Origin of the sequence: Pseudomonas sp. GM21 (assembly GCF_000282215.1) — a bacterium.
Lineage (GTDB): Bacteria > Pseudomonadota > Gammaproteobacteria > Pseudomonadales > Pseudomonadaceae > Aquipseudomonas.
The window spans coordinates 1-57,671 of sequence record NZ_AKJS01000191.1 but is presented as its reverse complement, the minus strand read 5'-3'; the positions used below and the strand labels follow the sequence as shown (position 1 = coordinate 57,671).

Below are 57,671 nucleotides of genomic sequence, written 5' to 3'. Positions count from 1 at the left end.
ACCTGACGTGCGAGGAAGTGGTTGGAGGGCACCACAACGTCGTAGCCCGTACGTCCGGCAAGCAGTTTACCCTCCAGGGTTTCGTTGGAATCGAAGACGTCGTAGATCACCTTGATCCCGGTTTTCGCCTGGAAGTCGGCGAGGGTGGTTTCGCCGATGTAATCGGTCCAGTTATAGACGCTGACCTGTGGCTGAGCCTGAGCACCGGCGCTGCACATCATCGCCAGCGCGAGCGGGACCACGGATTTCAATAGACGCATATCGACACCTTTCTAATTATTGGATTCTTCCCATGATCGTTCCCACGCTCTGCGTGGGAATGCCTCAAGGGACGCTCCGCGTTCCAATGGGACGCGGAGCGTCCAGGGCTGCATTCCCACGCGGAGCGTGGGAACGATCGTTGCCGTGGCAAGTGTTTAAACGCTGAGCATCAGGAATTCCCGCTCCCAGGAGCTGATCACCCGCTTGAAGTTTTCGTGCTCGGCACGCTTGACCGCGACATAACCGCGGACAAACTTGCTGCCCAGGTAACGCTCGACGATGGCGCATTCTTCCATCTGCGTCAGCGCGTCTTCGATGGTGATCGGCAAGCGCAGGTTGCGACGTTCATAGGCGCGCCCTTGCACCGCTGCACTCGGTTCGATGCGCTCGACCATGCCCAGGTAACCGCAGAGCAAGCTGGCTGCAATCGCCAGGTACGGGTTGGCGTCGGCGCCCGGCAAACGGTTTTCCACGCGCATGGCGTCAGGCGATGAAGTCGGCACGCGCAGGCCGACGGTACGGTTTTCTTCACCCCATTCGACGTTGACCGGTGCCGAGGTGTCCGGCAGGAAGCGGCGGAACGAGTTCACGTTGGGCGCGAACATCGGCAGTACTTTGGGAATATATTTTTGCAGGCCGCCAATGTGGTGCAGGAACAGCTCACTCATGTTGCCATCCGCGTCGGCGAAAATCGGCTGGCCGGTGGCGATGTCGACCACGCTCTGGTGGATGTGCATGGCACTGCCGGGCTCGTCGCCAATCGGTTTGGCCATGAACGTCGCCGCGACGTTGTGCTTGAGCGCGGCCTCACGCAGGGTGCGTTTAAACACGGTGATCTGGTCCGCGAGGTCCAGCGCGTTGCCGTGACGGAAGTTGATTTCCATCTGCGCGGGGCCGTCTTCATGGATCAAGGTGTCGAGGTCCAGACCCTGGAGTTCGCACCAGTCATAGACGTCTTCGAACAGGGGATCGAATTCGTTGGCGGCGTCGATGGAGAACGACTGACGACCGCTTTCCGCACGGCCCGAACGACCCATCGGCGCTTTCAGTGGCAAGTCCGGGTCTTCGCAACGCTGGGTCAGGTAAAACTCCATCTCCGGCGCGACAATCGGCCTCCAGCCTTTGTCGGTGTACAACTGCAGCACTTTTTTCAGCACGTTGCGCGGCGACAATTCAATCGGGTTGCCGAACTTGTCGAAGGTGTCGTGGATGACGATAGCGGTGGGCTCGATGGCCCATGGGATCACGTAAACCGCGTCGGCGTCTGGCTTGCAGACCATGTCGATATCGGCCGGGTCGAGCAGGTCGTAGTAGATGTCGTCGTCGACAAAGTCCCCGGTTACCGTTTGCAAAAGCACACTTTCCGGCAGGCGCATGCCTCGCTCATGCAGGAACTTGTTGGTGGGTGCAATTTTGCCGCGTGCAATGCCGGTCAAGTCGCTGACCACACACTCGACTTCGGTAATCTTGTGATCTTTCAGCCACGTGAACAGCTGATCGAAAGGGACATTCATAAAGACCTCGTTATTGGTTTTATTAACGTCGGGGGAGAGCGGTTTCATCCACCGCACTCTTCCCCTGAGACGCGTTGACGACTATCTTGGGCGAGCCTTGCGGTTCCATCTATCCACTTTAAGCAGCACCAAAACGCACCAAACGAGTGCGTAAGGTCCCCCATGTCAGCGTCCAGTCCGATACAGGTTCAAGCTTTCAACACCGAAGATGTCGCCGAGCAAATCCGCGCCACGCCGGGTTGGGTACAGCACTATCAGCAGATGTCTCCGGGGCATTTCGCCGGGCGTGTGCGCTACCTGGACTTGCACGGCGTGGAGATTTACGAAGAGCAGATGAACACCCGGGTCGAGCAGAATTTCAGTGCGCCCCAAGGTTCCCTGGCGTTCTGTTTTGATCGCAGCGACAACGCGCTTTACCTGCTCAATGGCGAAAGCCGCAACATCTGGATCACCCCCGAGAACTACCAGGAAATCGCCGTGGTGTTCGGTCCGGAGTTCGTGCAGCGTCAGGGTTTGAACGTAGCGCAGCTGGAGGGGTTGTTCATGTCGCCGCTGAACTCGGGGCAGAACGCATTGTTCAGCCGCTGGTTGAGCGGCACGCTGACCCGCCTGGGAGAAACACTCGACCCACCGAGCAAGGAAGCCTTGACGCAGCAGTTGCTGGAGGACTGTCTGTACATTCTCGACAACGCGAGTGTTTGCCTTGATCGTGGCGGCTTACAGCGTCGCACCGAAGCGCGCACGATCATGAAGCGCATCGGTGAGTGGGCTGCTGATTCCCCGGATGAAACCCTCAACCTGCTGGAGCTTTCCCAGGTCGCCGGGGTGTCGCTGCGCCAGTTGCAGCATGCCTTCAAGGCCTTCACCGGGATGACGCCGACCCATTGGCTGCGTCTGCGAAGGCTGAACAATGCCCGCCGTGAATTGCTCCGCTGTACGCCCAGCGAGACCACCGTTGCAGAAGTAGCGATGAATTGGTCGTTCTGGCATTTGGGGCGGTTTTCCAGCAGCTATCGGGCGTTGTTCAAAGAGTTGCCGAGTGAAACACTCAAGCGCGCGAGCCAACGCTTACTCAACGAATAAATCGACGGACTTATTCCTAGCTCCCCGGTTTGGCCAGTGCAATACCCGCCGCACCCAGACGTTTCAATATTTCGAACAACAGGTCGCTTTTGGTGACGCCGACAATTCTCGGGCTGCTGACGTAACCGGTGATGCTCAAGGTGATGCCGTCCGGGGTGAGTTTGCTGAATCGCACAAACGCCGCCGGTTTATCGAGGATGTTTTCGTTCTGCTGGTAGCAGTCGTACAGCAAGTCTTTTACCTGCTCCGGGTCGATGTCCAGCGGGAACACGAGGTCAAGTGTCGCGACCCCTTGCGCACTGCCGCCCAGGGTCACGTTACGCAGGTTTTGCGAGATCAGTTGGGAGTTGGGCACGATCACAATCGAGCGGTCGCTGAGTTGTATTTCCGTGGCCCTGACGTTGATGCGCCGGATATCTCCTTCCACGCCGCTGATGCTGATCAGGTCGCCCACCTTGACCGGACGCTCAGTGAGCAGGATCAGGCCGGAGACGAAGTTCTTGACGATTTCCTGCAAACCAAAACCGATACCGACCGACAGGGCACTGACAATCCATGCCAGGTTCGTCCATTCGATGCCCAACGATGACAGCGTGAGCAGAATCACCAGGATGTAACCGACGTTGGCGAACAGTGTGCTCAGCGAGGCACACATGCCAGGGTCCATATTGGTTTTCGGCAGGAACTCGTCATCGAGCCAGCGACACAGCGCCCGAATCAGGTAGACACCAATCACCAAGGCCAGGATTGCATTGAGCAAGTGACCCGGGATGATGTTCAGTTTTCGCAAGCCATCGCCACCAAGAATGGACAGCGCTTGGGTGACCAGTTGCCCGAGCGTGGTGCCAACGCCGCCGACAAACAGTGAAATGACGGCCAGCAGTAATAACGCCGCACGACCGGCCCCGGACAAGATGACCTCGGCTTGCTCAAGCCGTACATCGCCAACCCCCAGCAATTGTTTTATCGCCTTGCCGCTCGGGCTCCTGGGTGAGAACAGGTACTCGCAACAGTCTTTGAACAACTGAATCAGGATGTAGAAGCCGGACAGGATGATGAACGCCCAGACCAGTTCGTAAGTGATGAACCTTGCCAGGGAGACGTAGCCGATCAACAGCGCAAAGATGGAGATAATCAGCGCGATAATCGTGCCGGAGTAAATCAGGCCGGCCAGGGTACTACTCTCTTCAGAGGCATCGCCGGCGGCCACGACCTCTCTTTGAGCGTGACTGGCACGGCGGAACAACAGGATGAGCAGCGCCGTGACCACAATTGCGATCAAGCCTCGTCCCAACAGAACGGCGGGGCCACTCATGCCCGTGACATTGGTGATTTGCGCCACCGTGACCAATATCAGCAGGGTGGCGGCCAGTATTTTGGGGAAGGGCTTCATCGCCTCGGCGACGGAGTCGTCGATATCCGGTAGCCGCCAGGAGGGGTGCTGGTTCGCCAGCATTGCCCGACTCAACCCGGTGATCAAGACGCAGGTATAAATGAGTTTTTCGAATTCCTCGGCGAAGGTCTGCATCATGGGCGATAACGGCTGATGTCGCGTCAGTGCATAAAACACCAATTGCAACGCAAAGGCGGTGGTCAATACGGTTGCAAATACCGACGCCAGCGCCAGCGCGCTTCGACGCAATCGCCCTACAGGAAGGCGATGTATGCAAATCCAGGTGAGCCCCTGATCGGCGACTCTACGGCCCCAGATCCAGATGGCCAAGGCCAGCACGATCAGCAGGCCCGTAACCAGACGTTTGCCGGGTTGCCAGGCGGCCGCGAGGGCTTTTTGGGTCTGGTCAATGAAATCGTTGAGGCGCAGGCGATCTTCCGCCAGCGGATTGATCAACGGCTCCCAAAAATCCCGTGCCAGGACGCTGCCACTGCGAAGCGTGACTTCGCTTTCCAGCAGGCTGCGCCGAATGGCGGCAATTTGAGTCAGCAGTTCGACGGCGCTGCCTCGCAGGGCCGCCAGGTTCTTCAAGGTGGCGTCGATCGTTTTCTTTTGCTCGGAAATATCGGTCCTCTGGGTGGTAATGTCCGATTTCTCTACCGCGACATCACCGAGAGAAACGGGGCCGCTCAATACATCAAGTTGAGCTTGTAATTGTTTTTGTTCCGGCAGAAGCGATGACTGCAGGGTGTCCACGTCCTTGATAAACACCTGAACGGAATCCTGCAGGCCGACCATCAGGGTGACGTTATTGGCCACTGACACCTGTTGTTTAATCAGGTCCAGCCGCATTTGCAGGGCTTGCAGTTCACTCGAAGACACCACCACCGGCGGCGCTTCCGAGGCAATGATTGAAGACGGCGTCGGTTCAGCAGCAGACAGGGCTGCGCCACTTTGCACCAATAACGCGAGCGCGACGAAAATCACTGACATCAATGTATGACGCATAGGCGTGCGCGGCTCCGTGTTTGGTCACTCAGCCTTTGAGGTTAGGTCATCAGGATGAAACGATCGAAAAGTTTCATGATCTACACTGCTATAGGCTTAATCACACGCGGGATCGGTGGGCAACAGCTCACGGGGTGTCGCGCAGGAGATCCTCATGCATAAGTTGTCTTCCATCAGCCTGTGCGTTGCGTTGTCGGTGTCATCTGCGCAAGGCTGGGCTGAAACCGTGGTGCCCACCAAAGGCCAGACCTCACAACAAACCCAGTTGGACATCAACGAATGCCATAGCGTGGCGGCCAGTCAGGCGGCTTCGACCGATACTTCCAGTTCGGGAGGACGGATGCGTGGAGCGGCGGTCGGTGCTGCGGCCGGCGCCGTCGCAGCCGAAACGCGCGGGCGCCAGCATGACGAGTTTTACGACGGCGCCAACGACGACGTGAAGCAGGAGTATCGGCAGGATCAAGCTAAAGGCGCGGCGGCAGCCGGTGTCGTCGTCGGTGGTTCGCGTCAGCGTCAGGAGCGCCGGGCTGATGAGAAAACCAGTACTGCCACCACCTCGACGGCCTATACCAGTTGCCTGCAAGGGAAGGGGTATCAGGTGACGCCCTGAGCCTGTGCCCGGGGTTGCCGGTCAAGTAGCCGGACCATCAGGCAGGCGTACAGCGTGACCGCGATGAACAGCCCCATGCGTACGGCGAAGGCGGTGTAGACGTCTTTGCCCAAAGCGCTGTCCTGCACGGACTGGCCCAGCAGGATGATCAAGGTGATAAAGGTGTTGAGCCACAACCCCGGCCCAAACCGGCTCGGGCTCAGGGCATACAGCTTGCGCGCCAGGATCAGGCCGAACAGTAGCGTCCACAGGTAGAACATCCATAGGTGCACAAACAGGCTCAGAACGCACCAGAACACGATGGCCAACAAGCCGCCGAGCAACGTGGCACCGACCAGTTCGCGACCGGCATTGCGAGCGTCAGTCGTATTGCATTGCTGCCCCAGGCCGACCGCTTTCAGGATAATCGGCAGATAACTCGCTGGGTCGATCATTGCCAGCAGGAACGTCGGCAAGACAATCAAGGTCGCACGCAACGCAATCCGACTGGCTTCTTCGCCCACTGGCGGTTTGGCAGCGGGCGGCGACGGCGCATTGGCAGGTTCGGGGAAAAGCCAATGGCTGATCCCAACCACCATCACCGCCATCAACAACCCCTTGACCAGCGCCCCAATGACCATTGCCGCCGCTTCGAACTCGGCGACGCCTGCCGAGGAAATCATGGTCAGGCCCATTACCAGCAAGGTCACGATCAGGTTATTGCCGCCACTGAGCCCCCACCGGAAGACCATGAACAGGCTGACGGTGACCAGCAGCACGCCGGTCACCGGGTAGTAGCGCAGGATCGGGATCAAGACCAGGCCGATACCGGTGGTCAGCATCGCCACCAGCGCGAGAACAATCGCCGCCTTGAAGGGCAGCGGACGATTGACCGCGGCCAGAAGGATCAGGCACAACACCGGCGCGAGAAATGGTATCGGCAACGCCAGGCCGAAACTGATGGCCAGGCACAGTGCGGTGCCACTGGCCAGCCGCAAGGCACGCTGCTCCCGTGGAGAGCGTTTAGTAGGCATAAGACAACCAGCTCATCAGGCGAAAATATATCCGGCCAAGCGGGTTGAGCAGATTGCTTTCCGAGGGGAACGCCATGACTTCAGCCTGGCCACCGGCACGAATTCCACCACTGCCAAGCAGCGCGCTCTTGGACTCCGGGGAAAACTCGATGATCACCGGGAACCGTTGGGCGGGTCGCAGCCAGTCCCGACTGTTTTGTATGCCGGGCAAGGTGCCGGGCGGGGCCGGCTGCCCGACGCTGATGCCATAACCGACACTGCGTACATGGCCGGAGTAGACTTCGCCCGGCAGCGAATCGAGCACAATGGACACCGGTGTGTCGGGTTTGACATGACCGAGATTGTTCTCGGTCATGTCGGCAGTGATCCAGATGTCCTGAATGGTAATCAGGGTCATGACCGGGCCGCCCGCCGAGGCGAATTGCCCGACATCGGTGCGCAGGTCGGTGATCAGTCCTTCCGAACGCGCGCGTGTTTGCGTATTGGCCAGGTCCAGTTCGGCTTTTGACAGGTTCGTAGCGGCACTGCGCAACTTCGCGTTGACGTCTTCGCCGCCGCCTTCCGTTTCTTTGGCTCGCTGAACTTCGGCGCGGGCGGCGGCGGTTTGACTGACTGCCGCATCGCGGGTGGTGCGTGACATTTCGAGCACGCGCACGGAGATGGTCCCGCGGTCCTCGCGGTACAACCCTTCGAGGCGCTGATTCTCCTGACGCGCCTTGGTTTCATTGGCTTGGGCGGCGCGCAATGCCGCTTGCGCCGAAGCAATCCCGGCGGTGCTGGCTCCCAATGACCGGCGTGCAGTCTCAAGGTCGGCGCGGGCGCGATCGACGGCAATCTGAAACGGCGCCGGGTCCACCGCGAAGAGCACGTCGCCAGCCTTGACGATCTGATTGTTGTGCACGTTCACCAGGATCACCTTGCCCGCGACTTCCGATGCCACCGGAATGACAAAGGCGCCCACTCTCGCTTGTTGCGTATAAGGCGTGAACCGGTCGGCCAACAAGTACCAGACCAGGCTCAGGATGATCAATATCAACACCCACTTGATGCCTTTTTTCACCGGGTCGGCCGCTACCGGTTCGGAGGCGTCGGGGGAGGGCTGCGAGGCTTCACTCATGGTTATTTTCCTTGGTCTGGCAGCGGGTATGCGGGCACTGCGGCGGCGGGATCTTCAAGCATGTTGCCCCAGTCTGTGCGTTCTTCCATTACGTGGCGGGTGGCCGAGTCCACATATGGCAGCGAGGAATACCAACCACCGCCCAAGGCCTTGTACAGGGCGATGACATTGCTCACCGCGTTACCGCGTGCGAGCAGGTAATTGTCCTGTTGTTGGAGCAGCGCACGTTGGGCGTCCAGCACCCGTTGGAAATCGGCGTAACCTTCCCGGAATTGCACGCTGGCCAGCACCAGTGAACGTTCGGCAGCCCCTCCGGCGTCGCGCAGGATGCGTTCGCTTTCCAACGACTGGATCAGGCCGTTGGCCGCGTCATCGGCCTCGCGAGCAGCCTGACGAACTTTATCGCGATAGGCTTCGATCAATTGCTGCAACCGCGCGTCCTGGACGCGCACGTTGTTGGCGATCAGCCCGTGATCGAACACATTCCAGCGCAGACTGGGACCACCGATCAGGTCCAGGCTGTTGGAGGTGCCACTGAGAGAGTCCGCCGACCAGACAATGCTGCCGAGCAGAGTCAACGATGGATAGAAATCGGTTTCGGCCACACCGACCAGCGCGCCTTGGGCGGCGACGTTGAGTTCGGCGGCGCGTACGTCGGGCCGACGCAGCAGCAGGTTGGCCGGTACATCTTGCAGCACGGCGCGATCGACCAGCGGGACCAGACTATTGTTATCGATCACCTGTGGCAGGCTGCCCGGCGGCTGCCCGATCAGCACGGCCAAGGCGTTACGCGTGCGTTGCAACTGGTCCAGGAGGTTGGGAATACTGGCCAACGTGCCCAAATATTGGGTTTTGGCCTGTTGCAGGTCGAGCTCGGCATCCTGGCCGCTGTTGAACAGTTTTTCGGTGATCTCGTAATTGCGCTTTTGCTGCGCAGCGTTTTCACGCGCGACGCGCAAACGGGAGTCTGTAGTGCGCAACAAATAATAGGTGTCCGCCACTTGGGCTCGTAGCAGTACAAGGGCGTCTTCATAGTTGGCCTGCGCGGAAAAATAAGCCGCATCGGCCGACTCGATGGCTCGACTGAAACGCCCCCAGAAGTCAATCTCCCAGCCGATGTCAAACGCGGCACTGTGTTGCCACAAATGGGTGTCCTGCGGATTGTTGCCACCATATTGGTTACGATCAATGTACAAATTGTCCGTGCTGACTTGCTGCAATTGCGGGTACAGCCCGGCTTGCGTAATACCCAGTTGGGCGCGGGACTCCATGACGCGCAAGCCGGCAATTTTAAGGCTGGAGTTGTAAGCATCCGCTTGGGCAATCAGTTTGTTGAGCACCGGGTCGCGAAAGATTTGCCACCACTGTCGCAGATCAGGATTGGGCCCGCGTTGGCTCGCTTGTTCGAGGGAAGGCGTGTCCCATGTTTTGATCCACTCCTCAGCCGGCGGCTGGAAGTCCGGTCCCAGACGAATACAACCGCTCAGGGCCAGCGCCCCTAGCAGAATGAGATGGCCTGGCTGCAACTTAAGGGAAAGACCTTGGGGCATTGCGCTGTGTCCAGCCAAGAAAGATTACTGGAGCATAGACGGCCGAGAGAATTGTCGAGCGGAAGGCGTTTTTTTTTCTTACCGCGAAATAATTCCGTGATCGATCGCGTATTTGACCAGCGCGGCCGGTTTGTCGATATTGAGTTTGCGACGGATGCTCAAGCGATGGGTTTCGACGGTCCGCACACTGATGTCCAGTTCGCGGGCCATTTCCTTGTTGTTCAGGCCCTGCGCCATTTTGTACAACACCTGGCTCTCGCGCGGCGTCAGCTCATTGTCCGTGGTTTTATCGGCGATGAGCCGCTGGGCAATTTCGGCGCTGTAGAACGTACCGCCGCTGGCAATGGCTTCGATGGCGGCAATGATTTCCCTCGATGGAGAATTTTTCAGCACATAGCCACTGGCGCCCGCACGAACGGACTCGCTCACGTATTCGTAATTGTCGTACATGCTCAGCATCAGGACCTTGAGCGAGGGGTACTGGCTGCGTAGCACGCGCGTCAGTTCAAGACCGTTCATGTCGCGCAAGCTGATGTCGACCAGCAACAGGTCCGGCTGGCAACGTCCGACCATCTCGATAGCCTGTGCACCGCTTTCGGCTTCGCCCACCACTTCCAGGGGCGCCATGACCGCCAGCAGCGCTTTGATCCCGTCGCGGACCAGAGAGTGATCGTCGACCAAGGCGACGCGGATCGGGTAGGGCAGGTTCATTGCGGGTATCCACTCTTGTTTTAAGGGGGCGGTCAGCGTTTCGTTGCGGGCGCTTTCATCGGCAGCTGCACGTCCAGTTCACTTCTGCCCGGCACCGATATCAGTTCGAAACGTCCGCCAAAATGCTCGACACGTTCACGGATATTACGCAGGCCAATGCCCGCATGGCGACGTTCGACCTGGGAGACGTTGAAACCGATACCGTCATCGACCACGCTCAGGCGGACCGATTCTTCAGCGCCGTGCAGCGTGATGGAAACGTTTTTCGCTTGAGCGTGGCGTTCGATATTGGTCAGGCCTTCTTGCACAATCCGGAACAGCGCGACGGCCGCGCCATCGACCAGGTGACAGGCGAATTCATTGTCGTCGTAGGTCACTTTGAGACCGCTGCGTTGCTCGAATTCGGCGGCGAGCTGGCCAATGGCTGCGGGCAGGCCCAAGGTGTCGAGCAACGATGAACGCAGGTCGTGCGAGAGGCTGCGGACCTCACCAATGGCTTCGCCCAGGCGTTCGGTGGCGTCCTTCAACGTGCTCAACCCCTTGTCATGCCCCTGTTCATTCTCCAGCAGGTGGCTGGCCAGTTCGAAGCGAAACTTGATCGACACCAGCAACTGGCTGATGCCGTCGTGCAGCTCCCGGGACACCCTTGAACGTTCTTCCTCTTGCAGGCTGACGATACGCTGGGTCAGACGCTGCAACTTTTTGTCCGCCAGGCGATGCTCGCTGACGTTGAGGGTCATGCCGCTGGCAAACACGAACAGCACCGCCACGAGCGCCACGACGGCAATCGCCAGCATGGTTTTGCGGATGCCCTGAGCCACTTCGTCACGCGCCTGTTGGGTGGCGCGTTCAACGTCCTCAAGGTAAATACCGGTGCCGAGCATCCAGCCCCAACGGTCCAGCATCACCACGTAGGCGAGCTTGTCGGTCACCTGGCCGGAGGAGGGTTTGATCCAGGTGTAGCGCTGAAAGCCTTCGCCTGATTGCGCACTTTTGAGCAATGCCTGTATCACCGGCAAACCGTGTGCGTCTTTCATGTCCCACAGGTACTTGCCCACCAGTTCGGTCTGGCGCGCGTGCATCAGGCTGCGGCCTTCGCGGTCGTAGACGAAGAAGTAGCCATTGATGCCAAAGCTGAGCTTGCGCAGTTCTTCCAGGACTTGCCGTTGGGCGTGCGCGTCGCCGTGGCCGTCGTCGTACAGCGGCGCTATGAGGCTTTGCGCCATTTCGACGTAGTTTTTAAGTTCGGCACGCTTGCTGGCCAGGATACTGTCTTCGATCAGTTGCGCCTGTTGATCGCCCAGTTGTCGGTTGAGCGAAATAACCAGCGCGCAGATCACCGCGATGGCCAACACCAGCGGCAGAATCCCGAGCGCGACGATTTTGTGTTTGAGCTGCATCCTGGCTCCTGACCGAAGGAAGGCAAAGGCCCGGCATCATAGGCCAAAACCTGTGGGAGCGAGCCTGCTCGCGAATGCCATCGGTCATTCAATATCAATGTCGTCTGGCACACCGCCTTCGCGAGCAGGCTCGCTCCCACAGGAAATCAACTTCGTCTACGTAGAACTACGTAGACGCCACGTACGTAGTAACGCGGATTTATTTGTAGACGGCATGCGGGGATATTGGGCGAGCTCCGCTCCGCGGACACAATTATAAAAATTACCGCCGCAGTCACTGGCTGTCGGCAGGAGACACGCTATGCCCCGTCTGGCTAAACACCTCGCCTGGTTTGCCGTGGCTGTTCTGGGAGCGATTGCGCTAAGTGTCGTGGCCCTGCGCCGCGGCGAAGCGATCAACGCCCTCTGGATCGTAGTCGCAGCCGTCGCCATCTACCTCGTTGCCTACCGCTATTACAGCCTGTTCATCGCCACCAAGGTGATGCAACTGGACCCCAATCGTGCCACGCCCGCAGTCATCAATAACGATGGCCTGGACTTCGTGCCGACCAACAAACACGTACTGTTCGGTCACCACTTCGCGGCCATCGCCGGCGCCGGACCTCTGGTCGGGCCGGTGTTGGCAGCGCAGATGGGCTATCTGCCCGGTACGCTGTGGCTGATCGCCGGCGTCGTGCTGGCGGGTGCCGTTCAGGACTTCATGATCCTGTTCCTGTCCACGCGCCGTAACGGTCGTTCCCTGGGCGACATGGTCCGTGAAGAAATGGGCCGCATCCCCGGCACCATCGCGCTGTTTGGCTGCTTCCTGATCATGGTCATCATCCTCGCGGTGCTGGCGCTGATTGTGGTCAAAGCCCTGGCAGAAAGCCCATGGGGCATTTTCACGGTGATGGCGACCATCCCAATTGCGATGTTCATGGGCATTTACATGCGCTACATCCGCCCGGGCCGTATCGGTGAAATCTCCGTGATCGGCGTGCTGTTGCTGCTGGGCTCGATCTGGCTGGGTGGGCAGATTGCCGCTGACCCGGTCTGGGCCAAGGCCTTTACCTTTACCGGCATTCAGATCACCTGGATGTTGATTGGCTACGGTTTTGTCGCTGCAGTATTGCCGGTATGGCTGATTCTGGCCCCGCGTGACTACCTGTCGACCTTCCTGAAAATCGGCACCATCGTCGCCTTGGCCATCGGTATTCTGGTGACCATGCCCGATCTGAAAATGCCGGCGCTGACCCAATTCATCGACGGCACGGGCCCTGTGTGGAAGGGCGGACTGTTCCCGTTCCTGTTCATCACCATCGCTTGTGGCGCGGTCTCGGGTTTCCACTCGCTGATCGCTTCCGGCACCACGCCGAAGCTGTTGGCCAATGAAGGGCATGCCCGTTACATCGGTTATGGCGGCATGTTGATGGAGTCGTTCGTGGCCATCATGGCGATGGTTGCCGCCTCGGTGATCGAGCCGGGCGTGTACTTTGCGATGAACAGTCCGGCGGCATTGGTCGGTGCGGATGCGGTTTCCGTCGCTCAAACCGTTAGCAGCTGGGGCTTTGCCATTACACCGGAAGCTCTTCAAGCGGTGGCCCATGACATTGGCGAAACCAGCATCCTGGCCCGTGCCGGTGGTGCGCCGACCCTGGCGGTCGGTATCGCGCAGATCCTGCACCAGCTGCTGCCGGGTGAAAACACCATGGCGTTCTGGTACCACTTCGCGATCCTGTTCGAAGCACTGTTCATCCTGACCGCTGTCGACGCCGGTACCCGTGCCGGTCGCTTCATGCTCCAGGATTTGCTGGGCTCCTTCGTGCCGGCGCTGAAGCGCACTGACTCCTGGACCGCCAACCTGATCGCCACCGCCGGTTGCGTGGCGATGTGGGGCTACTTGCTGTACCAAGGCGTGATCGACCCATTGGGTGGCATCAACACCTTGTGGCCACTGTTCGGTATCTCCAACCAGATGCTGGCCGGTATCGCGCTGATGTTGGCGACCGTTGTGCTGATCAAGATGAAGCGCCAGCGTTATGTGTGGGTCACCATGCTGCCAGCAGTCTGGTTGCTGATTTGCACGGTGACTGCGGGCTACATCAAGCTGTTCGACGCCAACCCGGCCATTGGTTTCCTGGCCCTGGCCAAGAAGTACAGCGACGCGCTGGCCAACGGTCAGGTGCTGGCCCCGGCCAAGAGCATCGACCAGATGCAGCACGTGATCTACAACGCCTACACCAACGCAACACTGACGGCGCTGTTCCTGTTCGTGGTCTTCAGCATCCTGTTCTTTGCCCTCAAGGTCGGTATCGCCGCTTGGGGCACCAAGGAACGCACGGATAAAGAAGCGCCTTACCAGGCGATTCCGCAGGCTTCTTGATGGAGGAGGGTGTTGATGTTCAATGATCTGAGTCGTCTCGGTAAATACCTCGGTCAGGCCGCACGCCTGATGGTGGGAATGCCCGATTACGACACCTACGTCGAGCACATGCAGAATAAACACCCGGACAAACCGGTGATGAGTTACGAGGTGTTCTTCCGGGAACGCCAGGAAGCTCGATATGGCAGCAAGGCCGGGCCCAAGTGCTGTTGATGCACTAGGACCAGGCAAAAAAAACAGGAGCCCGGCTTGCCGCGCTCCTGTTTTTTTTTGGCAGGCCTTTTCGCAAGATGAGGAATTGCCCGACCGCACATCAGGGCCTTGCCGCCCAAAGTGATTAATTATGATTTGATTTAGATCATAATGATGCATTGTGATTTAAGGGCGGTTAGCCTTCGACTATTCTAAAGGTCAGGTGTGCGAACACCGCCTCGGACTTGGTGCCCGAATGTACTCAAATGAGAAACTGCTGCTCTGCGCAGCATTGGAGTGATGATCATGGCTACTACCGTCAAAACCCGATCTGTGACGGCTCATATCCCTGTGGATCTAGCCGAAAGGGTCGACGAGATTGCCGAGCGCCTTGAACGTTCCAAGAACTGGATCGTCAAGCAAGCGCTGTCTGCCTGGATCGATCAAGAAGAAGAGCGCAGTCGTCTGACGCGTGAAGCCTTGGTTGATGTGGACGCTGGCCACGTGATCGATCATCAGGCTGTCCAGGCCTGGGCCGAAAGTCTCAGTACAGATTTTCCGCTGCCGGTACCGCGTTAATGGAATTGAAGTGGACTAGCAAGGCACTTTCCGACATTGCCCGTTTGTACGAATTTCTGGCCACGGTGAACAAAGCTGCGGCCATACACACTGTTCAACAACTCACCGCTGCCCCAAGCACCTTGTTGGTTAATCCGCGCATTGGTGAGCGCCTGGAAGAATTCGAACCGCGCGACGTGCGTCGAATCCTGATCGGCCACTACGAACTGCGTTACGAAATTCAGAGTTCAACCATTTACCTGTTGCGCCTTTGGCATACACGCGAATACAGGTAACTTGATTACGGGCATTTTCCAGTGCCACGACATCTCAAAATTCACCGGTGCTAAGGTAGCGCATAGACCTTGAACAGCTTGCGGGTCGTTTCGTTGGCGCCTTCCAGGTACTTGTCGTACGCCTGTTCAATCTCGCCGGATCGGTACATTTCACTCAGCGTGGTATCAACCAGCAGACGGAAGTCTTCATCGTCACGCGGCACCGCCATGGCCGTCGGGGCGTACTCAAAGATGCGCTCCAGCAGGACCAGGTTTCCGGTGGGGTAATGGTTGTCGAGGAGGTTCCTGAGCATCATCCGTTCGCTGAACATGGCATCCGCTTTGCCTTCTGCGACCAATTTCAGACCGGCGGCGGTGGTGTCGACCGTGATCAGGGTAGCGACCACGCCGAGCAAGCGCATCTGCTGACGAATCCACGCCTCGGTCACGCCGCCCTTGGTGGTGACATACGTCTGATTGGTCAGCCCATGGTTGATGGTTGCACGCCAGGTCGGCCCGGTATGGGCCACTTTGCCGTTTAGTACTTCCAGCAGCGGTGCCGGGGCATCCTGGTGCACCACCACCGAGAGGCCGGCCGTGTAGATCGGCACTGAGTAGCTCACTGACTTGCGTCGCTCAAGTGTCCGTGGTGTCGGCGTGCAAAGGATGTCGACCTTGCCCGAGCTGACCGCACTGATCTCATCAGCAGTGGTGACAGGCTGGTAGCGCACCTGCAACTCGGGCAACCCCAGTTCGGCCTTGACCTTATCGGCGATTTTTTCGCAAAGCCCAATGGCATACCCCTGAACCTTGTCACCTTCCTTGTAACTGAAGGGGGCGAATTCCGGCAGGTAGCCGAGGTTCAACGTATTGCTCGAACGCACGCGTTCAAGGGTGCTGGCACCGGCCAGTATCGGCACGGTCAGCAGCAGGCCGGCGAGCAGCCGTGCGGTGGTTTTGGTTCGTTGTCCGTTCATGTCCTGATTCCCCGTGTGCAGATGTCAGTGCTGTCCTGAAAACCAGTCCTAAGGGATATCACCCCTGGGTTGACCGGTTGCAGACACCGTGGCAAAGCGCTTGGCGAGCAGACCATAGAGCGGGTACCCGAAGGCCAGGACCAGGGCCCCGCCGAACACGGCGTCCTTGCCGCAGGCATGCAGGGCGTACAACGAATAGGCGACCGCGACCAGCAACGCCGGGGTATTGCGCAGGTAGACCGCTGGCGAAACCGAGGCCTTGTACATCATGACCAGCAGCCCGGTCAGCGCCGTCACGTAGGGAATCAGGTTGGTCACGGCGGCAAGATTGACCAGCTTGCCGAACTGCTCGCTGGCATTGGGTGAAATGGTCGACAAGGCCATCAGCGTCTGCAACACACCACAGGCGAGCATGCCCATGAGCGGGGCATTGCGCGTGTTGACCTTGCTGAACAGTTTCGGAAACATTCCTTGGTCAGCGGTCATCTTCGCCGTTTGCGCCAGCGTGAATTGCCAGCCCAACAGCGAGCCGACACAGGCCATCACCGCCAGCGCCATGATGATATTGCCGACCATGGGGTTGAACATTTGCGCGTAGACCAGTGCGAAGGGCGCCGAAGAATTGGCCAGTTCAGCATTGGGGATGATGCCTTGGATAACGGTCGTCGACAGTATGTAGACGACGGCGGCGCCGAGGGTGCCGAACAGGCAGGCGAGTGGCACGGTGCGCTTGGGGTTCTCCACCGCATCGGAAGCTTGTGCTGCAGACTCCATGCCCAGAAAAGCCCACAGGGTCAGTGGAATCGCCTTGCTGATCGCTTCGGAATTGGTGAGGTTGTTAGGGTTCCAGGCGGCAACCAGGACATCCGACTTGAACCAGAACCAGCCGATAATGCTCAGTCCCGCCACCGGGATAATCACACCCCAGACAGTAATCGCCCCGATCTTGCCGGTGATGCCGGGACCGCCGAAGTTGGCCACGGTGGTCAACCACAGCAGGCCTACGGTACCGATGAACAGGGGAATTGCGCCGCTGCCCAGCCAGGGCAGGAACGAGGTCATATAACCTACGGCGGAAATGGCAACGGCGACGTTGGCGATGGCCAGCGACAGAAAGTACAGATACGAACAGAGGAAGAAACCTGATTTGCCATGCGCTTCTTCGGTGTAGGCGGACAACCCGCCCGAGCGCTGACAGTAAATGCCGCATTGGGAAAAGCAGTAAGCAATCGCCATGGAACCGACAGCCGTGACGATCCATGACAGCAATGAAATGGCCCCGAGTTGAGCCATGCTCGTCGGCAGCATGATGATGCCCGACCCCATCATGTTGACCATCACCAGTGTGGTGAGCCCCATGAGGCTCATTTTTTTGCTTGAGTCGGCCATCAAAATCTCCTTTTTCCACACTTGTGCCAAGCTGTCAGAGGTCGAAACCCACGCATTCAACTGTAGCCAACGTAAACCTCAGGAAACTCACGACATGAAACATTCCTTTGCAAAGCACGTCCGTAGAGAGTTTTACAAAACAGTGTGGTTTTACTTTCTTGTTGTCTGGCCGATTTTCTCCATCCTGTTATTCACGATTGTGTTGTTCGGAATCATCATCGGCCAACTGGAAGGGTGGGGGCCGTTTGACGGTATCTACTTCGGGTTCATCACCGGCTTGACCATCGGCTACGGTGACCTGGTACCGAAAACGACCCTCGCGCGTATCCTTTCAGTGGCGCTCGGTTTCAACGGCGTACTGATGACGGCCATCTTCGCGGCAATCAGTATCCGGGCCATCGAAGAAACTGCGAAAGCGGCCCAAACCGAGGAATAGGCCGCTTTTGCATCGCGCTGAACCCTCAGTAGGGTTCAGCGATGTATTTGAACGGATAGTTGGCGGCCTTGTAGCTGCCGATTTTGCGTTTTGGCAGAACGACTTTGTCCTGCTTGATTTTTTTGTAGGGAATGTTCTCCAGCAAGTGAGTCAGCACATTCAGCCGTACGGATTTCTTGTCTTCTGAACGGGCGACATTCCACGGTGCCCATTCAGTGTCGGTGGCTTCGAACATGTCGTCACGGGCGCGCGTGTAGTCGTCCCAGCGGTTGTAGGATTTGATGTCCATCGGCGACAGTTTCCAGATCTTGCGTCCGTCAGTGATGCGTTCCTTGAGACGCCGGGTCTGCTCTTCCGGGCTGACTTCCAGCCAGTACTTGAACAGCAGCACGCCGGAGTTGACCATAAGACGTTCGAACATCGGCGCCAGCGTCAAAAAGCTGTTCACCTGTTTCTCGTCGCAAAAACCCATGACCCGCTCGACGCCCGCGCGGTTGTACCAGCTGCGGTCGAAGATGACGACCTCGCCAGCTGCCGGAAAGTGCGGCATGTAGCGCTGCAGGTACATCTGGCTTTTTTCTCGCTCGGACGGTGCCGGCAAGGCCACCACACGGAATACCCGCGGGCTGACACGCTCGGTCAGCGCCTTGATGGTGCCACCCTTGCCAGCGCCATCGCGGCCTTCGAAAACAACCACGACCTTGGCCCCTGTGGCAACAACCCACTGCTGCAATTTGACCATCTCGACATGCAGGGTCTTCAACTGGGCTTCGTATTCTTTGCGGCTAAGCCCTTCGGCTTTCTTTTCCGCGGAGTCGGCTATTTCACGATCTTGTTTTTTCATCGTAATACTTCAACCTCAAGTTGGCTTTGAATGCGGTGCGTACCGGCTTGTAATCACCGCTACGGCTTGCGAGTAAAGGGTAGTTCAATTTCTCAAGGACACGCTGACGTACCTCACCCGGCTGCCGGGCAGCGTACGAAATTCACTGTCGATGGGTGCTGCTTCTGATAATGCGCAACGGCTTGCTCCAGATTGAAGAACATTCGTGTGTTGCCCAGTGCATGGCCCAATGGCGCATGGCTAACCATCGCGCCAACGCTTGGGCTCATGCCCACCAGCCACAACGAGATGTCCTTTTCCCGCAAGCGCTGTTCCGCCTCCGTGAGTATTTTCAAGGCGGTGTATTCCAGATCGAAAACACTGCGCAAATCGAGAATCACGACACTGGGCGCTGCCTCCACAATCATCGGCCGTATTTTCGACCCCAAATGTTCGGCGTTGGCAAAGAAAATGCGACCTTCAGGCCGCAGCAGTAACAGCCCTTCAAAGTGCTCATCGTCGTCAGTCTCGGTAGATGACGGGCGATAGATGTTGGTGCCGGGTTTGCGCCCCAATCTGTGCACGGGCGGGTCCGAGACCTGGTAGGCCAGCGCCAGCAACGACACAATGATCGCCACGACGATACCCTGCAGCGTGCCGAGAAACATGACCCCGACCATGGCCACAAGCGCCCAGATAAACTCTGTGCGGCGCACCAAAAGAATGTCGCGAAACTCCGAGGGCTGGATCAGGCCTGTCGAATACACAATCACCACGGCGGCGAGCGTGGCATTGGGCATCAAACCAATGAACGGGGCGATCAGCAGGCACGTCCCCAGCGCCAACCCGGCAGTCATCAACCCCGCCAATTGTGATCGCGCACCGGCCAGGCGGTTGACCGCCGTTTGAGTGGTCCCACCCCCGGCGGCCATGGCGCCAAGAAACGCACCGCCCAGGTTGGCAACGCCTGTCGCCACCAGTTCACGGTTGGGCTGCAGCGCGGGTTCATCACTGCGGGCAAATGCACGTCCTGCCGCGATGGTTTCGGTAAAGCTCATGAGTGCAATGCCCATGGCCGACGGCCAGAGTTCGGACACGATCGACCAATTGGGCAGCGTCAACGATGGCAGCCCGATTGGAACGACCCCCACGGCCGATACACCCCATTGCTCCAGATTGAGCACACTCATGCCGACGATGCCGAGCGCGACCGCAATCAGCGGCGCCGGCCATCGAGGAGCAAAGTGCTTCATCCCGATCAGAATCACCACCATGAACACGCCGACTGCCACGGTCGGCCATGAGGCGTGCCCCAGCCCCTGGAAGGTAGCGAGCACGTTGTGCAAAAAGCCGCCTTTGTCGATGTGGATGCCCAGCAACTTGGGGAGCTGGTCGAGCACGATGACAATCCCGATGCCGGCTTTGAAACCCACCAGTACCGGTTCTGAAATAAAATTGGCAACAAAGCCCAGGCGCATCACGCCTGCCGCGACCAGTATGGCGCCCACCATAAAGGCCAGCGTCGCGGAGGCCACTATCAAGGTCGCCGTATCGCCGTACGGGCTGATCTGCCCAAGTGCGGAGGCGACCAGAATGGCCAGGGTGGTTGTGGTACTGACGCTGAGCGGCCGCGAACTGCCGAGTACGGCGTAGATCGCCATCGGTACCAATACGGTATAGAGACCGACCTGCACCGGCAGGCCTGCAATGGTGGCGTATGCCAGCGCCTTGGGAATGACCACCGCCGCGGCGGTCAGCCCCGCAAGGACATCGCCCTTGAAGAAGGCTTGTCGATAGTGTCCCATCCACTCCGGTAGCGGGGGGGTAAACCGTGAAAGCCGATCATCCTGATCGCTACGTTGTTGACTCATGTGCTGCTCCAACTCCAAATCCTTTCATGCACAACTCAGCCGACCACGCGACACCTGAACGGTGGCGTGTAGTCACTGCAACTAAAAAATCCAGTCGGTCCGGGGGCGGACAGAGGAGGGGTGACGCCCCCTATGGAAGAGGGCGTCAGCCAGTTCTTAATGGAATGGAAAGATGTAGTTCATCCAGGCAGCCATGCGCAGCAGAATCTTGCGCATCATGGCGATATGGTGAAAGTGTTGACTGTAAATCGCCGCCTGCCCATAGGCGCCACCGGGCATCAGCTTGCTGTATTGGGCATAGGCAGGGTCGGTGATTTCGATAATGACCGGTACCCGGCCTGCCGGCGGTGAGCCGGTGTAGCCAATCAACGTTCCGGAGGGCTGAACTTGCCCCTCTGCGATAACGCCGATCACGCTTGTGACCCGTCCCGCGAACACTCTGCCGGGAATGCCGTCAAAAGCCACTTCCGCTTCATCGCCTACCGTCAAGCGCAACTGACTGTTTTGACGCATCCATGCGGCAAAGTAATGACCCTCTTCCGGGATGAACACCATGGAAGGGCGCAAGGGGAACTTAGTGGCCATCATGCCCGGACGCAACGAAACATGGGTCACGAAGCCTTTGCTAGGCGCCCGAACAGTGGAGTTGTCCAGTTCATACTGAGCATTATCCAGTTGAGCCTGCAAGTCGTCGGATCGAGCAATGACGACGTCCAGTTCACGTTGGGTGCCGAAGTTGCGCTTGATCAGCTCAGTGATTCGAGCACGATCAGCTTTTGCCGAGACTAACTGTGCCTTGATGGACCTGACCCGGTACTCGAACGGGGCAGGGTCGATACGAAACAGCACATCACCTTTTTCGAGCGGCTCGTTACCCTTGACCGGCACCTCGATCACCAGACCGGTCACCACCGGAATCACCGGTACGGAGACGAAGTAAGAACGAGCAACCTCAGAGTATGGATGGTTGTAGTTCATCGTGAAGATCAATGCGCCGACAATCAGGATCCCACCGAGCACCGCCGTTGGAACCGTCCATTTGTTCAGCGGTATGCGGAAAATTTTGAAGATGGCAACGCAGATGGCTGCATAGGTCAAAATGAGCAGAAGATCCATGGCTTAGATTTCCTCACTGCGATTGTCTGACGCTGGTTTGTCCCGTGCAGTGCCGGTAGCCCCTTCCAGCCGTTCTATTCGAATTTGCAGGTCAGCAACCTGCTGCTCCAGATGAGCGACATGAACCTGCGGAGACTTACCATCACCAAATCCCCAACCCCGGTCTTCCCGGTACGCCATCGCCCAGATCCACAGAAATGGCCAAAGCGCATGCAGGGTGAACAAACTGACCCAACCGGTTGCGTGGATAGCATCCTGATGGGGGTGATTGCGGTGCACGGCAATTTCATAAGGAATGTCGTGCAGCGCGATGATCCCGTAGAACAGGACCAGACCGACAAAGAACAATAGGCCTAACGCGAAGTAATCAAGCATGACCGCCCCCTCCTGGCACAAGCGATGTACTTGGCACAGTGTAGTCACGGATTTTGTGAAAAATCAGTTCAATACAACGCATAACAACTCCGGCAATTCAATTGTCCGCCAACGCAGGCTTACCCTGTCGCCCAGCCTGTGACAGAGCCTGCGGGCGAGCGAGAGGATCGCCTGAATTGCCGCTGTGTTCTAGGTCGTTTTACGCCAACCCGGATTTTATGGTGAGGCTGAAGGGAAAGGGAGAACAGAATCGTTCGCCGAAAGATCCGTACTCACGGCGTCGGTCATTCAATCTCTGCGCCTTTCAAGACACTCACGGCGCAGGGTAATGCTATTGATATCCCTGCAATCGATCGCGTGATCATCATCATAGTCTTTGGCCTTGTCCTTGGCGTTGTTGCCGCAATTGCCATTTCCATTGCAATTGCCTTTACCTTTTTGATCGTTGTTGTTTTTTACACAGTTTTTCGCGGCATTTTTACTCCCCGAGTTTTCGCAGTTTGAAGCGGCAAAGGACAGCGATGGCAGAGCCAGGGACAGCAGGAATGTGCACACAAGGGTCGCAATGATTCGCATAACCAAGCTCCAGAGTAGATAGTTTTATATCAGCAACGATTGCCTCGTTCTCTGTCTGACTATAGCAGCCCCCCAGATTTGGGGGTGTCCAACCTTATCCCTGCCGGGTGGAGAGAATCGCTGGCATTTGCAGTTCCTTGTATATAGCGAGAAACCTCAAACCCGAAGTGAATATCAAGGCAATCCAGCCGGCGACCTGTATTGTCGGGAATACATCGCGCAACAGGACATAGAGGGTGCACCCCAGCAGGATAGGCGTGGCGTAGATCTCACGTGACATCAGCAACGAAACTCTCCCGGCCAGCACATCGCGCGCGATACCGCCGCCAATACTGGTCAGCACCCCCATCATCACGGCAAACGGTGCGGCAAGCTGTAGCCCCAGCACTTTCTCGGTAGCGACAATGCCAAACAGTGCGGCCGCAAAACCATCGAGGTACAGCAGCAACTGATAGCGTTGCTGGAATCGTTTGGTGAGAAAAAAGGCCAGTACTCCAGCAATCAAGGCGACCCAGATGTAGTTGAAGTCGGCAATCCAGAAAATCGGTTGATCGAGCAACAGGTCGCGAATGGTCCCCCCACCGATAGCGGTGATGATGCCAAGTACCACGGCTCCGAACACATCGACCCCTGCCTTATGGATAGCCAGCACTCCGGTAATGGCAAACACGGCGGTGCCCAACATTTGCTGAAAATAAAGCATCCTTTACTCCGTTCTCAGGGAACCCGTCAGGTTAACCATGGCAGTGTAGGCGAGCAGTTGAACGCCGCTGCGCGAGGCGTCGGCTTAGAGGGACGCGTTGTGATTGTAGCTGGGGCAAACAGGCCAGCTGATAAGCCCTCATTGCATGCCAGACGACGCGACGGGTGTTCCCGTCGCGGCTCCCGGCCGCTAATTCGCTTCCTTGCTGATGGGCTTACGCTCAGCGTTGGGTTTGCTCTTGTCAGTTACCAGACCTTGAGCGTGTAGTCGATGTTGATCCGGGTTTCGTTGTCACTTCGGAATGTCGAGGCTGAGCTTTGTTCATTGCGATAGAACGCATTGCGCAAACGCAGACCGAGGCCCTTTGCCGGGCCTGACTGAATGACGTAGGCCAATTCCAGGTCTTTTGACGATTCCGTCAGGTCGCTACCCCCCAGTTGCGGCAGGTCGATGTTGGTTCCTCGCAAGTAGCGGACCATGCCGGTTAGCCCCGGCAGTCCAACAGCGGCGAAGTTGTAGTCGTAGCGCGCCACCCAGGTCCGCTCTTTCGGATTCACGAAGTCTGCACTTAAAGTGCCATCGCTGAGCACTGCCGGCTCCCCGCCAGCAATGTAAGGCAATGCCGTGTCGCCTGTCTGGTACATGTAACCCAAGCCTAAGGTGTGGGCTGCAATCTGGTAGCTGAACATGGCGCCGGCGTTCAGGTTATCTACCTTGCCGGCTTCTGCCCGGCCGTTCTCCCGACTGTTGAAGACCCGCACATCTGTTTTCAGTCTGCCGGGGCCGAGGGGGAGCAGGTGGATGCCTCCCGCAAAGTCCTGAGTGTATATATCCATCAGTTCGGCGTGAAAATAGCGCAGCGTCAATGCGTCGGACCAATGATAGTCGCCACCGATGAAGTCAAAACGCTCGGAGCTGGCTCCCTTTTTGAACCGGCCATTGGGCGACGCCACCGATATTGCCTGATAGTCAGTGGAGTCCCGCAGGTTCACTCGATCCATGCGTCCCGTGTGCAGCGTCAGGTCGTCGATGTCATCGGAAATTGCATAGGCGCCGCGAAAGGATTGCGGAAGCAAACGTGCATGGCTCGCCGTGATCACCGGCAGAGTAGGGAACTGTGTCCCCACAGATAGCCGGGTCTTCGATATCTTCGTTTTTAGCGCCACCCCCAACTCTGAATATTCGTCGGCGGCTTCACGGGTCTGTGGGTTGAAGGGCAGGAGCTGGGTACCGGTGCGATCAGGCGCTGAGTCCAGCTTGAGTCCCAGCATGCCCGTGAGGTCCAGGCCGAAGCCAACGGTTCCTTCGGTGAAACCGGAATTGGCCCTGAGGATAAAACCCTGGGCCCATTCGCGAGCAGCCGAATAAGGCGTGTCATTTTTGTAATCCCGATCCAGATAGTAGTTGCGTGCAGTCAGGGTAACGCTGCTGTCGTCAACGAACCCTGCGTAGACGGTGGAAGAGGCGCAGGCTGTCGCCATGCCCAGGCAATAGAGCCATGGGCATTCAATTCTGTTTTGCATGTGATGTGTCCAGATCTTGTTCTTATAGGGGGCGCCGGATCAGGCGTTGGAGGTGGTGCTCAGGTGCAGCAGTCGCTGCGGCTTCAAAAGCCAGACGACGAGGGCAGCGAAAACGAAAGACAAGGCAAACAGCAGGTAAAGGTCAGCGGGTTGCCACTGGGCATCGATCAACCGGCCAGCCACCAATGGCGACAGAATCGCCCCGGCGCGGCCGATGCCAATACCCCATCCCAGGCCGGTGACGCGTTGGGTGGCGTTGTAGATGGTCGGGGTCAGGGCATAGAGCCCGGCAACGCAACCATTGACGAAGATTCCGATTAGCAGCACCAAGGCGAAGGCCAGGTTCGGGACGGCAGTGAACTGCACGAAAACCGCCAGGAGTACCGCGTTGATCAGGAGGTAAGCCATCAGCACCCGGGACAGACGAAAGCGCGATGCCAGCAAGCCGATCAGCGACGTGCCGAGAATGCCGCCGATGTTCAGCATTACACCACCGGTGATGCCTTGTTGGTTCGATAGGCCTGCTGAAACCAGCAGCCTTGGCGTCCAGCTCATGACGAAGTAGAAACCGAACATCACCAGGAAGAAGGCCATCCAGATGAGCAAGGTTGAACGGAGCAAGGCTGGCGAGAAGAGCTCGGCGAACGTCTCTCTTAAAGGTTTGCGGGCGTCCTGCCGCGCCTCGGGTAACTGATCGACGCAAGCGACCGCGACGCGTTGCAGTAGAGTATTGATACGTTTCAGCGCGTTCCGGGGTTGGCGAGACAGCAGGAATGCCAGGGACTCGGGCAACCAGAGAGCGAGGATCGGAAGGATCAGCAACGTTGTTGCGCCACCGTAAAAGAACACCGAACGCCACCCCATGGAAGGGATGATCTGCGCCGCGATGATGCCCCCTATCGTTGCCCCCAATGCGTAGGCTGTGGATTGCAAACTGATGGCCAGACCGCGCCACTTCTTGTTCGCATACTCACCAGCGACAACGTAGCTGCTGGCCAGGATGCCACCGATGCCGAGTCCGGTGATCAGACGCAGCACGCCCAGCATCTCGGGGGACGTCGCCCTGGATGACGCCAACATGCCGAGCCCCGCGATACCGACACAGAGCAGGATGAGTGGGCGTCGTCCGAAGCGGTCGGCCCACGGGGCGATAAACAACGAGCCGATCGCCATTCCGACAAGTCCTGCGCTGAGCAGGTAACCGAGGTGAATGCCGCTGAGGCCCCAGTCGGTAGCAATAGACGCAGCGGTGAAAGCCATCACCAATACATCGAAGCCATCCAGCATGTTGATCAGAAAGCAGAGCGCAATCACGCCCCACTGGAAGCTGACCATCGGTTTTTCATCCAGCTGTTGCCCAATCGACTGGTTCATGGGATCAGGCTCCGAGGCTGTAGGCAGGGAATTGGTGTGAACGACGGGCAGCCGAAGCCGCCTCGCTATGCAGGGGATACAGGGTGTACATGTCGATACCTTCTTGTTTTTGTTGGTCTGTGGAGCATGCAAGGTGCCCGGGAGCCGGCGACTCGACTCCGGGGCGGCAAGGGGCTCAGGTCGATGGAACGCCTGAGTCAGCCGGAAAATTAAGCGTTCAAGCCGCGCTGAAAGTTTTGTGTGGATCGATGACGAATTTTTTCGGCACGCCGGCATCGAACTCGCCATATCCCTGCGGTGCCTGGTCCAGGCTTATCACCTGCACGCCTACCACTTCGGCGATGTTGATGCGGTCCCACATGATGGCTTGCATCAATTGGCGGTTGTACTTCATCACCGGGGTCTGGCCGGTGTGGAAACTGTGGGACTTGGCCCAGCCCAGGCCGAAGCGGATGCTCAGGCTGCCCATTTTCGCAGCGGCGTCCACGGCACCTGGATCTTCGGTCACATACAGGCCCGGGATGCCGATTTTGCCCGCCACCCGCACCACGCCCATCAGTGAGTTGAGCACGGTGGCTGGCGCTTCATGGTGCACGCCGGCATGCCCGTGACCGCGTGCTTCGAAGCCTACGGCGTCGACGGCGCAATCCACTTCCGGCTCGCCCAATAGAGCAGCGATTTGTTCGTGCAGCGGAGTGTCCAGGGACAGGTCGGCGATTTCGAAACCCTGCGCCTTGGCATGCGCCAGGCGCACGGTGTTGACGTCACCGATGATCACCACTGCAGCGCCCAACAGGCGAGCGGACGCAGCCGCAGCCAGGCCGACCGGGCCGGCACCGGCGATGTACACGGTGCTGCCTGGACCAACGCCAGCCGTTACGGCGCCGTGGTAACCAGTGGGCAGGATGTCGGAGAGACAGGTCAGGTCGCGGATTTTTTCCATCGCACGGTCGCGATCAGGCAGTTTCAGCAGGTTGAAGTCGGCGTACGGCACCATGGCGTATTCCGCCTGGCCGCCGGTCCAGTCGCCCATGTCGACATAGCCATAAGCCCCGCCCGGACGCGCCGGATTAACGCTCAGGCAAACGCCAGTATGCATTTCCTTGCAGGAACGGCAGCGCCCGCAAGCGACGTTGAACGGTACAGAGACCAGGTCGCCGATTTTCAGGTTCTCGACGTCGCTGCCTTTCTCGATGACTTCACCGGTGATTTCGTGACCCAGCACCAGACCGGTCTGAGCGGTGGTACGACCGCGCACCATGTGCTGGTCGGAGCCACAGATGTTGGTGGAGATCACCTTGAGAATGACCCCATGCTCGATCTTGCGACCGCGCGGGTCCTGCATCTTCGGGTAGTCGATTTTTTGTACTTCTACTTTCCCGGAGCCGAGATACACCACACCACGATTGCCAGACATGCTTTTTCCCTTAAAGAAGTTGTTGTTATGTAGAGGTGCACACTGAGTTGAGTACGCGTGCGCCCTGTGCTCAAACAGTGGATTGGCGAAGTTGCTCGATGATTCGCCGGGCGCGATTGGCACCGACATCGACGTGTATGTCGATCATCGGACGCGTGCCGAACCGGCACATGTTCTGGTACTGGGCTTCGATGATTACCTTGTCTTCATCGAAGGTCATTACCGTTTGCTCAACCACCTTGGCCTTGATGGCTTCGGGGTCGCTTTCGGGATTGGTGGCAATGGTCCAGAAATAGTGACTGGTGGTTGCGGTTTCTGGTGTTACACCATGGAATCCGCGCATATGGAAACCACCACGATCAGGGTCATCGAGGGAATCGGTGCCGGCATTCACCGCACCGGTCCAGATACGCAGGTGACTGACGTGAAATTCGATTTCCTGCCAACGGTCCACGGTGCCTTTGAAGGGGTAGGCGGCCGTGTAGGTGGGTGGTGGGACAGAGTCCGGCATGTGGCGCACGACCCGTACCACGTTGCCTTCACTTTCCACATTCATCCGGGCATTCATATGGATGCTGGCGTTGCCGCCGATGGTGCGCAGGTGGACATAACCCAGATGACTCAAGTCCATGAGGTTGTCGTGGATTAACTGATAAGGCGCGTTGTAGTGATACACATTGCCTTCGAACAGGTACTTGCCACTGCTGTGGACAGGGTAGGTCGGCGGCTCACAATCCGGCTCCGGTTGCGCCTCGCTGCCAAACCATATCCAGACGATCTGGTCCTGCTCACTCACGTGATACGCGGGCACTTTAGCCTTGCTCGGGATCTTGTCCTGGCCCGGGATTTCGACGCACTTCCCCCGCTCATCGAAAAGCAGGCCATGGTAGCCACACCGAATACCGGATTCTTCGAGCGTGCCATTCGACAGAGGCAGCGCTCTATGGCAGCAGCGGTCTTCCAGGGCTGCGACCTCGCCGTTGGCTTTGCGAAACAGTACGACAGGCTTGTTGAGTAATGTCCGGCCGACGGGTTTGTCCTTCAACTCCCATCCCAAGGCTGCGACGTACCACTGGTTGAGGGGGAAGTCAGGTAAGGCCGGCGCCGGAATTTCTTCGGCAAGCGTTTGGAGAGTGGATGTGTTCATGGCGGTCTCCTTGAAGTTGTTGTTTGGGTTCACAGATCAAGAACCAGGCGTGATGATTTGGCGCGCGAGCAGCAGGGGGTAAAGCAGTCGTTTGCGGCTTGTTCAGCCACTGTCAGGAACTTGTCCCGGTGTTCCGGGATGCCCTTGAGTACACGGGTTACGCAGGTGCCGCAGACGCCTTGCTCGCAGGATGACTCGATCGCTATGCCGGCTTCGTCGAGTATTTCGAACACGGTGCGTTCGGCAGGAATCTGAAAGACCTGTCCAGTGCTTGCCAGCTCAACTTCGAAGGGCGCATTGGCGCTTTGATCGATCGGGTCTGCGGCGAAAAACTCTTTATGTACGCGGTCCTGCGGCCAGCCAGCGTTCTGCGCTGAATCGAGGATGTAGTTCATGAAACCGGCCGGCCCGCATACATAGAGATGGGTGCCAGCGTCCGGCTCTGCCAGCAAGGCGGACGCATCCAGCTTCTGCATTTGAGCGCCACTGTCGTCATGAAACTTGATGCGACTTGCAAAAGGAGTTTGCGCAAGCATCGCAACGAATGCCGCGCGTTCGCTGGATCGAAAGCAGTAGTGCAACTCGAAGTCAGCGCCTTGATGTGAAAGCTCATAGGCCATGGCCAGCATGGGCGTGATGCCGATCCCACCGCCGAACAGCAGGTGTCGGTTGGCTGAGCGATCAAGCGGGAACAGGTTGCGCGGAGTGCTGATGGTGAGTGTTTGTCCTGACCGTACCTGCTCGTGCATGGCCTTGGAGCCGCCACGGGAACTCGGGTCCTTGAGCACACTGATAAGGTAGCGATGGCGCTCGTTGGGATCGTTGCACAAGGAGTATTGCCGGGTGAGACCCTCGGCAATGTGAATGTCGATGTGGGCACCGGCCTCGAACGGCGGTAGAGCGCTGCCGTCTACAGCACATAATTCGAAACTGCAGATGCCTTCGGCTTCATCCGCTTTGCGGGTGACGTTGACTTGAAGCATGACTTGTCCCTCCACACTGAAGTGGCTGCTGAAAAAAAAGCATGAGTTAGAGCGTTAGCCGGGGACGGGTCAGCCGGTCGCTGGCACGTGGGGGACGATCATTTGCTTGAACAAGGCGAAGGGGATGAAATTGAATGAGTTCATGACCAAAACCCGATAATTATTTTTATGTGGTAGGGCGACGGCCTATCATGCAGGCAATCACCCGTGACGTTCGGTAGAGAAATCCTCCGATTATTTAGTTGCGGTGTCAACCAATATTCTAAGACCCGCCGATCCAAGGTGTTCGCTCAATGTCCGTAGAGTCTCAGCTGAACCTGTCGCGTTATGTCCCTGCGCTGTTGAATTTTCTGTCCAATAAGCTCTCTGCGGGCGCATCGCAGTGCTATCGCAAGCATTTCGGCATAGGTGTGGTCGAGTGGCGAATGCTCTCGATGCTCGCCGTGGAAAATGACATCACCGCCAATCGAATTTGTCAGACGATCGGTCTCGACAAGAGCGCGGTCAGCCGTTCATTGCAGACGCTGGAAGCTGCAGGGCACATTTGCAGCCAGGTTGATTCAAAGGATGCGCGGCGCTACACCGTCAGCCTGACTGAGAGCGGAAAAGCGCTGCATGGTCGAGTGTTGAAGGTTGCACTGGAACGCGAGCGACGCCTGCTCAGCGGGCTCTCTACTAAAGAAGTGGACACCCTTATCGAGTTGTTGGGCCGCATGCATGCCCAGGTCTCCAACGTGAACGATTACGATCCGGTAGACGCTTGAATCTACGCTTGAACGCCTTTCCTTTAAGTGGTGTCGCTTCGTGACACCACGCCTCTTCATGCCGAATCACCCCTGACCACTCGCATACATTTCAGATATCGCGTTTTCCGATAGGTCACATCCCAACAAGCGATTAGTCCGCATCGCTGCGTCCCGGCAACCTGTGCCCGTCGCTCGGTCTATCCCGCCAGGTGACGAGCAACGGTTCGAGCCAACATTCCCGGCCGGAGGTTGCAGGTGATATTGCCAACAAAACAATAAAAGAAGGCTCGTTCGATGGTTATTCGTTCCGTGCTCAGCCGCCTCAGCGTTGGCGGAAAGTTGTCGCTCGGCTTCGGTCTAGTGCTGATCTGCACGATGGGCATGGCATTCACCGCTTGGTACTCAGTGCAGGTAACTCAATCGAGCGCCTCTCAGTTACGCAAACTGGATCACCAGAAAGCTGACCTCGACCACGCACGGGTTGCAGAGAAGGATTTCGGTTTGCAGCGGTCATCGGAGGCGGCGAAACAGGTCGAGGACTCTCTTCGTCAGCTTCAAATCGGTACGTCGCTTGCAAAATTTGGCGAAGACTTCGGGCGCACGCTCGCGGACTCATCCGACGCCTACCTGAAGGCATTTCAGGCATATGCCGAGGCGCGGCAGCAGGCGTTACAGGCGAGGATGCGTATGCAAGTGCTGGCTGAAACGACGGGGCAGCGTTTCAGCGAAGTGTTTCTCGACCAACTGGACGCTATCAATCTGGACCTTGAGCAGCGCAACTTGCCCGACGCGCAGTCAATGCAGCAGTTGGAGGAGGCGGCTTCGTTACGCGAACGCTTGGCCAATCTGCGCGACAGCGAGTTGTATTTTTCCCTTGATCCGCAGACGCGTTACCGGGACGACTGGGTCAACCGAGTAAATGAGCTGGATACCGCGTTAAGCAGCCTGAATTCGCAACTAGACGGGGATCGTCGTCGTGCACTGGATGAGGCCAGCGCAGCGTTGACCGAATATCGTGAGGCATTTTTGGCTTATGCCGTCAGCGGTGAGCAGGCCATGGCGCAACAGGTGAGCATGTCGATCTCGGCAGAGAAAGTGACGGCGCTGTTGGAAGACGAGCGCGTTAGGGCCGCGCAATCTTATGAATTACTCCGCCAACGTCTGGACCTGCAACTTGCAGCAATGGTGCTACTGGCAGTGATGCTTAGTATCGGTGCGTGCTTTGTGATCCGACGCTCTATTGTTTCCCCCCTGAAGTTGATGCTGGATCTGGCGCAACGTGTGGCCGCAGGTGATCTGAAAGATCGTCCCGCGCGGCTAGGTCGGCAAGATGAATTGGGCCAGCTCAGCCGCGCTATCGATCTGATGTTGCAGGCGCTGCGCGGTCTTGTTGGGCGGATCGGCAGCGATGTGCAGCAGCTTGACTCTGCCGCCGCCACGTTGGGCGCAATGGTACAGCGCACAGGGCAGGGTGTGCGTGCACAGCGCGAACAAACCGCTGAGGTGGTTGAAGCAATGCAGCATATGACCCAGGCCGCTGCGCAGGTCAACAAGCAAGTCGGAGGCAGCCAGGTAACCTTGGGCGAAGCCTGCGAGCTGATCCATCAAGGGGACGATTTGGTAAGGCAGGCTAGTCAAAGCCTGCAGCGGCTGTCGCTGGAAATGACCAGCAGTGCGAGTTCCATGCAATTGCTGCAAACCGAGAGCCAGGCTATTACCCGTGTGCTGGACGTGATCAGCGCCATCGCCGAACAGACGAATCTACTGGCCTTGAATGCCGCCATCGAAGCCGCACGCGCCGGAGAACATGGACGCGGATTTGCTGTGGTGGCGGACGAAGTGAGGGCGCTCGCCAGTCGAACGCGAGCGTCGACTGGCGAGATCGACAGCATGATTCGACGTCTCGCAGAGGTGACTGGCGAGACCGCCGCCAGTCTTTGCGACAGTCAGCGTCTGACCGCCGAAGGCGTTGATCTGACAGTGCGCGCGAGCCTGGTTCTGGATGCGATTACCTCGGCCATTTCGCGTGTTGAACACACCGGACAAAGCATTGCCCAAGCCGCAGCGATGCAACACGACATGGTCTGCCGAGTCGATGCAGCTCTTGGTCAGGTTGACTCGGTGGTAGAGCAAAATGCCGAGGAGTGCGCTCGGTTGGAATTGGCTAATGGCAACTTGCAGCGTTTGAGTGTCAGCCTCGGTGAAGCGGTTGGAGCGTTTCAAACGACCCTGTAAATTGAGTATCCATCAGTGATGATCGCTCATTCCTCCAAACCAAAATGGATGCTGCATGCGTTATCGACGTCTTGACCTGAACCTGTTGGTGGCCCTGGATGCCTTGTTGAGTGAATGCAGCGTCAGCAGGGCCGCCGAACGTTTGTGCCTGGGCCAGTCGGCAACCAGTTCGGCGCTCGGGCGTTTGCGTGAGCATTTCAATGACCCCTTGCTGGTTCAGATAGGACGACGCCTGGAACCCACGGCATTGGGTTTGGAGTTGTTGCCCAAAGTACGTCAAGCGCTGGCACTGACGCGGGAGATTGTCGATGCACCGGTCAATTTTGAACCGGCCCATTGCACTCGGCACTTCACGTTGGTGGCTTCCGACTACGTGGCTGGCGTGCTGCTGCCAGCGGTCAGTCGTGAATTGGCCCGTGTTGCATCTGGCGTGCGCTTGAGCCTGCGGGACTTGCCTGTACCGCGTGACGGTGATGTGGTCAGCGAAGCGCTCGATTATCGTCGCAGTGATTGCGTGATTGTGCCGCAGCGCAGGGTGAATCCGGCTTATCCCCACCTACCGCTCATGAGTGATCAGCTCTGTTGCATTGTCTGCGCTCGGCAATCGCCGTTCGCCGATGGTTTGAGCCTGGCCAACTATTGCGACGCGGAGCACGTGGTCCGCGAGTTTGCCGATGGCCGGAATCTGGCGATGGATGCCGTGCACCTGCATGAGCTGGGTGTTCAACGGCGAGTGGCGGTGGCCCTTGAAAGCTTCGTGTTGATGCCCGAATTTATCGTCGGTACCGCACGGATCGCCACTGTGTTTCGCCGACAGGCGCAGCGTTTCGCTCAGCATTATCCACTGCGTATCCATCCAACACCGCTGGCTTTTCCCGAGGCTGTTCAAGTGCTGCAATGGCATCCTTATCAAGACCATGACCCGGCCATGCTGTGGTTTCGCGGCCTCTTGCTTGAACAGGCCGCGTTGCTCGATCAGCAGGGCAGCTGATCGCCGTTATCCGCCACCAGTCCAACCTGGTCGATAGCCTGTAAAGCGCATCGTTCGTCGTTGTCCGAAGTGTCGCCGCTGATACCAATGGCCCCGAGAACCAGTCCCTCAACATTGCGAATCAACACTCCGCCGGCGACGGGAATGACCTCGCCGCCAGTCAGGCTGTTTATAGCGTCGAAAAACGCCGGCATCGCTTGAGCGCGCCGCGCCAGTTCGCGCCCACCAAAACCCATTCCCAGACAGCCACGGGCTTTGCCGGTGGCGATTTGTGGCCGCAGAAAACTGGCGAGTTCATCGCGCAAGACGGCCAGCGGATGACCGGCGGCATCCAGCACGGCGACGGCCAAGGGTTTAACCCCGGTTTCTCGGGCGATGCGGATAGCGCTGCTGGCGATGTGGGTGGCGGTCAATAAGTCGAGTTGCTGCATGGCGCTGGTCCTCATTGAGCCCACTTGCCCAATTGGGCAACACGGTCGCGGGTGTAAAGGTCTGTCCATTTCAGCGAGTTGAAATCAGACACCTGTTTTGGGTTGTAGGGGCTGCGCTCCATCCGCACGGGCTGGCCGGCCTTGTACACGGCTTTAAGGCGCGAGCGGTCTTGCAGAATGCGGATGTCGTGCAACGGTGAACCGTCGAGCAACAGGAAGTCCGCTTGCTTGCCCACTTCGAGGGAGCCGAGGGTCTCGCCACGCGGCATGCAGCGTGCGCCGACAGCCGTGGCGGCATACAACGCTTCTGCCGGAGTGAAGCCCAGACGGGTGACCAACAGTTCCAACTCACGAGCGTGCCACTCGCCGTAAGGCGTCACCGCAAAACCGCTGTCGCTGCCGCACGCGAAAGGCACGCCTGCAGCCTTGGCCCGTTTGAGCACGGCCGAACCCACTTCCAGGGTGCGTGCGCAGTAGCCGGCGTAGCCGGTACTGATGGCCGGATCGTGGGGTTGGCAGAAGTCCACGGTGTTTTGAGGGAACGTCATGGTTGGCGCGAGGATGGTGCCCGCTTCGAGCAAGGCTTCAATGCACGCATCGTCCATATAAAAGGCATGAAACACCAGATCCACGCCTGCGCGGGCGGCGTACATCACCGCTTCGCGGCCATAGGCGTGAGTCGCCACTTTGCAGCCCAGGCGATGCGCCTCTTCAACCATTTCCCAGGTTTCTTCAGCGGTGAAGGCGGCGATGATTTCGCCATTCGGGCGGCGGTGGGTGCCGTCCATGGCGATCTTGATCAGGTCGACGCCATCCTTGGCCTGTTTGCGGATTTCCGCCAATGCTTCGCTGCGGCTGGTGACCAGGCGCGCGGTGAAATATTCCGGCGCACCCACGCGGCTTGGGAACCAGTCATTGAGGCTCTGCCGATTGGTAATGACCCGGCTGCTCGCGGCAATGCGCGGGCCCTCGAACAAACCGGCGGCGATTGCATTGCGCACAGCGATGCTCAGTTGGCCGCTATCGCCAGGGCAGACCATGCTGGTCACGCCGGCAGCCAGCACATGTTGGGCGAAGAACATGCCCCGCAGCGCGCGGAACTCGTCACTGGTCCAGATATCGATGTCTTCTTCGCTTTGCGCGTTGCCGAAGGCCAGATGGGTATGCACATCCACCAGGCCCGGCATGACAAAGTTATCGCCAGCGTCCAGCAGGGTGTCTCCCGGTTGCGGTTGCGGCGCCAGGGCTGTTGGGCCGACATACGACAGCAGACCGTTTTCCACGACCAGGGTTTGCTGTTGACGGGTTTCCAGGCCAGTACCGTCAAACAGGGTTTGGCATCTCAGGTGCAGGGCGTTCATGGGGTATTCACTTTGCTGATTGTTATGCAAAGCGAGGCTAGGGCGCGACCATGGTCACCACCAGCAACTTGCATCAATGCGCGCGTATTGATGGCATCAATAGCTGCGCTACGTCAGCGGCGTCGGGGCTTTCGCGGCGATAAGTGACCTCAAGGGGCGAGTATCGCGAGTTGCGATGGCTGGCAGATCAGCTCGTTCCATGGCACACGTGCGCCCAACTGAATTCGTTTGCCCGTCAACAAAAAAAACGCCGGAAACCCTAGGGTTATCCGGCGTTTTTTATGCTTCGCGAAACCTGTTAAGCGGTGTGGCCACCCAGCGTTTCGGCAATCCAGTCAGCAATGTAGTGACCAGCGTTGATGCTGTTATCGAAGCTGGAATGCTGCACGCCACCTTCGCGTTCGGTGAAGATCTTCAGTTCGCGTTTAGGGCTGTTGACCAGTTGCTCGTAAGTACGCTGTGCCCATTTCAGTGGGATCTGCGAGTCTTTTTCACCGTGGGTCACCAGGAACGGCACCTTGATGCGATCGAGTACGCCATCCAGATGCACGTTTTCGGCGATGGCCATGAATTTATCCATATCTTTCGCACCCCACACCCAGCACACGTGCGCCCAATAGTGCGGTACAGGGAAGCTGCCTTCTTTTTCCAGGCGACGTTTTTGCACATTGCGCCAGTCATGGTTTGCGCCCCACACCACGCCGCAGGCAAACCGTGGTTCAAACGCCACCGCACGCGGGCAGTAATAGCCGCCCAGAGAGACGCCTTCCAGGCCAATACGTTTGGCGTCCACGTCGCTTCGGGTTTCCAGCCAGTCGACCACGCGACTGGCCCAATGCTCGCTGTCGAAACGGGCAATCAGGTTATGCAGGCGCAGGGCTTCTCCTGTGCCGGGCTGGTCGATGATCAACGAAGAAATACCACGTTTCGCCAACCAGGCCGGCAGGCCGACGCGGTATTTCATTTCTTTGGTCGAATCCAGTCCATTGACCTGCACCAGGATCGGAGCCGGACCGGTCACACCCTCGGCACGCACCAGCAGGCCGGAAATGTGTTTGCCCTCGTAGGGGATTTCAACGCGCTCGCAGTTCTCGCGCGACAACTCGATGCCGCGTTTGAAGGTCTGTAAAAAGCGCTGGTACAGCTCAGTCCGGCCCGGTGCGCCGTGGGCCTGCAAACGTTCGCAGGTGAGGTAATAAGTGGCGGCGCGGTTGTACTTTTCGCCTGCGGACAGCAGCCGACCATTACCTTCGTCTTCCTCAGCCAGGCCACAGAGTTTGTCGGCCATCTTCGCCCAGGTTTCTCGGAACGCTTTGGTGCCAGCCGCGTCGGGTTGCTGGGCGGCTTCCTGCAACGGCGCGCACATCTCTTCGATTTCGCCCATGCGGGCGCCCATCTCGATGGCCAGGTCGACAGAAAGATTCCACACATAATTGGTTGGAAAGTAACGGAACATAATTGTTGTTGTCCTTGTGATTGCCTTGACGTTCACAAGGCACGTTAAGGACGCGCCGACTAATGCGCCAATCGTGACTCGGGATGGGAGGTATCGCGACGGGCGATAGGAGGATTCTCCAGGTGCTGGATAAATTCGCTGATGCGTTCGCGCAGCCAGCGGTGCATCGGGTCGCCCTCGACGCTGCGGTGCCAGAGCATGACCTCGCGCATGACAGGGATTTTCACCGGTGGATTGAGGATGCGTAGCGGCAGGTGCTCGGCGTACAACCGCGCCAGGCGCTGGTGCATGGTGGCGATGCGCTGGGTGCCTACGACCAGTTGCGGCAGGGTATTGAAGTCGTTGGTGATGACCTCGATACGGCGGTTGAACCCATACTGGTTCATGAACCACTCTTCGATGCTCAGGTGCCGGCTGCGACCAAAACCGACTGAAACATGGCCCATGTCCATGTACTGCTCCAGGGTCAGGCTGTCGCCGACCTGGGTATTGCCGTCCCACACCACGCAGACGTGGTCCTCTTCGAACAGCAGCTTGTGGGGGTGGCCGTCGATGATGTACCGCTCAGGCACGATCATCAGGTCAACCTCACCGCGAATCAGCAACTCACCGGAGTTGTCGCTAGGGCCGAGCATCTCGAAGGTGATGTTGGGCGCTTCCTGATGGATCTTCTGAATCACCTGGGCAAACAGCACGCTGATCAGGTAATCCGAGGTCACCAGGCGAAAGTGGCGTTTGCTGGTGGCGGGGTCGAACACGGGCTTGGCGGTAATCGACGACTTGATCGTCAGCAGCACTTCGCGGATCGGCGTGGCGAGCTCCGTGGCATAGGGCGTGGGTTGCATTTTCCGGCCGACCTGCACCAGCAGTTCGTCTTCGAAGTAGGTCCGCAGGCGTCCCAACACACCGCTGGTGGCGGACTGCGTCATGTGCAGGCGTTCGGCGGCGCGGGTGATGTTCTGTTCTTCGAGCAGCACATCGAGTGCGACCAACAGGTTCAGATCCAGGTGGTTAAAACGCATCAGGCATGTCCGTTTTGTATTTATTTTTGCGATACATTCGGATGAATACATCACCGCGTCAAGCCTCCCGCTGTTTCTTTTCCTCTCCCCAAAAACCCGTTACCCGAGATTTTCAGGTATCGCGTTTTCTAATAGGTCACATCCCGACACACGATTAGTCAGCTGCCAAACCGCCCGGCACTCTTCGCAGCAGTCGGCGCCCTTGCCGACACCACCACCGGACATCCCGCGTCGCTGATGGGCTATCGAGCCTGAGGCAGGCGCGTCCGGATACTAATTTCAATGGAGTGGTAGCCATGAACATCCTTGGCCTTGATGCCCTGATCTTTGGCGTCGATGACATCCAAGCCTGTACCGATTGCTTGCGTGATTACGGCCTTGCCCCTGTCGATGTCGACAGCAACGGCGGGCGTTTTGAAGCACTGGACGGCACCGCCGTGATTATTCGCCGAGCGGACGATCCAGATTTGCCGGCGGCCATTGGTCCGGCACCGTCGATTCGCGAAACCGTTTATGGCGTCGCCAACGCGGCTGATCTCGATGCTATCGAGGATGAATTGGCGCGAGATCGCCAGGTCCGCCGTGACGACAACGGCGTGTTGCACAGTGTCGACGACATGGGGTTTGCAATCGCCTTTCAGGTCACTGTCCGCAAGTCCTATAACGCGCCGGACGACCTGACCAACGCCGCCGGCCATGCGCCACAGCGTCCGCTTAACCAGCCGGGCATCACCCTGGAAATGAATGCCACGCCGCGAACCTTGTCGCACGTGGTGTATTTCGTTCCCGATGCAGCCAAGGCTGAAGCGTTCTATGCCGAACGCCTGGGCTTCCGGACAACAGACACCTTTATCGGCGCCGGGCCGTTCATGCGCCCGGCGGGTTCCGATGATCATCATTGCCTGTTCATGATCCAGACCCCACCGCACATGAAGGGCTGCGAACACTTCACCTTCCACATGGGCAGCGGCACCGAAGTGCTGTTGGCGGGCACGCGCTTCGAGCAAAAAGGCTGGACCAGTTTCTGGGGTCCTGGCCGCCATCTCTTTGGTTCCAACTGGTTCTGGTACTTCAACAGTCCGCTGGGCTGCCACATCGAATACGACGCCGACATGGACAAGCACGATGACGCCTGGGAGGCCCGCCGTGCGCCACTGTCGGCGGATAACTCGCAGCTGTTCCTGTTCAATTCGAAAGAAAAATGGGCACCGGGCGGCCCGCCACCCAAGCACGGCTGAGTGCGGGCGTTGACCATGACCCACAGCGATTTTTTCCTGTGCCGGATGGACGAGTTGGCAGAAGGGCAGGCGCGCGGTTTCGATCCGTTGCAGCGCGGCAAGGACAGTGTTTTTGCCTTGGTGCACGAGGGGCAGGTTCGGATTTATCGCAACAGCTGCCCGCATCTGGACGTGCGTCTGGAGTACCGCAAGGACCGGTTTTTGTCGGCTGACGGCCAGTTGATCGTCTGTTACGCCCACGGTGCGCAGTTTCTCCCGAGCACCGGTGAATGTGTCTACGGCCCGTGTCTGGGCCAGCGTCTGGACGCGTTGCCATGGCGTTTGGAGGAGGGCTGGCTGGTGCTGGAAATGCCTGGGTCTACCGCGTTGTCGGAGCTGGTTGAGGTATCGCGTTTGGCGATACATCGCATCCCTACTCGCGATTAGTCAAATCCCTGCTTTGACGGGAAGCTGGACCTAACGACGTAGCGCCCGGCGCTGCATCGAATCACAAGAATAAAAGTGAGTAAGCCATGAGTGCAGTGAACAAAGTTCTGATCGTGGGCGGTGGTATTGGTGGCTTGTGTGCGGCCATCGCACTGCGGCGCAAAGGCATTGAAGTCGATTTGATCGAGCTCAAGTCAGAGTGGACGGTTTACGGCGTCGGCATCATCCAGCAGAGCAACGTGGTCCGTGAGATGGCCAAGCTGGGCGTGCTCGATGGTTATCTTGATGCGGCGTATGCCTTTGAAGACGTCGCCATTTATGGCCCGGCTGGTCAGCAACTGGCGCGCATCCCGGGTCAGCGACTGGCAGGGCCTGCCTATCCGGCGAACGTTGGCATCTCCCGTTTGGCGCTGCATAAAGTGCTCAGCGAAACCGCCCTCGAACTGGGCGCCAACGTACGCCTTGGACTCAGCGTCGAATCCCTGAAAGACCTGGGCGACAGCGTTGAGGTGTTGTTCACCGATGGCAGCAGCGGTGGTTACGACCTGGTGGTGGGTGCCGATGGATTGTTCTCCAAAGTTCGCGACCTGTTGTTTGGCGACACTTACACACCAAGGTTCACTGGCCAGGCGGTGTGGCGCTACAACTTCCCGCGCGATCCGCACATCGATCACCTCGCCAACTACCAGAGCGCCGAGGGCAATGCCGGGCTGGTGCCGTTGGCCGGCGACCTGATGTACCTGTTCCTCACCTCCCATGAACCCACCAATCCCTGGATGGACCCTGCGTCCATGGCCGAGCAAATGCGTCAGCGCTTGCAAGGCTTTACCGGCCTGATCGGCGAACTGCGTGAACAAATCACCGACAGCAGTCAGGTGGTTTACAAGCCGATGGAAGTGGTTTTCGTCGACGAGCCTTGGTATCGCGGTCGCGTTCTGTTGATCGGTGATGCGGCCCATGCCACCACGCCGCACCTTGGCCAGGGGGCCGGCATGGCGATTGAAGATGCCATCGTGCTCAGTGAAGAGCTGACCCGTGAAGGCAGTATTGAGCAACAGCTCAAGTGCTTCATGGAACGCCGTTTCGAGCGCTGCAAATTCATCAGCGAAAGCTCGGTGCTGGCTGGCGACAAAGAGATGCAGCACGACCGGGACTTCGACCGCATTGGTTTGGTCAAGCAGATGCTCGCACGCACCGCCGAGCCTATCTGACCCAACGCATCCACAGCAGTTACCACTATAAAAACAAGAGGTTAACGCGATGGTTAGTTCCACGACTGCGGCGCTTGCGCGTCGCCCGGTCAGCATGTCTGCACCCTTTGGTTTCAGTTTGGCCGCGGCGTTGGTGCTGTGCAGCCAGGCTGCCCATGCCTTTCAAGTGGATACCGGCAACCCGGATTTCAGCCTGCGTTGGGATAACACGGCCAAGTACAGCGCCGCATGGCGTGCCCAGAATCCCAGCAGCAAATTGACTGAAGGGCAGGTATCACTCAATCAGGACGATGGTGATCGGGCTTTCAAAAAGGGCCTGATCTCCAACCGCACGGACATCCTTTCCGAACTGGATATGTCCTTCAAAAACGTCGGCGCCCGCCTCAGTGGCGCTGCCTGGTACGACACCGCATATCAGCAGGACAACGACAACACAGATCCGTCACGCGCCAACGCACGTTCAGTGGCCTATGACGAATTCACCGATGACACCCGCCACTTGCACGGCGGTGACGGCGAATTGCTTGATGCGTTCGTGTACTGGAACGGCGAGTTGGGCGATCACGCCACGTCATTGCGGGCTGGCCGCCACGGGTTGATCTGGGGCGAGAGCCTGTTTTTCGGTGCCAACGGCATTGCCGGTGGCATGGGGCCGGTGGACGTGGTCAAGGCGCAGTCCGTCCCCAACACCCAGTTCAAGGAAATCACCCGTCCGGTCAATCAACTGTCGGGGACCTTTCAACTGACCGATGCCGTTTCGCTTGGCGCCTTCTACCAACTGGAATGGGAACAGACGCGTCTGCCGGGTGCCGGCAGTTATTTCTCCACCAGCGACACCATCGGTGAAGGCAACGAACGCTTGATCGTGGGGGCACCTTTCCCAGCGTTCCTCGGTGGCAATCCCGGCAGCCCTGCGGCGTTCTTCCATGGCAATGACAAGGAAGCAAAAAGTTCGGGGCAGGGCGGCCTGCAGTTGAAATACAGCGCTGAGACGGTCGAATACGGCCTTTACGCGATCCAGTACCACGACAAAACCCCGAAGCTGTATCTCAAACCTTCTACGGGGGCGCCGAACTTCAGTACCGGCCAAATCGGTGAGTACTACTGGGTGTACCCGGAAGACATCCAGGCCCTGGGCGCGAGTTTTTCCACCACCGTCGAGGAATACAGCTTCGCCGGTGAAGCCTCGATGCGCTGGAACATGCCACTGGTTTCCAACGGCCAGACCGTCCTGCCTGGCGTTGAAGCCAATAACGATAACGACCCGCTGTACGCCATTGGCCGTACTGCTCACGTCAACCTCAACGTACTGGCCTCGTTCGGGCCGAACTTCATTGCCAATGAGTCGGGACTCGTCGGCGAGATGGCTTGGAACCGGTTGCTGAACGTCACTCAAAACCGTGCCGCCCTGGACCCCAATGCCACCGATGACGGTCTCGGCTTCAAGGTGGTTTACACCCCGACCTACCGCCAGTTTTTCTCCGGCATCGATATCAGCATTCCGGTCGGCGTCAGCTACTTCCCGCTGGGCAAATCCGCTGTGATCAGCGCGTTCGGCCCGGACAACGGCGGCGATATGAACATCGGCATTACCGCCACCTACCTGGATCGCGTTACCGCAGGCCTGACCTACACGCATTACTACGGCGCCGAGGACACCAACCTCAACGGGGCCAACCAATTCAACATGAAGCAATCGTTGAAAGACCGGGACTACTTGTCTTTCTCCGTCAAGACCACGTTTTAAGAGGACTTGCGCATGACCCACAATAAAAAGACCGGAGCCTTCAAGCTCAAAGCCCTTTGCTTCGCGCTGCTCGGCAGCCTGGCCATTGGCAGCCAAGTAACACTGGCGGCGACGGCTGAAGACGCGGCGAAACTGTCGAAAAGCCTGACGCCTTTCGGTGCCGAGCGTGCTGGCAACGCTGATGGTTCAATTCCCGCTTGGGACGGTGGTTACACCAAGGTCGATCCCTCCTATAAAGAAGGCGGAAAACGTTCCGATCCGTTCGCCGCGGACAAACCGGTGTTCAGCATCACCTCGAAAAACCTCGCGCAATACGCCGGCAAACTCAGCGATGGCACCAAGGAAATGTTCAAGCGTTTCCCCGACACCTACCGCATCGATGTCTACCCGACCCGGCGCACTGCCGCCGCGCCGCAGTGGGTGTATGACAACACCCTGAAAAACGCCACCCGCGCCAAACTGGTCGACAGCAGTGCCGGTCCCGTACCGCAAGGCGCGTTTGGCGGCATCCCGTTCCCGGTGCCAAGCAATGGCGCTGAAGCCATGTGGAACCATGTGCTGAACTGGCGCGGTACTTCATTGGCGATGCATTTTCGTCATTACCTGATGACCGCCGATGGCAAGCAGGTGATGACCACCGACGGCAAGGCCATCCAGGAGATGCCGTATTACTACCAGGACGGTTCGCCGGAGTCGTTTGCCGGTGACTACTGGCTGTTCCGTCTGCTCAACGTCGGGCCGCCATTGCGCGCGGGCGAGCAGATCCTGGGCCGCACCAACATCAACGGCGACCTGTCCCAGGCGCACGTCTATCTGACCGGTCAACGCCGGGTGCGCAAGCTGCCGAATGCCTGTTGCGATACACCGACACCCGCCACTGCCGGGGTGATGTCGTTCGACGAGTTGAGCGTATTCCAGGGCCGCATGGACCGCTTCAACTGGAAACTGGTGGGCAAGCAGGAGATGTACATCCCCTACAACACCAACAAGGTGCAAACCGCCAGCAAACCTGAAGACCTGTTCCTCGCACACCACATGAACCCGGATTACGTGCGTTGGGAATTGCACCGGGTCTGGGTCGTAGAGGCGGACTTGGCGCCCGGTAAACGTCACCAGTTGCCGAAGGGCCGCTACTACCTCGATGAAGACACCTGGCAAGCCATGCTGGGCGACCGCTGGGACGCCAACGGTCTGTTGGCCAAAACCTTGTGGTCGTTGCCGGCAGTCCTGCCGGACCTGCCAGCACAAGCGCAATTGTCCTCGGGCTTTTATGACCTGACCTCAGGCGCCTGGTTTATCCAGAACGTCTACACCGGTTTGCCAGAGCAGTACGGCATGGTGGATCGCTACAAGGCTTCCGAGTTTTCGCCAGCAGCGATGGCGGGTGCCGGGGTTCGCTGAGTCAGGCCGGGATCGCGGTTTGCAAAGCGCGATCCGGTTTTTAACGGTTATTCGAGGTCGGTAATGAACAGAATCTGTCAGGTGGTTGGTCGGCTGATGTGGCTTATGGCGTTGCCTCTGGCGATGCCGTTGAGCCTGGTGCAGGCCGCAGCGGTGGGCGAGGTACTGAACACCCCGGCGATGCTGGTGCCACAAGCGACGTCCGCGGTGCTGCTGGATCTGGCCCGGGCGGGTTCACGTCTGGTGGCGGTGGGGGAGCGGGGCATCGTGCTGCTCTCCGATGACAACGGCGCAAGCTGGCGCCAAGTCGCCGTGCCGGTTTCGGTTAGCCTTACGGCGGTGCAGTTCGTCGACGCCAACACGGGCTGGGTCGTGGGACATGGCGGTGTCGTCCTGGCCTCCCGCGACGGGGGGGAGCACTGGGTCGTGCAACTGGATGGCCTGCGTGCGGCGCAACTTGAGCTGGCGGCCTCCAGCGCGCAACTGCCTTCTGCCAACGATCAGGATGCAGCCGCTGCACGTGTGCAAACGGCTGAACGTTATGTCAGCGAGGGTGCTGACAAGCCGTTTCTTGCCCTGCAGTTCGTGGATGACCAACACGGCGTGATTGTCGGGGCGTACGGTTTGGCCTTTCACACTGACGATGGCGGCACCACCTGGCAATCGATCATGGGGCAAATCGACAACCCGATGGGCGCGCACTTATCCGCTATCGCTCAACAGGGTGAACACTGGTTTTTGGCCGGCGAGCAGGGTTATCTCGCTCGCTCGGACGATGCCGGCAAGTCATTCACTCAGCTGGAAAGCCCCTACACAGGCAGTTTTTTCACCCTGCAATTGCGCGATGACGGCACCTTGCTGGTGGCCGGTCTGAAAGGCAATGCGTTTTCCTCCCGCGACCTGGGCGAGAGCTTCCAGCCAGCGCCCGTGTCGATGCCGGTGTCGTTCAGCGATGCGATCCGCACGGATGACGGCCAGTTGCTGCTGGTCAATCAAACCGGCGCCTTGTTTCGCACCAACAGCCAACCCGATGCGTTGCTCCAACCCTATGGCAAACCGCTCGGCAAGCCCGTTTCCAGTGTTATTCAGGCCGCCGATGGCAGCCTGACGCTGGCGGGTTTCACTGGGTTGACCCGCGTTTCGCCGTCAATCGCTACCGCTCCGGAGTGAGGTTATGAAGTCTTTCGACAACGCCACGCAAAGTCTGGCGAATTTCGATCCACGCTCCGGTTCGGTGGTGGAACGTACGCTGTTCAATCATCGTCTGTGGGTGCTGCTGGTGTGTGTGCTGACAACCCTGGTCCTGGGTTATCAAGCCACCCGCATTGAGCTCAATGCCAGTTTTGAAAAAATGATCCCCACACAACAGCCGTACATTGCCAACTACCTAGAGCACCAGAAACAGCTCACCGGTTTAGGCAATGCCCTGCGTATTGTGGTGGCCAACCGACAAGGCAGCATCTACGACGCCGAGTACCTGAAAACCCTGCAGGCCATGAGTGACCAACTCTACCTGCTGCCGGGTGTCGACCGGGCTTACATGAAGTCACTATGGACACCCGCCACCCGCTGGGTCGCGGTGACCGAAGACGGCCTTGATGGCGGTCCGGTGATTCCCGATGACTACAGCGGCACCGCCGCCAACCTCGAGGCGCTGCGCCGCAACGTGCAACGCTCCAACGAGCTCGGTCAGTTGGTGGCCTTCGACCAGACCTCCAGCATTATTTACGTGCCGTTGCTGGCAACCACCGCTGACGGCAAGGCGCTTGATTACGCGGTGCTGTCCGAGCAACTGGAGACGCTGCGCAGCACCCATCAAAGCGCAAAAATCGACATTCACATCACCGGTTTCGCGAAAAAAGTCGGCGACCTGATAGCCGGCCTGAAACAGATCCTGCTGTTCTTTGCCGTCGCGATCCTGATCACCACCGCCGTCCTTTATTGGTACACCCGTTGCCTGCGCAGCACCGTGCTGGTGGTGTTGTGCTCGCTGGTCGCGGTGGTCTGGCAACTCGGTTTGCTGCCCTTGCTGGACTACCAACTGGACCCGTATTCAGTGCTCGTGCCGTTTCTGGTATTTGCCATTGGCATGAGCCACGGCGCACAGAAGATGAACGGCATCATGCAAGACATCGGTCGTGGCATGCACCGGGTGGTGGCTGCACGCTTCACCTTTCGGCGTTTGTTTCTAGCCGGGCTGACGGCGCTGCTGTGTGATGCCGTGGGTTTTGCAGTGCTGATGCTGATCAAGATCCAGGTCATCCAGGACCTCGCGGTGATCGCCAGCATTGGCGTCGCGGTGTTGATCTTCACCAACCTGATCCTGCTGCCGGTGTTGCTCTCGTATGTCGGCGTTTCTCCCCGTGCAGCACAACTGAGCCTCAAGAGCGAACAGGCCGAGCAATCCGGTCAGGCACGCCACGGGTTCTGGCGCTTTCTTGACCTGTTCACCCATCGTCGTTGGGCCAGCCTGTGCATCGCCATCAGCCTCGCGTTGGCGGCAGTCGGCTTCCTGGTGAGCCTGCAACTGAAAATCGGCGACCTCGATGCCGGTGCTCCGGAGCTGCGTGCGGACTCGCGCTACAACCAGGACGATGCTTTTCTGACTCGTCATTACGGTGCCAGTAGCGACCTGTTTGCGGTCATGGTGAAAACCCCGGCCAGCAGTTGTGCGCGCTACGACATCCTTGCCAAGGTCGACGCCCTGGACTGGCAACTGCGCGCCTTGCCGGGTGTGGATTCGACCAACTCGCTGGCGTTGCTGAACCGTCGCATGCTGGTCGGCCTCAGTGAAGGCAACCCGAAGTGGTACGAGCTACAGAACAACCAGGCGATGCTCAACATGATCACCGCCAGTGCGCCGCGTGGGTTGTACAACGAAGACTGCAGCCTGTTGACCTTGTATGCCTACCTCACCGACCACAAGGCCGAGACCCTGTCCCGGCTGGTCGACCACGTGGAAAAATTTGCCGCCGAGAATAATACCGATGAGGTGCAGTTCCTTCTGGCGGCGGGTAACGCCGGTATCGAAGCGGCGACCAATATCGTGGTCAAACAAGCCAACCGCGAGATGCTCGTCTGGGTCTACGGCGCGGTGATTTTGCTGTGTCTGATTACCTTCCGCTCCTGGCGCGCGACGCTTTGCGCGGTCATTCCCCTGATGCTGACGTCCATCCTCTGCGAAGCATTGATGGTCTGGCTGAACATGGGGGTGAAAGTCGCCACGCTGCCCGTCATCGCCTTGGGTGTAGGCATTGGTGTCGACTATGCGTTGTACGTGATGAGCATTCTGCTAGGGCATTTGCGCCAGGGGGCGAGCCTTTCCGAAGCGTATTACCGCGCGCTGGTGTCCACCGGCAAGGTGGTCATGCTGACCGGTATTACCCTGGCTATCGGCGTGGCGACCTGGACGTTTTCACCCATCAAGTTCCAGGCCGACATGGGTGTGCTGCTGGCCTTCATGTTCATCTGGAACATGGTCGGTGCCTTGGTGTTGCTGCCGGCATTGGCGTACTTCCTGTTACCCGCACGCAGCGCTGCGGCCGATGCGGTTGTAGCGGCAAATGTGCTCAACGTGGCGGTGGGTGACACGCCGGTTGTTGCGAACGTTCACCACCTGCGCATCAAGGATCGCTGCCATGGTCGCTAATTCCTTCGTAGAAAAATCCACCCGACAAGCCGGATTGCCGCAATCGCTGTTGCTGCTGTTGGGAAGCTGTTTGCCGGTGCTGGGCGCCGTATTGTTGGCCCCGGTGTTGCCACGGATGCAGGCGCATTTTGCCGATGTCGCCGGCAGCGCTGTGCTGGTCCCGATCGTACTGACCTTGCCGGCATTGGTGATTGCGCTGCTGGCGCCGTTCGCCGGGCTGATCGCCGACAGGCTGGGGCGCAAACCGTTGCTACTGGCCAGTATGTTGCTGTACGTCCTCTGCGGCGTGCTGCCGCTTTGGCTCGACTCGCTGCAGGCGATCGTGCTCAGCCGTGCGGGTATCGGATTGGCCGAGGCGGGCATCATGACCTGCTGCACCACGCTGATGGGCGACTATTACAGCGGCGCCAAACGTGAACGTTTGTTCGCCTTGCAGATGGTCGCCACCTCGTTGTCGGCGGCGGTGTTTATCGCACTCGGTGGCTTCCTCGGGCAGAACGACTGGCGTACGCCGTTCGCATTGTACGCGGTGGGTTTGATTTTCCTGCCGCTGATGGCCTGGCAATTGTGGGAGCCGCAGGCACGCCCACAGCCGCAGCAAGCAACCCAGGCGGTGCCGACCGGCAAATTTCCATGGCGCGCGCTTACACCCATGTACGTACTGGCGCTGTTGGCAGGTTTAAGCCTGTTTATCGTGCCGGTGCAGGTCGGTTACCTGCTCAACCTGCTACAGGTGGATGCCCCGCAACAAATCGGCATGACCATGGGCGCCAATCAACTGGGTGTCCTCGTCGGCGCATTGAGTTTTCGTTTGTTCAGCGGGATGCGCGGGCAGCACATGCTGCTGATCGCCTATGTGCTGGCGGGCATCGGCGGGTTGCTGATGTCTGACGCCTTCAGCCATGTGCAAGTCGTGGTCGCTGTGACGATCAACGGCCTCGGCATCGGCTTGATGCTGCCGACGCTGATCACCTGGATCATGGCGCAAGTCAATTTCCATCAACGCGGGCGGGCGGCGGGGTGTTTTACCGCCGCCATCTTCGCCGGCGAATTTATCAGCCCCCTGGTGGTTCTGGGCATGACCCAGGGCGACGCCACCGCGCTGCCGGGTGCCTTGGCCATTGTGGGTGGGGTGCAACTGTTAGTGGCGGTGTTGTGTCTGGCCGTGCCCCGACTCGGCGGTCTGTTGGACGACGCGAACATTGTTGTCGGTGGCACGTCCATCGGCGACGGAAACTGAACGAGGATTCTCCATGCAAGCGCTTCCTGAATTCAAACGAGTGGTCACCGGTCACGATCAACAGGGGCAGGCCATCGTCGCCAGCAATGGGCCGACGCCCAATGTGTTCCCGTTGTTTTCCGTACCGGGCACGGTGTTCCATGAACTGTGGAACAGCAGCACCAGCCCGGCGTTACTCGACAACGCCAGTGATCCGAGCAGCAAACCTCTGCAACTCAGCCCCGGACCACAGGGCAGCGTCATTCGTGTGGTGGACATTCCTCCAGACAGCGTTCAGAACCAGGTCAGCGATGAAAACGCCGCGGCGGTATTTACCGAGATTGGCCAGTCCCACGCCGGTACCGGGCAGGGCAGCACCCGGCATAAATTGATGCACCGCACGGAAACGCTCGACTACGGCATCGTCACCGAAGGTGAAGTGTGGCTGGTGCTGGATGAGGAAGAGGTGCACCTCAAACGCGGCGACGTGGTGGTGCAACGCGGCACCAACCACGCCTGGAGCAACCGCACCGAAGCGATGGCGCGCATGGTCTTCATCCTTCTCGACGGGCGCTTCGCTGACGAGTTGAACCGTGAACAAGGAGCATCCGCATGAAACTCGCCACCCTGAAGAACGGTAGTCGTGATGGCACGCTCGTAGTCGTTTCGCGAGATCTGGCGTGGGCCGTGGATGCCGGTTCCGTGGCGCCCACCTTGCAACAGGCGATTGAGAACTGGAGTGGCGTGGAGCCGCGTTTGCAGGCCCTTGCCAGCAAACTGAATGCGGGCGAAGCGGCGGATGCCTTTGCCTTTGACCCTGCTCAGGCCATGGCGCCCTTGCCGCGTGCTTATCAGTGGTGCGACGGCTCGGCGTTCCTCAGCCACGGTGCGCTGATGCAGAAAGCGTTCAACCTTGATCCTATCGACGGCGTCGAACACACACCGCTGATGTACCAGGGCGCCGGTGACGATTTCATTGGCGCCCGCGACGATATCGCGCTGCCAAGCGAAAGCCAGGGCATCGACTTTGAAGGCGAGTTTGTGGTGCTGGTGGATGACGTGCCCATGGGGTGCGCCGCCGAACAGGCGCTGCAACACATCAAGCTGATTCTGCAAATCAATGACGTCAGTTTGCGCGCCCTGGCCCCACGGGAAATGCACACAGGCTTTGGATTTTTGCAGGCCAAACCCTCATCCAGCTTTGCCCCGCTGGCCATCACGCCGGACGAACTGGGTGATGCCTGGCGTGACGGACGCGTGCATCTGCCCTTGCAGGTGCACTGGAATGGCCAATGGTTTGGTCATCCGCACGGCGGGCAGATGAACTTCAGTTTTGGCCAGTTGATCGCCCATGCTGCTCTGACCCGCAGGCTGGGCGCGGGCACGTTGATTGGCTCCGGCACGGTTTCCAACGCCGAACGCAGTGTGGGTTCGGCCTGCATCGCCGAGCGTCGAGCGATTGAAATGATCGAGCAGGGCGCCGCGCAAACCGGCTTCATGCGCTTTGGTGACCGCGTGCACATGGATGTTCAGGGTAGCGACGGCCAGTCGCTGTTCGGTGCAATCGATCAACGTGTGGTTCAGGCTCAGTACTGAGGAGCGGCACATGCGAGTATTGATTACCGGTGCCAATGGTTTTGTGGGGCGTGAATTGGTGCGTTGCCTGCTGGCGCGGGGCAGCTTGCGCAGTCGCGTCATCGACGCATTGTTGGTGCTGGATACCGGCCTGCAAGGAATGCCGGAGGACCCGCGTTTGCGCCGTCATTACGGCAGCATTACCGATGTGGCCTTGATGCGCCGGGTGTTGGCCGACGGCATTGATGTGGTGTTCCATCTGGTCAGTATCCCCGGTGGCGCCGCCGAAGAGCAGTACGAACTGGGATATCAGGTCAACCTGTTGGCCAGCCTCGAACTGCTCAACCAATTGCGCAATAAAGCGTTGCCGCCGGTGCTGGTGTACGCCAGCAGCGTGGCGGTGTACGGCGGCCATTTACCGGAAAAAATGAACGAGCAAGCCGAGCTGCGTCCGCAACTGTCTTATGGCACGCACAAAGCCATGGTCGAGAGCGCGATTATCGACCTCGCCCGGCGTGGGGAAGTCGACGGCCGCGTGCTGCGTCTGCCGGGCATCGTTGCCCGCCCGCGTGAACCCAATGGCTTGCGCTCGGCATTCATGAGCGATTTGTTGTGGGCATTTGCCGAGGGCGACACCTATCGTTGTCCGGTCTCTGCGCAAGCAACAGCGTGGTGGATGTCGGCGCGCTGCTGTGTGAACAACCTGATTCACGCTGCCGAACTCAATAGCAGCGAAGGGGAATCGCAACGTGTATGGCAGTTGCCGGTGCTGCATCTGTCCATTGCCCAAGTGGTGGACGCATTGGCGGCGAGTTATGGCCAGGAACGTCGCAGCCTGATCAGCTATGACGCCGACATCCAGCTGGAAGCGTTGTTCGGGCGCATGCCGCCCTTGAAAACCCCGCAGGCGCGTGCCGCCGGTTTCAGCCATGACGGCAACGCTGCCACGCTCATCCGTAATGCCCTTAACCCCGCCACCCCACGTCACTTGTCGCTCAGCGGAGATACGATTCATGTCGCAGCCCATCAAGTCTAAACGTCGTCTTGTGGACCTCTCGGTCACCCTCGACAACAACCCCTACACGGACCCACCTCCGTTGTTGCCGAAAATTGATTACATGGATCACCAGCAAGGCTGGCCTGAGATGGCGGCAATGTTCCCGGGGTTGCAACTCGATCAGATGCCAGGCAACGAATCCTGGGCTGCGGAGCGGCTGCACATCACCACCCACAGCGGAACGCACATGGATGCGCCCTGGCACTACGCCTCGACCACTGATGGCGGTCAGCCGGCGTTTGGCATCGACGAGTTGCCGCTGGATTGGTGCCTGCAACCGGGCGTGAAACTGGACTTTCGGCACATGGCGGACGGGCACGTGGTCACCGCCGATGAAATCGAAGCCGAGCTGGCGAGAATTGGCCATGAGTTGCAGCCGCTGGACATCGTGCTGATCAACACCCGTGCCGGCGCGATATTTGGTCAACCGGGTTACCTCGATGCCGGCGTCGGAATTGGCCGTGAAGCCACCTTGTATTTGCTGGAGCGCGGGGTGCGTGTCGTGGGCACCGACGCCTGGAGTTGGGACGCACCGTTCAAGTACACCCGCGAGCGTTTTGCCGCTGACGGCGATGCTTCCATTATTTGGGAGGGGCACAAAGCCGGGCGCGATATCGGTTATGGGCAAATGGAAAAGCTCGCCAACCTTGAAGCGCTGCCGGCCAGCGGGTTCGTGGTGTCGTGTTTCCCTTACAAGATCAAGCACGCGTCGGCTGGGTTTGTTCGGGCGGTGGCGATATTCGAAGAATAAGCACCGCGCCGGGCGCGTATCAAAATCCATGGTCTTCGATCAAACACAATAAGAGAGAAAACATGCCTCTTTTGCGCATGCCCCTGACGTTATTGTTGGGCGCACTGACACTCGGTAGCAGCCTGGCCATGGCGGCCAGTGCTGATGCGAAGCAACCGAATATCTTGCTGATTCTGGCCGACGACCTGGGGTATTCCGACCTGGGAAGTTTTGGCGGTGAAATCAACACACCGACGCTGGATGAACTCGCCCATCAAGGTTTGCAGTTCACCAGCATGTACGCGGCACCCACCTGTTCGATCACGCGTTCCATGCTGATGTCGGGCACCGACAACCACCTCGCCGGGCTTGGCACCATGGCTGAAGCCTTGCAACCGTTTCAACGGGGTAAGCCGGGATATGAGGGTTACCTGAATCAACGTTCTTACTCGATCGCCGAGTTGTTGAAGGAGGGCGGTTACAACACCCTGATGGTCGGTAAATGGCACCTGGGGCTGGAGGCGGATCAGGGGCCGGATCAACGCGGGTTTGAGCAGTCTTTTACACTGCTGGAGGGCGGGGCTGCGCACTTCAAACCCTCGAACATCGACCCGACAAAAATCGAGCAGGTGCACTATCGCGAAAACGGCAAAGCGGTGGAAGTGCCGGAGAATTTCTACTCCACCGACTTCTACACCGACAAGCTGATCAGCTACCTGCAGAACAGCCAAAAGGACGGCAAGCCGTTTTTTGCCTACGCTGCTTACACCTCCCCGCACTGGCCCTTGCAGGCACCCAAGGAATACCGGGATAAGTACAAAGGGCGGTTTGATCAGGGGTATGACAGCGTACGTTTGGCGCGTATCGAACGGATGAAAAGTCTTGGTCTTATGGCGAACGACGCCCAGCCGGCGAACCCGCTCCCGGTGAATCCAAAACTGCCAGGCTGGCAGCAGCTGAGTCCGGAACAGCAACGCATTGAGGCGCGGAAGATGGAAATCTACGCGGCCATGGTCGATAACCTCGACCATAACATTGGCCGAGTAGTGGATTACCTGCGCCGCAGCGGGCAATACGACAACACGTTGATCGTATTTATGTCGGACAACGGCGCGGCAGGCGAGAACCACACGCAGTTCTATCCGGCCGGGGCGCGCACCGATAACAGCTACGCCAACCTCGGTCAGCCAGGGTCCCAAATCGACTACGGATTGCGCTGGGCAGAGGTCAGCGCCGCACCGTTCCATTTGTTCAAAGGCACCACGGCCGAAGGTGGCATTAGCGTTCCGGCGATCATCCAGCTGCCCAAGACACTGCGGCGTCAGGGTGTAGAGCGTGGTATAGCGCGGGTTGATGACCTGGCGCCAACCTTCCTTGATCTGGCGGGAATCGCTTTGCCGAGCGAGGCGCGAACAGACGTAAGCAAACACCCCATTACAGGTAAATCAATGCGGCTGATGCTCGCCGGTGAGGGTAGCCCGCACAGTCAGGACAACCTCGCCGGTGAACTGTTCGGCAATGCTTATTACCGGGAGGGAAACCTGAAACTGTTGGGCATCCGCCCGCAAACAGGGTTTGGCGGCGACGCGCAGCCGCCACAATGGCAGTTGTTTGATGTGGCGCAGGACCGCGGCGAAAGCACAGACCTGGCTGCCGCCCGACCAGAGACGGTGCAGCGCCTGAAGGCCGCATGGTTGCGGTATGCCGAGCAGGTCGGTGTGGTGTTTGCAGCGCATTAACTTGGGTGCTCGTCGGTGATGAAGTGTTCTGTACTTCTGTGTAGAAAGGGCCCGCAAGCAGAATATCTCTTCGTGAATAGTGGCAATATGCCCTAGAATCATTTTGTATCCAGTTGCGCACAGGAAGCGTTGATATCGCCGCGGCACAGAGGACATTGTGTGTGGCTTCTGTGCCTGCAAAAGCCTGTGATCAACTCGCACGTTAGTAAAACAAGTATCAGACAGGGACGAAACGCAATGGGGAACAAGGATCCTAAGGGCTATTGCGCCATTCCTGGTAAGGATGGCGCTGCGCGCATTGGAAGTCAGGATGATGAATAAGCGGCGCAGATCCTTATTGGGGTTCGTTGTTTTGGCGGTCGGCCTGGTGGGTTTTTCGGCTGTGCTGTTGCTCAATTCCGAGACACAGCGCAGAGAGACGCGATTCTCGGAATACGTGCAGAACATTTCCGGCATTGTGCGCAATCAACTGGATACCAATGAAGCGGTGTTGGCTGGGTTCTCGGCATTTCTTCAGGCTGTCGACCAGAGTGATACGCAAGCTGCGGCGCGTTACGCGGCAGCCGTTTTATCCGCCTATCCCCACATTTATATGCTGGAGGCGGCGAGGGCGGTTCCCATCGCCGAGCAGGCGGCTTTTGAAGACCTGTTACGCCGCACCTGGCGGCCAGACTTTGAACTCAAGGATTTCCCCAGCCTCGCTCAGCAACCAGCCCAACATCAGGCCTATCTCAACGAGACCTGGCCTGTCTTGTTTATGTATCCGGCACTTGCGGAGTCCAGTTCGATCTATGGCGTCAGGCTCGAAACCGTCCCCCATCTCTCCTATGCGCTGGCTCGAACCCAAAATAATCTGAAGCCTGTCGTATCACCTGTTTTCTCAATGTATGAAGGTGGCAACGCTTACATTCTGATGCAGTCAGTCAGCCGCCCTGAACAAGCGCAAGAAAACGCCCGGCCGAACTTTTTTGGTAGCACGATGGTGTCGTTGCTATTGCTCAAGACGGGCTCGTTGCTGGATGCAGTGCAGCAGGCGAACCTGGATCCTCTGGTTCACATCAGCGCTGCCCTGAAAACCACCGCAGGATCTGAAAGCAATGTGTTTTCAACGCAGACCGAGGAAGCCGGTTTCCTGGATCGCCTATTCTTTCCACGTCTGGTTGAGCGGGTCGAAATCAGCAGCGCTTCACAACCCATGACATTATTGTTTGAGCGTCAGTTGCGCTTAGGGGACGTTCTAACTTCGGAGACATTGGTGATTCTCGCGGTTCTGGCTGCTGCACTCGTGCTCATGCCATTGGTATTGATTCGTCATTTCAAGGCCATCGAACGGGCAGAGGTCGAACACCAACGCTCGACTTATCTGGCAACCCATGACGTGCTCACCCAATTACCTAACCGCTACCTCTTTGCCGATCGCTTTGGACAGGCCTTTTCGGATTGGGAAGCGTACGGGGTGTCGTTTGCCGTGCTGTTGATCGACCTGGATCACTTCAAGGAGATCAACGACAAGCACGGCCATGAGGTCGGGGACCAGGTTCTTCGGGCAGTCGCCAATCGCATGCTTCATGCCACTCGTTCGAGTGACACCGTCGCTCGCTACGGCGGAGATGAGTTCGTGGTTCTGATTGCGAATTTGACCGACACAGAATCTGCTGAAATCAAGGCTGAGAGAATGCTGGAAGCCATTGCGCAACCGGTTGCAACCACGGCGGGAGAGCTGACCCTCTCGTGCAGTATCGGCGTTTCGTTGTGCCCCCTGCATGGCCAGAGCCTTGATACGTTGCTCAAAGCGGCGGATCAGGCCATGTATGGCGTCAAGCAACTCGGGCGAAAGGGCGTTGCGTTGACTGAAGTTCGAAGCTTCGGTGAGTAACGCAAGTCGTCTCATGGCTCTACAAGGGCGCGCTTCAGAAGTTTTCAGCGTTTTTCAGCGACCAGCGGGGTGTGGCTCGGTGCATTTCAGAGCAGGCCTGTCGTTGGCGTGTATTACTGCGGTCTCTTGGCAGAGGCGATGAGCATAGGCCGATTCCCTGCCTTGCTTATAAGGTCATGCCCGCGTGGTAGCGTCCGGAAAACCATAAAAATGAAAGCGGCCAACCGTCCGAAAATTATCCATTGTTTGCTGATTGCGATAGCTGCAACGTTCGCGGGTCTGCTGTATTCCTACATCGGCATCAAACAAGCGGCGCACGATGCGCAAGAAATCAGCGAGAAGCGCTACCAATCTTATTTACTCGCTGATGAACTGCGTCACAGTTCCGATAGTTTGACGCGCCTGGCTCGTACCTACGTGGTGACGGCGAACCCGGAATACGAGCGCGAGTACCTGAAGATCATTGATATTCGCAACGGCAAAGCGCCGCGCCCGCAAGACTATCACCGTATTTACTGGACTTTTGTTGCAGGTGGCAATGCGCAACCTCGTCCCGATGGGGAACCGGTCGCGTTGCAAACGCTGATGAAGCAGGTAGGGTTTTCGGAGGCGGAGTTTGACAAACTGAAAGAGGCGAAGGCCAACTCCGACGGTCTGACCAAGCTTGAAGTCGAGGCAATGAACGCGGTCAAGGGCCGGTTTGCTGATGACCAAGGCAATTACACGGTGAATGCCGAGCCCGATCTCGTCCGGGCCCGGACACTGCTGTATAGCCCGCAATACCATGTCTACAAGGCACGGGTCATGGCGCCGGTGGACGATTTTTTTGAGTTGGTGGATGTTCGCACCGCGCAGGAAGTGATCCTGGCGAACCACAAGCTCAATGTCGCACAGAACTTGTTCGTGGCGATTTTGCTGATGCTGATCGCTGAGTTCGGCTTGCTGATTTACTGTGGGCGCAGGCAGATCCTGGAACTGTTGGGAGGCGCTCCTGCCGAGCTCAATCGGGTATTGAACGAGCTTGCTACCGGTAATCTGGAGGTATCGATTCCAGATGCGCCTCAGGATAGTGCCCTGGGCCGCGTGCGGGTGATGGCCGACAAGTTAAGGGCGCTGATCGAAACAACGACCAAGACCAGTGAGCAATTACGTTGTGTTTTGATTCAAATCCAGGAAAAGAATCGTCAACTTCAGATCGCCGACCAACACAAAAGCGACTTCGTGGCCAACATGAGCCATGAGATTCGCACGCCGATGAACGTGATCATCGGCATGAGCTATCTGGCGTTGAAAACCGACTTGAACCCGCGCCAACGAGACTACATCGACAAGATCCAGCAATCTGGCAAGCATTTGCTGGGCATCGTCAACGACGTGCTCGACTTTTCCAAGATCGAAGCCGGCATGCTGAATATTGAACAGACCGAGTTCACCCTTGAGCAACTGCTCGATAACGTGGTGAACCTGGTCGGTACGCGGGCGTCGCAGCGCAACCTGGCATTGATCCTTGATGTGGCCAGCGACGTCCCGACCACGCTGATGGGCGATCCGCTACGCATGGGGCAAGTCCTGGTCAATTTTGCCGGTAACGCGATCAAGTTCACCGAACAGGGCGAGATCTCCATCGAAGTTCGACTACATGAGTGCCGAGAGGCCGATGCGCTGCTGTATTTTGCGGTCAAGGACACCGGCATCGGTCTGTCTGAAGAGCAAATGGGGCGCCTGTTCCAAAGCTTTCAGCAAGCCGATACTTCGACGACCCGCCAATACGGCGGCACCGGCCTTGGCCTGGCGATTGCCAAGA

50 protein-coding genes (1 of these 50 running past the window's edge) are annotated in these 57,671 nt (G+C 58.4%); 25 read left to right on the top strand and 25 right to left on the bottom strand.

The features are described 5' to 3' along the window. Positions 1-260 carry the beginning of a polyamine ABC transporter substrate-binding protein gene (locus PMI22_RS01700; RefSeq protein ID WP_007949138.1) on the bottom strand. It extends 829 nt beyond the left edge of the window, so the window shows 260 of its 1,089 coding nt (coding positions 1-260); its start codon is at positions 258-260; the stop codon falls past the left edge of the window. A gap of 156 nt (positions 261-416) precedes the next feature. Next, positions 417-1,775, bottom strand: coding sequence for a glutamine synthetase family protein (locus PMI22_RS01705; protein WP_007949137.1), 1,359 nt, complete (start codon positions 1,773-1,775; stop codon positions 417-419). A gap of 162 nt (positions 1,776-1,937) precedes the next feature. On the opposite strand from PMI22_RS01705, the gene PMI22_RS01710 reads away from it, so the two are divergent. After that, the gene (locus PMI22_RS01710) at positions 1,938-2,858 is read left to right on the top strand and encodes a helix-turn-helix domain-containing protein (protein WP_007949136.1); all 921 of its coding nucleotides are present in this window, start codon (positions 1,938-1,940) and stop codon (positions 2,856-2,858) included. A gap of 16 nt (positions 2,859-2,874) precedes the next feature. Here the strand turns inward: PMI22_RS01710 and PMI22_RS01715 are convergent, their stop codons facing one another. Next, positions 2,875-5,259 carry a DUF3772 domain-containing protein gene (locus PMI22_RS01715; RefSeq protein ID WP_007949135.1) on the bottom strand — a complete coding sequence of 795 codons (2,385 nt, stop codon included), beginning with the start codon at positions 5,257-5,259 and terminating at the stop codon, positions 2,875-2,877. A gap of 154 nt (positions 5,260-5,413) precedes the next feature. On the opposite strand from PMI22_RS01715, the gene PMI22_RS01720 reads away from it, so the two are divergent. Then, complete coding sequence (locus tag PMI22_RS01720) at positions 5,414-5,869, top strand: hypothetical protein (RefSeq protein ID WP_007949134.1); 456 nt, start codon at positions 5,414-5,416, stop codon at positions 5,867-5,869. Here PMI22_RS01720 and PMI22_RS01725 read toward each other — a convergent pair. The 5 genes from PMI22_RS01725 to PMI22_RS01745 form a co-directional block, all read right to left on the bottom strand. After that, positions 5,854-6,882, bottom strand: coding sequence for a DUF2955 domain-containing protein (locus PMI22_RS01725; protein WP_033049768.1), 1,029 nt, complete (start codon positions 6,880-6,882; stop codon positions 5,854-5,856). The genes PMI22_RS01720 and PMI22_RS01725 overlap by 16 nt on opposite strands. Next, the gene (locus PMI22_RS01730; RefSeq protein WP_007949132.1) at positions 6,872-7,999 is read right to left on the bottom strand and encodes an HlyD family secretion protein; all 1,128 of its coding nucleotides are present in this window, start codon (positions 7,997-7,999) and stop codon (positions 6,872-6,874) included. The genes PMI22_RS01725 and PMI22_RS01730 overlap by 11 nt, the downstream gene beginning before the upstream one ends. Positions 8,000-8,001: 2 nt before the next feature. After that, positions 8,002-9,549: an efflux transporter outer membrane subunit gene (locus tag PMI22_RS01735; protein WP_007949131.1), complete on the bottom strand. Its 1,548-nt coding sequence runs from the start codon at positions 9,547-9,549 to the stop codon at positions 8,002-8,004. Positions 9,550-9,627: 78 nt separating this feature from the next. After that, a complete protein-coding gene (locus PMI22_RS01740; protein ID WP_007949130.1) occupies positions 9,628-10,260 on the bottom strand; it encodes a response regulator in 633 nt (210 codons plus the stop codon). Between the two features lie 32 nt (positions 10,261-10,292). Next, the gene (locus PMI22_RS01745; protein ID WP_007949129.1) at positions 10,293-11,660 is read right to left on the bottom strand and encodes a cache domain-containing protein; all 1,368 of its coding nucleotides are present in this window, start codon (positions 11,658-11,660) and stop codon (positions 10,293-10,295) included. A gap of 301 nt (positions 11,661-11,961) precedes the next feature. On the opposite strand from PMI22_RS01745, the gene PMI22_RS01750 reads away from it, so the two are divergent. From PMI22_RS01750 to PMI22_RS01765, 4 genes are all read left to right on the top strand, one after another. Continuing rightward, complete coding sequence (locus PMI22_RS01750; RefSeq protein ID WP_007949128.1) at positions 11,962-14,022, top strand: carbon starvation CstA family protein; 2,061 nt, start codon at positions 11,962-11,964, stop codon at positions 14,020-14,022. Between the two features lie 15 nt (positions 14,023-14,037). Then, a complete protein-coding gene (locus PMI22_RS01755) occupies positions 14,038-14,235 on the top strand; it encodes a YbdD/YjiX family protein (protein WP_007949127.1) in 198 nt (65 codons plus the stop codon). Between the two features lie 285 nt (positions 14,236-14,520). Next, entirely contained in the window at positions 14,521-14,793 is a 273-nt protein-coding gene (locus tag PMI22_RS01760) for a CopG family ribbon-helix-helix protein (RefSeq protein ID WP_007949126.1), read from the top strand. Next, a complete protein-coding gene (locus PMI22_RS01765; RefSeq protein ID WP_007949124.1) occupies positions 14,793-15,068 on the top strand; it encodes a type II toxin-antitoxin system RelE/ParE family toxin in 276 nt (91 codons plus the stop codon). Before PMI22_RS01760 ends, PMI22_RS01765 begins: the two co-directional genes overlap by 1 nt. 50 nt (positions 15,069-15,118) lie before the next feature. Here PMI22_RS01765 and PMI22_RS01770 read toward each other — a convergent pair whose 3' ends face one another. Together PMI22_RS01770 and potE are read right to left on the bottom strand one after the other, a co-directional pair. After that, entirely contained in the window at positions 15,119-16,024 is a 906-nt protein-coding gene (locus PMI22_RS01770) for an amino acid ABC transporter substrate-binding protein (RefSeq protein ID WP_007949123.1), read from the bottom strand. A 48-nt stretch (positions 16,025-16,072) separates the two neighbouring features. After that, positions 16,073-17,413 (bottom strand): putrescine-ornithine antiporter, encoded by a 1,341-nt coding sequence (potE, locus tag PMI22_RS01775; RefSeq protein WP_007949121.1) that lies wholly within the window; start codon positions 17,411-17,413, stop codon positions 16,073-16,075. 94 nt (positions 17,414-17,507) lie between these two features. On the opposite strand from potE, the gene PMI22_RS01780 reads away from it, so the two are divergent. Next, complete coding sequence (locus tag PMI22_RS01780; RefSeq protein WP_007949119.1) at positions 17,508-17,849, top strand: potassium channel family protein; 342 nt, start codon at positions 17,508-17,510, stop codon at positions 17,847-17,849. Positions 17,850-17,874: 25 nt separating this feature from the next. On the opposite strand, the gene ppk2 is transcribed toward PMI22_RS01780, so the two are convergent. From ppk2 to PMI22_RS01835, 11 genes are all read right to left on the bottom strand, one after another. Next, positions 17,875-18,693 (bottom strand): polyphosphate kinase 2, encoded by an 819-nt coding sequence (gene ppk2 / locus PMI22_RS01785; RefSeq protein WP_007949118.1) that lies wholly within the window; start codon positions 18,691-18,693, stop codon positions 17,875-17,877. A gap of 113 nt (positions 18,694-18,806) precedes the next feature. Then, a complete protein-coding gene (locus tag PMI22_RS01790; RefSeq protein ID WP_007949117.1) occupies positions 18,807-20,543 on the bottom strand; it encodes a SulP family inorganic anion transporter in 1,737 nt (578 codons plus the stop codon). 156 nt (positions 20,544-20,699) lie between these two features. Further along, entirely contained in the window at positions 20,700-21,659 is a 960-nt protein-coding gene (locus PMI22_RS01795; protein WP_007949116.1) for an HlyD family secretion protein, read from the bottom strand. A gap of 3 nt (positions 21,660-21,662) precedes the next feature. Then, entirely contained in the window at positions 21,663-22,034 is a 372-nt protein-coding gene (locus PMI22_RS01800; protein WP_007949115.1) for a DUF3302 domain-containing protein, read from the bottom strand. Positions 22,035-22,322: 288 nt separating this feature from the next. Next, positions 22,323-22,610, bottom strand: coding sequence for a hypothetical protein (locus PMI22_RS01805; RefSeq protein ID WP_007949114.1), 288 nt, complete (start codon positions 22,608-22,610; stop codon positions 22,323-22,325). Between the two features lie 94 nt (positions 22,611-22,704). Continuing rightward, positions 22,705-23,313, bottom strand: a complete 609-nt coding sequence (locus PMI22_RS01810; RefSeq protein WP_007949113.1) for a trimeric intracellular cation channel family protein — start codon at positions 23,311-23,313, stop codon at positions 22,705-22,707. 245 nt (positions 23,314-23,558) lie between these two features. Next, positions 23,559-24,836 carry an OprD family porin gene (locus PMI22_RS01815; RefSeq protein WP_007949112.1) on the bottom strand — a complete coding sequence of 426 codons (1,278 nt, stop codon included), beginning with the start codon at positions 24,834-24,836 and terminating at the stop codon, positions 23,559-23,561. A gap of 39 nt (positions 24,837-24,875) precedes the next feature. Next, the gene (locus tag PMI22_RS01820) at positions 24,876-26,210 is read right to left on the bottom strand and encodes an MFS transporter (RefSeq protein WP_007949111.1); all 1,335 of its coding nucleotides are present in this window, start codon (positions 26,208-26,210) and stop codon (positions 24,876-24,878) included. A gap of 217 nt (positions 26,211-26,427) precedes the next feature. Continuing rightward, a complete protein-coding gene (gene fdhA / locus PMI22_RS01825; protein WP_007949110.1) occupies positions 26,428-27,627 on the bottom strand; it encodes a formaldehyde dehydrogenase, glutathione-independent in 1,200 nt (399 codons plus the stop codon). 70 nt (positions 27,628-27,697) lie between these two features. After that, entirely contained in the window at positions 27,698-28,774 is a 1,077-nt protein-coding gene (locus PMI22_RS01830; RefSeq protein ID WP_007949109.1) for a Rieske 2Fe-2S domain-containing protein, read from the bottom strand. 29 nt (positions 28,775-28,803) lie between these two features. Further along, positions 28,804-29,757 (bottom strand): PDR/VanB family oxidoreductase, encoded by a 954-nt coding sequence (locus PMI22_RS01835; protein ID WP_007949108.1) that lies wholly within the window; start codon positions 29,755-29,757, stop codon positions 28,804-28,806. Between the two features lie 293 nt (positions 29,758-30,050). On the opposite strand from PMI22_RS01835, the gene PMI22_RS01840 reads away from it, so the two are divergent. From PMI22_RS01840 to PMI22_RS01850, 3 genes are all read left to right on the top strand, one after another. Continuing rightward, on the top strand, positions 30,051-30,521 hold the full coding sequence (locus PMI22_RS01840) for a MarR family winged helix-turn-helix transcriptional regulator (RefSeq protein WP_007949107.1): 471 nt from the start codon (positions 30,051-30,053) through the stop codon (positions 30,519-30,521). Between the two features lie 276 nt (positions 30,522-30,797). After that, a complete protein-coding gene (locus PMI22_RS01845) occupies positions 30,798-32,738 on the top strand; it encodes a methyl-accepting chemotaxis protein (protein WP_007949106.1) in 1,941 nt (646 codons plus the stop codon). 55 nt (positions 32,739-32,793) lie between these two features. Then, positions 32,794-33,729: a LysR family transcriptional regulator gene (locus PMI22_RS01850; protein WP_007949105.1), complete on the top strand. Its 936-nt coding sequence runs from the start codon at positions 32,794-32,796 to the stop codon at positions 33,727-33,729. Here the strand turns inward: PMI22_RS01850 and PMI22_RS01855 are convergent. The 4 genes from PMI22_RS01855 to PMI22_RS01870 all read right to left on the bottom strand — a co-directional run bounded on the left by PMI22_RS01855 (position 33,714) and on the right by PMI22_RS01870 (position 37,999). Then, complete coding sequence (locus PMI22_RS01855) at positions 33,714-34,160, bottom strand: GlcG/HbpS family heme-binding protein (protein ID WP_007949104.1); 447 nt, start codon at positions 34,158-34,160, stop codon at positions 33,714-33,716. The genes PMI22_RS01850 and PMI22_RS01855 overlap by 16 nt on opposite strands. An 11-nt stretch (positions 34,161-34,171) precedes the next feature. Then, the gene (locus tag PMI22_RS01860; RefSeq protein ID WP_007949103.1) at positions 34,172-35,521 is read right to left on the bottom strand and encodes a metal-dependent hydrolase family protein; all 1,350 of its coding nucleotides are present in this window, start codon (positions 35,519-35,521) and stop codon (positions 34,172-34,174) included. A gap of 298 nt (positions 35,522-35,819) precedes the next feature. Further along, on the bottom strand, positions 35,820-36,977 hold the full coding sequence (locus PMI22_RS01865) for an alpha/beta hydrolase family protein (protein WP_007949102.1): 1,158 nt from the start codon (positions 36,975-36,977) through the stop codon (positions 35,820-35,822). A 59-nt stretch (positions 36,978-37,036) separates the two neighbouring features. After that, a complete protein-coding gene (locus PMI22_RS01870) occupies positions 37,037-37,999 on the bottom strand; it encodes a LysR family transcriptional regulator (RefSeq protein ID WP_007949101.1) in 963 nt (320 codons plus the stop codon). A 296-nt stretch (positions 38,000-38,295) separates the two neighbouring features. On the opposite strand from PMI22_RS01870, the gene PMI22_RS01875 reads away from it, so the two are divergent. The 15 genes from PMI22_RS01875 to PMI22_RS01945 form a co-directional block, all read left to right on the top strand. After that, on the top strand, positions 38,296-39,237 hold the full coding sequence (locus tag PMI22_RS01875) for a VOC family protein (RefSeq protein ID WP_007949100.1): 942 nt from the start codon (positions 38,296-38,298) through the stop codon (positions 39,235-39,237). Between the two features lie 15 nt (positions 39,238-39,252). Next, complete coding sequence (locus PMI22_RS01880; protein ID WP_007949099.1) at positions 39,253-39,663, top strand: Rieske (2Fe-2S) protein; 411 nt, start codon at positions 39,253-39,255, stop codon at positions 39,661-39,663. Between the two features lie 86 nt (positions 39,664-39,749). Beyond that, a complete protein-coding gene (locus PMI22_RS01885; protein ID WP_007949098.1) occupies positions 39,750-40,874 on the top strand; it encodes an FAD-dependent oxidoreductase in 1,125 nt (374 codons plus the stop codon). Positions 40,875-40,923: 49 nt separating this feature from the next. Next, a complete protein-coding gene (locus PMI22_RS01890) occupies positions 40,924-42,621 on the top strand; it encodes a DUF1302 domain-containing protein (protein WP_007949097.1) in 1,698 nt (565 codons plus the stop codon). A 12-nt stretch (positions 42,622-42,633) separates the two neighbouring features. Beyond that, positions 42,634-44,022 (top strand): DUF1329 domain-containing protein, encoded by a 1,389-nt coding sequence (locus PMI22_RS01895; protein WP_007949096.1) that lies wholly within the window; start codon positions 42,634-42,636, stop codon positions 44,020-44,022. Between the two features lie 63 nt (positions 44,023-44,085). Beyond that, complete coding sequence (locus PMI22_RS01900; RefSeq protein WP_007949095.1) at positions 44,086-45,192, top strand: YCF48-related protein; 1,107 nt, start codon at positions 44,086-44,088, stop codon at positions 45,190-45,192. Between the two features lie 4 nt (positions 45,193-45,196). Then, complete coding sequence (locus PMI22_RS01905) at positions 45,197-47,671, top strand: efflux RND transporter permease subunit (protein ID WP_007949094.1); 2,475 nt, start codon at positions 45,197-45,199, stop codon at positions 47,669-47,671. Then, positions 47,661-48,911, top strand: a complete 1,251-nt coding sequence (locus tag PMI22_RS01910) for an MFS transporter (protein WP_007949093.1) — start codon at positions 47,661-47,663, stop codon at positions 48,909-48,911. Before PMI22_RS01905 ends, PMI22_RS01910 begins: the two co-directional genes overlap by 11 nt. A 13-nt stretch (positions 48,912-48,924) precedes the next feature. Continuing rightward, entirely contained in the window at positions 48,925-49,506 is a 582-nt protein-coding gene (locus PMI22_RS01915) for a cupin domain-containing protein (RefSeq protein WP_007949092.1), read from the top strand. Beyond that, positions 49,503-50,486, top strand: coding sequence for a fumarylacetoacetate hydrolase family protein (locus PMI22_RS01920; RefSeq protein WP_007949091.1), 984 nt, complete (start codon positions 49,503-49,505; stop codon positions 50,484-50,486). The genes PMI22_RS01915 and PMI22_RS01920 overlap by 4 nt, the downstream gene beginning before the upstream one ends. A 10-nt stretch (positions 50,487-50,496) precedes the next feature. Further along, positions 50,497-51,501, top strand: a complete 1,005-nt coding sequence (locus PMI22_RS01925) for an NAD-dependent epimerase/dehydratase family protein (RefSeq protein ID WP_007949090.1) — start codon at positions 50,497-50,499, stop codon at positions 51,499-51,501. Further along, complete coding sequence (locus PMI22_RS01930; RefSeq protein WP_007949089.1) at positions 51,479-52,273, top strand: cyclase family protein; 795 nt, start codon at positions 51,479-51,481, stop codon at positions 52,271-52,273. The genes PMI22_RS01925 and PMI22_RS01930 overlap by 23 nt, the downstream gene beginning before the upstream one ends. A 62-nt stretch (positions 52,274-52,335) precedes the next feature. After that, on the top strand, positions 52,336-53,991 hold the full coding sequence (locus PMI22_RS01935; RefSeq protein ID WP_007949088.1) for an arylsulfatase: 1,656 nt from the start codon (positions 52,336-52,338) through the stop codon (positions 53,989-53,991). Between the two features lie 310 nt (positions 53,992-54,301). Further along, the gene (locus tag PMI22_RS01940) at positions 54,302-55,867 is read left to right on the top strand and encodes a GGDEF domain-containing protein (RefSeq protein ID WP_033049771.1); all 1,566 of its coding nucleotides are present in this window, start codon (positions 54,302-54,304) and stop codon (positions 55,865-55,867) included. A 210-nt stretch (positions 55,868-56,077) separates the two neighbouring features. Further along, positions 56,078-57,671 (top strand): hybrid sensor histidine kinase/response regulator (locus tag PMI22_RS01945; RefSeq protein ID WP_007949085.1); only part of this gene is annotated, 1,594 nt, incomplete at its 3' end.

Excerpts from the sequence above, each read along its gene's own strand:
- PMI22_RS01875 (WP_007949100.1), top strand. The coding sequence starts at position 38,296 with ATGAACATCCTTGGCCTTGATGCCCTGATCTTTGGCGTCGATGACATC.
- PMI22_RS01870 (WP_007949101.1), bottom strand. The coding sequence starts at position 37,999 with ATGCGTTTTAACCACCTGGATCTGAACCTGTTGGTCGCACTCGATGTG.
- PMI22_RS01780 (WP_007949119.1), top strand. The coding sequence starts at position 17,508 with ATGAAACATTCCTTTGCAAAGCACGTCCGTAGAGAGTTTTACAAAACA.
- PMI22_RS01765 (WP_007949124.1), top strand. The coding sequence starts at position 14,793 with ATGGAATTGAAGTGGACTAGCAAGGCACTTTCCGACATTGCCCGTTTG.
- fdhA (WP_007949110.1), bottom strand. The coding sequence starts at position 27,627 with ATGTCTGGCAATCGTGGTGTGGTGTATCTCGGCTCCGGGAAAGTAGAA.
- PMI22_RS01905 (WP_007949094.1), top strand. The coding sequence starts at position 45,197 with ATGAAGTCTTTCGACAACGCCACGCAAAGTCTGGCGAATTTCGATCCA.
- PMI22_RS01860 (WP_007949103.1), bottom strand. The coding sequence starts at position 35,521 with ATGAACGCCCTGCACCTGAGATGCCAAACCCTGTTTGACGGTACTGGC.
- PMI22_RS01835 (WP_007949108.1), bottom strand. The coding sequence starts at position 29,757 with ATGCTTCAAGTCAACGTCACCCGCAAAGCGGATGAAGCCGAAGGCATC.
- PMI22_RS01805 (WP_007949114.1), bottom strand. The coding sequence starts at position 22,610 with ATGCGAATCATTGCGACCCTTGTGTGCACATTCCTGCTGTCCCTGGCT.
- PMI22_RS01715 (WP_007949135.1), bottom strand. The coding sequence starts at position 5,259 with ATGCGTCATACATTGATGTCAGTGATTTTCGTCGCGCTCGCGTTATTG.
- PMI22_RS01900 (WP_007949095.1), top strand. The coding sequence starts at position 44,086 with ATGAACAGAATCTGTCAGGTGGTTGGTCGGCTGATGTGGCTTATGGCG.
- PMI22_RS01890 (WP_007949097.1), top strand. The coding sequence starts at position 40,924 with ATGGTTAGTTCCACGACTGCGGCGCTTGCGCGTCGCCCGGTCAGCATG.
- PMI22_RS01705 (WP_007949137.1), bottom strand. The coding sequence starts at position 1,775 with ATGAATGTCCCTTTCGATCAGCTGTTCACGTGGCTGAAAGATCACAAG.
- PMI22_RS01930 (WP_007949089.1), top strand. The coding sequence starts at position 51,479 with ATGTCGCAGCCCATCAAGTCTAAACGTCGTCTTGTGGACCTCTCGGTC.
- PMI22_RS01830 (WP_007949109.1), bottom strand. The coding sequence starts at position 28,774 with ATGAACACATCCACTCTCCAAACGCTTGCCGAAGAAATTCCGGCGCCG.
- PMI22_RS01790 (WP_007949117.1), bottom strand. The coding sequence starts at position 20,543 with ATGAGTCAACAACGTAGCGATCAGGATGATCGGCTTTCACGGTTTACC.
- PMI22_RS01885 (WP_007949098.1), top strand. The coding sequence starts at position 39,750 with ATGAGTGCAGTGAACAAAGTTCTGATCGTGGGCGGTGGTATTGGTGGC.
- PMI22_RS01920 (WP_007949091.1), top strand. The coding sequence starts at position 49,503 with ATGAAACTCGCCACCCTGAAGAACGGTAGTCGTGATGGCACGCTCGTA.
- PMI22_RS01795 (WP_007949116.1), bottom strand. The coding sequence starts at position 21,659 with ATGGATCTTCTGCTCATTTTGACCTATGCAGCCATCTGCGTTGCCATC.
- PMI22_RS01810 (WP_007949113.1), bottom strand. The coding sequence starts at position 23,313 with ATGCTTTATTTTCAGCAAATGTTGGGCACCGCCGTGTTTGCCATTACC.
- potE (WP_007949121.1), bottom strand. The coding sequence starts at position 17,413 with ATGGCCGACTCAAGCAAAAAAATGAGCCTCATGGGGCTCACCACACTG.
- PMI22_RS01915 (WP_007949092.1), top strand. The coding sequence starts at position 48,925 with ATGCAAGCGCTTCCTGAATTCAAACGAGTGGTCACCGGTCACGATCAA.
- PMI22_RS01855 (WP_007949104.1), bottom strand. The coding sequence starts at position 34,160 with ATGCAGCAACTCGACTTATTGACCGCCACCCACATCGCCAGCAGCGCT.
- PMI22_RS01845 (WP_007949106.1), top strand. The coding sequence starts at position 30,798 with ATGGTTATTCGTTCCGTGCTCAGCCGCCTCAGCGTTGGCGGAAAGTTG.
- PMI22_RS01895 (WP_007949096.1), top strand. The coding sequence starts at position 42,634 with ATGACCCACAATAAAAAGACCGGAGCCTTCAAGCTCAAAGCCCTTTGC.
- PMI22_RS01740 (WP_007949130.1), bottom strand. The coding sequence starts at position 10,260 with ATGAACCTGCCCTACCCGATCCGCGTCGCCTTGGTCGACGATCACTCT.
- PMI22_RS01880 (WP_007949099.1), top strand. The coding sequence starts at position 39,253 with ATGACCCACAGCGATTTTTTCCTGTGCCGGATGGACGAGTTGGCAGAA.
- PMI22_RS01850 (WP_007949105.1), top strand. The coding sequence starts at position 32,794 with ATGCGTTATCGACGTCTTGACCTGAACCTGTTGGTGGCCCTGGATGCC.
- PMI22_RS01925 (WP_007949090.1), top strand. The coding sequence starts at position 50,497 with ATGCGAGTATTGATTACCGGTGCCAATGGTTTTGTGGGGCGTGAATTG.
- PMI22_RS01745 (WP_007949129.1), bottom strand. The coding sequence starts at position 11,660 with ATGCAGCTCAAACACAAAATCGTCGCGCTCGGGATTCTGCCGCTGGTG.
- PMI22_RS01710 (WP_007949136.1), top strand. The coding sequence starts at position 1,938 with ATGTCAGCGTCCAGTCCGATACAGGTTCAAGCTTTCAACACCGAAGAT.
- PMI22_RS01840 (WP_007949107.1), top strand. The coding sequence starts at position 30,051 with ATGTCCGTAGAGTCTCAGCTGAACCTGTCGCGTTATGTCCCTGCGCTG.
- PMI22_RS01750 (WP_007949128.1), top strand. The coding sequence starts at position 11,962 with ATGCCCCGTCTGGCTAAACACCTCGCCTGGTTTGCCGTGGCTGTTCTG.
- PMI22_RS01760 (WP_007949126.1), top strand. The coding sequence starts at position 14,521 with ATGGCTACTACCGTCAAAACCCGATCTGTGACGGCTCATATCCCTGTG.
- PMI22_RS01725 (WP_033049768.1), bottom strand. The coding sequence starts at position 6,882 with ATGCCTACTAAACGCTCTCCACGGGAGCAGCGTGCCTTGCGGCTGGCC.
- PMI22_RS01820 (WP_007949111.1), bottom strand. The coding sequence starts at position 26,210 with ATGAACCAGTCGATTGGGCAACAGCTGGATGAAAAACCGATGGTCAGC.
- PMI22_RS01720 (WP_007949134.1), top strand. The coding sequence starts at position 5,414 with ATGCATAAGTTGTCTTCCATCAGCCTGTGCGTTGCGTTGTCGGTGTCA.
- PMI22_RS01865 (WP_007949102.1), bottom strand. The coding sequence starts at position 36,977 with ATGTTCCGTTACTTTCCAACCAATTATGTGTGGAATCTTTCTGTCGAC.
- PMI22_RS01800 (WP_007949115.1), bottom strand. The coding sequence starts at position 22,034 with ATGCTTGATTACTTCGCGTTAGGCCTATTGTTCTTTGTCGGTCTGGTC.
- PMI22_RS01730 (WP_007949132.1), bottom strand. The coding sequence starts at position 7,999 with ATGAGTGAAGCCTCGCAGCCCTCCCCCGACGCCTCCGAACCGGTAGCG.
- PMI22_RS01935 (WP_007949088.1), top strand. The coding sequence starts at position 52,336 with ATGCCTCTTTTGCGCATGCCCCTGACGTTATTGTTGGGCGCACTGACA.
- PMI22_RS01815 (WP_007949112.1), bottom strand. The coding sequence starts at position 24,836 with ATGCAAAACAGAATTGAATGCCCATGGCTCTATTGCCTGGGCATGGCG.
- ppk2 (WP_007949118.1), bottom strand. The coding sequence starts at position 18,693 with ATGAAAAAACAAGATCGTGAAATAGCCGACTCCGCGGAAAAGAAAGCC.
- PMI22_RS01940 (WP_033049771.1), top strand. The coding sequence starts at position 54,302 with ATGATGAATAAGCGGCGCAGATCCTTATTGGGGTTCGTTGTTTTGGCG.
- PMI22_RS01755 (WP_007949127.1), top strand. The coding sequence starts at position 14,038 with ATGTTCAATGATCTGAGTCGTCTCGGTAAATACCTCGGTCAGGCCGCA.
- PMI22_RS01735 (WP_007949131.1), bottom strand. The coding sequence starts at position 9,549 with ATGCCCCAAGGTCTTTCCCTTAAGTTGCAGCCAGGCCATCTCATTCTG.
- PMI22_RS01770 (WP_007949123.1), bottom strand. The coding sequence starts at position 16,024 with ATGAACGGACAACGAACCAAAACCACCGCACGGCTGCTCGCCGGCCTG.
- PMI22_RS01910 (WP_007949093.1), top strand. The coding sequence starts at position 47,661 with ATGGTCGCTAATTCCTTCGTAGAAAAATCCACCCGACAAGCCGGATTG.